This window comes from Rhodococcus sp. 14C212, from assembly GCF_011058195.1.
GTDB lineage: Bacteria > Actinomycetota > Actinomycetes > Mycobacteriales > Mycobacteriaceae > Rhodococcus > Rhodococcus aetherivorans.
The window spans coordinates 1-46812 of sequence record NZ_JAALEH010000041.1 but is presented as its reverse complement, the minus strand read 5'-3'; the positions used below and the strand labels follow the sequence as shown (position 1 = coordinate 46812).

Genomic DNA, 46812 nt, shown 5'->3' with positions numbered 1-46812 from the left:
GGCCGAACCCCTCGCGTCTCGGCCCGGCCGACCCGCACCCGAGACCCCCACCCGTGACATCGCCTGGGGCGCGGTGAGTTTCACCGCCGCTCACCGGAAGCAGCGGCCCGTCCTGTCGTGCGCACCGTCACTCTGGGCGAGGGCATCGCGGTGAGCACCAACCGCGACGACGGTGGCCGGCAGGACCGTCTATCCACCCCACCGGTGTCGGTAGATCTGTCGCACGGATCCACTCGGGAAATCAACTCCGGGATTGCAGTGACTCCGGTGACGCCGGAATGCTCCGGATCGGAATCCGGCTGGGCACGATGAGCTGAGTGCCATTGCGGCGCAATGCGGTTGCGATGGCGCGCTGGACCAGGCTGCGCAGCACAGGAAGGGCCGCGCCCTCCGGTGCCCGGTCGGCGGGAAACTCGACGACGACATCGTCGATCGAGCTCATCTCGCCGGTATCGGTGGGGCCGTCGGAGGGTCTCTTTCTGCGGTCGAGACGGCACGGACCGGCCTTCTTCCCAAGGCGTAGTCGGTAGGTCAGGGAATACTCTGAACGAGAGAATGTTTCGGATCGACTTTCCCAGCGCGTGCACCTTCATACCGGACGTTGTTCGGGATCGACATGTCCTGGGACGCTCGATGGATCGGCGGAACGTAGGCAATGTTACATCGTGGCAGCACCCGGTGTCGTGAGTTGCCGCGGCAACACCCGGCGAACGCACGAAGAACAGCTGACCACTACCCGGCCGGGACCGTGGAATCGGCTCATACTACCGAGGTCTCATCCTTCCGGTGAAAGGAACTGTCATGTCCGAGGACGTACGGCACGATCAGGGCAGTATCAGCATCAAGCAGGGCATCGCGGCGGGCACGTCGGTGGGGGCGGCGGTCATTCTGGCCACCGTCGGCATCGTCCAGTTCTTCCAGGGCATTGCGGCGGTGGCCGAGGACGAGCTGTTCGTCCAGGGCCAGGAATACACCTTCAAGTTCGACTTCACCGCGTGGGGATGGATCCACATCCTCCTCGGTGTGGTGATGGTGGTCGTGGGCATCGCGCTGATCACCGGCGCGACGTGGGCGCGGGTGGCGGCGATCGTCATCGCGGCGGTGTCGATCCTGGCGAACTTCCTGTGGCTGCCGTACTACCCGTGGTGGTCGATCCTGATCATCGCCCTCGACGTGGTAGTCATCTGGGCCGTCTCGACCTGGAATCCTCGCGCCGACTACTACTGAGGGCTACCGGCGTCAGTTGGTCGGGCCTCAGGCCGCCTACCCGATTCCGGGACGGCGCGGGCGCGTCGGGCCGACGCGACCGCGCCGGGCACGCCGACTGTTCCCGTGTCCGGTCCCCATTGGAACGGACGCGCCTCGATCTCCTCCGGTGACACGTCGCAGCGACGGGACCGCCCGTGTACGTCGCGGCAGTACCGGGCGTACGTGTCCGCCGGTCTCTTCGCGAGCGAAATAGGTGGTCCGGTGACCGTGGACGACGAGGATGGGTCAGTAACCCGAGCTCGGGCAGTGCGTCGCAGGCCCGCCCCACGGCGGCATCGCCGCCCCGCGGGGCACAGGCGTGCTCGACCGCGTGGCCACCGCCTCATCGAAGGCGAACACGATGTGTCCGTACCACGTCGACGACAGCACCGGCCCGAGACAATGCGCATACATGCGGGTAGCGCGCGTCGGCGGGAGGCTGATGATCCAGTGGGCGTAGCCGAGCGGAAGGGTGCCGACAGATGTTCGAGAACAAGCACAGACCGAGACCCGAGCCCGGTCTTCTGGGTGTAGGGGCGCGGGTGCTGGTGCGTCGGCCGTCCGAATCGGCGCAGACCGGTCGGATCGTCGAGGACTACGCCGAGCTGACCGAAACCGGCGAACGCGGGCATGACTGGGCGCCGGTGCACCGGTGGGCAGTCGCCCTCGACGACGGGCGCCTGGTCTTCGCCGACACCGACGACCTCACCCCCCACCCCGGCGCCGGCGAAACGAACGGGTAGGCCCGCCCTCACCCCGCCGGACGACGTAGAGGCAGGGCGGATCCCCGGGCGATGTGGCCCAGTCAGGCGCCGTCATGGACACCGCGATGAGCTTCTGGTCGTCCTTCACACCTTGTGCCGCGCGGTGCGCACGAGCGAGGGGGCGGCTCGAGTGGCCGGTCCGCGATACGCCACCGATCGGGACCGCAGACTTGCCATGCCGCCGCCGACTCGTTACCGGTACTCTTTCCGGTCCTTCAGCGACCCGAACCGAACGTCACGCCAGAATTCGCACAGCAAAGTCAACGACCTGTGCTGGTCCCACTCCCTCAGGGCCAGCACATACCGGGGCATGCTCGGGTGTCCCGTTCGACGCTGACCTCGAGAAGGGAAAGTCCGGGACGTCTCAGCGCTTCGGCGGCCAATCCCCCGGACCGCTCAACCGTCGAAAACATTGAACGGATGGATGAACATCGAGGAGATATTGTCGAGACCTGTGGATGGGCGAGTTTCAGGCGGCCTCCAGGGTGGTTGGCGGGTCGATCGGTCGTTCTGTGAGTTTCCCGGGTAGCAGTTCGTCGAACTGCTGGTGGATGACGAACAGGCCGCCGTGCAGCAGTAACTGCGTGGCGCTCGAGTCGTGTATCTCGTAGTGCATCCGCAGCTCGCCTGGCTGTCTATGTCCGATCAGTCGTGTTTCGCCTCGTAGCGCAGGAGGACCGTGCCACCCGGGAAGGTGCGGTTCTCCAACAGTCGCAGCGAGATCCATGACTGCAGTGTCGGGAAGAACGGGGTGCCGCCGCCCACGGCGGTGGGCGCGACCACGATCCGGTATTCGTCCACCAGTCCGGCCTGCACGATCGGTGCGGCCAGCGTCGCGCCGGCCACCTCCAGGCTGCCGTCGGTTTCGGCTTTCAGCTTCGTCACCACCTCGACCGGGTCGCCGCGTTCCAGGCGGGAGTTCCAGTCGACGGACTCCAGGGTGTGCGAGAACACGACCTTGGGCATGTCGCGCCAGATGCGGGCGAAGTCGACGATCAGAGGGGTGGCGTCCGGGGCCTTGTCGGCAGTCGGCCAGTACGCGGACATCAGTTCGTAGAGCCGCCGCCCGTAGAACGACAGGGCGGTCTCCCGCTCGAAGTCGTTCCAGTACTGGTGCAGTTCTTCGCTCGGATCGGTCCAGTCGATGTTGCCTTGTGCATCGGCGATGTACCCGTCCACCGACACGTTGAAGCCATAGATGAGTTTGCCCATGCAGATCACACTGCCCCGGAGGGCAAAACTCATCGCGACGCCACACGAGTTATTGTCAAATCGTTGTGGATGGGCGAGCGTCAGGCGACCTCCTTCGTAGTTGACGAATCTACCGGTCGTTCTATGAGTTCTCCCTTCTCGAACACGGCTCCGGCCCGAACGAGGGCGACCAGGTGCGGCGCGTTCACGGCGCGACAGCGTGCCTCAGCGGCCTCGATCAGCTTGAACGCCATCGCGAGCCCGGCCGTCCGCGAGCCCGGCCCCTTGGTGACCTTGCTCCTCGAACGCACTGTCGCGAAAGTAGATTCGATGGGGTTCGTCGTGCGCAGATGGATCCCTTGATTGGTCTTCGTACCGTGACGTGAGATTGAAAATTTCTCTTTCCATACCGGTCAGAGCATGGATACCGGTTGTGGGCGCCTCATCGCGTGTTCCGCTGCCCGTATCCGACCCTTTTCAGGCTCGGCATACGAGCGGTGCGCTGCCGGTGGGCTCGGAGGCGGCGGCACGAGCCGGTCTCCGCGGACGTGTTCGTCGTCGAGGACGAGGTAGCGTCCCCATCGCAGCCTGACCGTTGCTGTGCGCGGCGCGGATCTTCCTCCGGCTCGGTCGCGCCGGCAGTGATCAGGTGCTTCTCCGGCCCGAAATCGGCGCCCCCCGATCAACACCTGCGAGCGTTGGCGAAGGCCGTGTTTCCCAGCGTTGATCTCGGGGTGACAGAGCCGCGACCTGCACGGGCGAATCTACGACGCCGACGTGTGCGGGGCATCGCATCTCCCGCTACCGAGCCGCCACCAGCACCTCGCCCTCGTTTCCGCGCTCTGCCGCCGCCAGAGCACGCAACCGCTCGCCGTCGATGTCGACATTGGGCAGGATCCTGTCGAGCCAGTTCGGCAACCACCAAGACGATTCGCCGAGCAGCGCCAGCAGTGCGGGAATGACCACCATCCGGACGATGAAGGCGTCCAGGAAGACGCCGGCCGCCAATGCGAAGCCCATGGATTTCGCCGCGATGTCCTCCTCCAGCATGAACGCGCTGAACACCGAGATCATGATGATCGCCGCCGAGGTCACCACCCGGGCGCCGTGGTGGTAGCCGGCCACCATCGCCCCCCGGGGTGGCTTGCCGCGCACGTACTCCTCCCGCATCCGGGTCACCAGGAACACCTGGTAGTCCATCGCGAGGCCGAAGACCAGGCCGATCAGCATGATCGGCAGGAAGCTGACGATCGGCTGCGGATCGGAGACCAGTCCGAACGCACCCTCCTGGAAGATCAACACCGTGGCGCCGAAGGTCGCGGCCATGGACAGCAGGAAACCGAGCGCCCACTCCGGGGAGCGTTGCGCCTGACCGGTTGTCGTAAGCCCTCAAGGTGCAGGGGTCAGCCCGATCGTCAGATCGACTGTGGCACCGAGCGGGCCCGTGCGTGACCAGCCGAGTGTGCGCAAGATGTCGAGCATCAGACTGTTCTCGGCTGGCACGGAGGCGGTCAGTCGTGCGACGCCGTGTGCGCGGGCAGTGGCGGTCAGTTGCTGAATCAGCGCGGTACCCACGCCATGGTGCTGGGCTCGGTGGGCGACGACCACAGCACAGTCGGCGGCCGGTCCGGGGTTCTCGTCGGTGCAGGTGACCCTGTAGAGGGCCACCCCGAGCAGTGCGGGACCGGAGAACGCGCCGAGCCCGACGTGCCGCTCGTCGCCGTTGCGGACGAGTGCAGCGAGCGATTCGAGTTGTCGCGGGAGCGCCGAGAACCGTTGGTGCGCGTCGCGCTCGCCGAGCTGTTCGTGGAGTCGACGCACCTCGGGTTCGTCGCCGGGGGCGAGCGGCCGGATCACCACGGGCCCGAAGTCGCTGCCGTCACCGTCGGACTGCGGCACCGGCGGCAGGTACCGCAGGTGGCCGGTCGCCGGTGCCCGGCGGTCGATCAGCCACGCGGCGCCCTTCTCGGTGCCCCCGGCGGGAGGCAGCGGTGTCGCGCCCTTCGTGCGCGCCAGGGCCGCCAGGGCGGTGAGCACCTCTCCGTGGGTGCAGAGCACCACTTCGTCGAGACCGCGGGCGGTGACCAGGTCGAACAACTGCTCGATCGGTGCCTCCGGCGCCAACAGCCGGTGCTCGTCGATGGACAGCCCGCGGACGGCGGCGAGGGGTTCGAGGGTCTGGCGGCAGCGGGCGGTGGGACTCGACAGCAGCGTGTGCAGCTCAACTCCGTCGAGTGCGGTGACCAGGTTGCAGGCCTGGTCCCATCCGAGGGGGCTCAGGGGCCGGTCGGCGTCGTCGCCGGTCCACAGCTTCTTGCTGCCGGCATGGGCGTGGCGAGCGAGCACCAACATCGGCGCCTCCGTGCCTAGCGCGCAGCTTCACGCTCGGGCCGGTGGCCCGAACGGTCGTGCCGGCCCTCCCCTGTCACCTACGGTGCCTCCGGAGGACATCATGCTCCATGATCCAAGGACCATGGTGCCGGTGCTGCCGCTGCGTGTCCACCCGGGTGCCGTGTCCACCCGAGTGCGGTGTGGGACACCGATTCCTGGCGGTGCAGCGACCGATCACCTGCCCGGGCGCGGACGTTGTCGCAGAACATCGAAGGGGTGCCCGTCTTCGGAATGACGGTAGGGATGGGCTGTCCGGACGAGTGATCGCGGTCAGCGGGACCGCGGCGAGGTGACCAGCCGGGAGACGCTGTACGCCGCGCCGCTCGACGCCACGGCGACGATCAGTGCCGCGGCCGTGCCCGCGGACACAACGGATCCCAGGGTGACCGCAGCAGCGGAACGCCAATCCGCCGGCGGGGTTCTCGATCGGTGGACGAGGACCACGGGAACAGGGAGCCTGCGGTACGGGTCGGTGCCCGGGTGGGCGGGTGCGGCGCCTGGCATGCGTTGTTCGTCTTCCTTCCGTGTCGGGATCGAATTGCCCCGACGGTTCCGTACCCGGTCTATCCCGGTGGGGTGACTGCAGGATGAACGGCCGGCGGCGCCCCGCGGGCCGGGGCGCGACATCGACAGATCCGTGTCGCGATTCGGTCGAGGTGTCGGCCCGGGCCTTTCGTCGGAGGTGGCACCCGGGTGGGCGGACCACGGGCGAGAGGCCATCGAGTCACGCTCGCGAAGGTATGTGGACGGCGAGGTGGCGGACGGGAGAACGTTGCGTGTACCTACCCACCGAACACGGCACCGGGGAGGCCGGGTGGAGGACAATCGACGCATCCGTCGATGGCTTCCGTGTGTACGGACGTCCGGCTGCGCCCTCGCGGTTTTCCGAGGTCGACGAGGCAGTCCGAGATTCTGCCCCGTGCCCGTCGGCGAACACCGCCGGATGGTCTGGAGTCGACGTCCGGCCGAAAGAAGGGAGCAATTCGATGCGTGAGGTGTTCGCCACCAAACTCGAAGGCGTTCGCGCCGATCTGGCCGAGCTGTGCGGCCTGACCGCAACCGCGCTCGGTCTGGCGAACCGGGCCTTGCTCGACACCGACCTGGTCGCCGCCGAACGCACCCTCGATCTCAACACCGAGATCGACACCCGGGCCCGGGATCTCGACCGGCGCATCCTGACTCTGCTGGCGCTGCAGGCGCCGGTGGCGCAGGATCTGCGGGCTTTGGTCAGCGGTATGCACAACATCGCCGATCTGCGGCGGATGGGCAGCCTCGCGGCCCACATCGCCGTGGTGGCGCGGCTGCACCATCCCAGGCAGGTCGTCCCCGACGAGCTTTACGGCCTGGTCGCGGAGATGGGTGCGGTGGCCGAGGGGCAGGCCGCGGCAGCGCGAGAGGTGTTGCACGCCTGGGACCGGGACGGTGCGTTGCGACTGATCGCCTCCGACGACCGGGCCGATGCACTGCTCGTGCGGCTGTTCACGGCCACGAAGGACCCGGACTGGCCGTACGGCGCGTCCGCCGCGGTGAACCTGACGTTGCTGGGACGCTTCTACGAACGGTTCTGCGACCACACGGTGGAGATGAGCCGCCGGATCGTGTTCGTCCTCACCGGGGAGTTCCCCGACGAGCGGCCACCGGCTGCGCCCACCGAGGACCTCTGGCTCGCTCCGCCGCATACGGCGTTCGGAGCCTGATCGCCTTCGGAGAAGCAGAAAAGGTCAATCGGAGGAGCACCACGAGGCCGGAGTGAGCGCAGTAGACTCGGAGATAGTTTTTCGTACTGCCTTGGACAACGTCGAGTCGTCCCCGCCGGGGGCCACGGATGTGCCGATGCCCCAGCCACCACGTGCACCACGTCAACGGGCGTGCCCGCCGACTCCGATCGGATCGACGGCCGTCGACCCACGCAGGTGTCACCGGTCCGACCCGCTTCGGCCGTGGCTGCGCCTACGGGAGTATGCCGCTTGCGGGCACCGGGACAGAGCGGCCGTTGGCGGGCCCGGGAGCACCCGGCCGGTGACGCCGACTCGACCGATCGAAGTGAGGAATCAGTAATGGAGATCGTGGACACGACCACTCGGGTGGTCACCGATGCGGCATACGCAACGACCAGCGCGGCCGGTGCCGTCAGCGGAGCGCTGGTGGGGGCGCTGATCGGCAGTGTGCGCGGCGCCGCCGACGGTGTCCGCTCCGGCGTCGGCAGCGGCGCCCATTCGACGCCGGCCGCGGCAGTGACGATCGCCGCGGTGGGGGCGACGGGACTGGCCACCGGCATGGCCGCGGGGCCGATACTGGCCGGACTCGGCGCCACCGCGCTGGCCATCCGGATGCTCGCCCCCCACAAGGCTGCTGCGCCGACCGAGAAATCCACCGAAAAGACCACCGCAGCCCAGGCAGGCGCCCCGACCGCCGCCCTCGAGACGCCGACGACGACCGCGCCCGCGACACCGACACCGACACCGACGCCGACGCCGACGCCGACGACCACCGCACCCGAAACGCAGCCGACGGCAACCCCGACGACCGCAAAATCGACACCGGCAGCGAAGGTGGAGCCCCCTAAGATGGACGCCAAGTCCGCGAGCCCGGACACGAAGCCGTAGTCGCCTCGCGGTCTGTTGTGTCGCTTGCCGGAAGGACGTATCCGGTCACCGGTGGCGGCGCCGGAATCGGTCCTGCCGTGGTGGCGCGTCTGGCCCACGACGGGCGGCGGGGGTCGTCGCCGACATCGCCGACGAGGCGAGGGCCGCAGTTGTGGCCGAGGTCCGCCGGGGCGGGGGCTCGGCCGGCCATGTCCGGGCCGATGTCGCCGACGAGGCGTCGGTCGAACACCTGCTCGGCCGCGTCCTTGCCGACTTTGGTCGCCTCGACGGGGCCGTCAACAACGCCGGGGCGTGGCAGCCCGATGTGCCGTTGCACGAGATCGGCGTCGAGGTGTGGGACCGCCTGCACAATGTGGATCTGCGCGGGGTGTTCCTGTGCATGCGCGCCGAGCTCGGTCTCTTTCTGCGGCAGGGTGAGGGCGGCGCCATCGTCAACACCGCCGGGATCGCCGGGTTGAAGGCCATGCCGGGGCTGGGCGCCTATGTGGCTGCCAAGCACGGGGTGATCGGACTGACGCGGCAGGCGGCGGCGGAGTACGCCGAGTACGGCATCCGGGTCAACGCGGTTGGCCCCGGCATGGTCGCCACGCCGGCGTGGAGTTCCCGGCCGGTACCGTTGCAGCAGCTCTACGCCGACGGGCAGGCGGCAGAACGGGCCGCCGCAGCGGAGGAGATCGCCGCGGCGATCGTGTTCCTGCTGTCCGACGACGCCTCCTTCGTCAGCGGTGACGTCCTCGTCGTCGATTCCGGCACGCTCCAGCAGTAGCCTCGGGCGCCCTCTACAGGTCGGGGGTGTCGCTGTGGGTGCCGCGCAGCGCGTTGAGCGCTGCGCGTTCGACCAGCACCGGAACGAAAGCACGGATCGGCCGGCCGTCGAGGCGGTGGTGAGCGGATGCGATCGCCTCGTCGATGCTTCCCGGATCCGCCTGCGGGAAACGTGTCCTCAAGCGCCGGCGGACCTCGTCGATGTGGCGTTCTTCGTCGGTGTCCATCACTTCACTACAGCACCTACTTCAATACAGCACCATCCCCGCGTGTGTTCACCGTATTCGATGATCAGGTAGTCGGTTTCGGATGCCCGGACCGGCGCAGGATCAGTTTGCGGAGCTCACCGACCCACAGCACGACACTGGCCATGGCCACACACACCAGCCATTGCCACACCGTGAGCGGCTCAGTGGAGAACGCGTCGTTGAGGACCGGGACATGCACGACGGTGACCTGCAGCAGTGCCGAGAGAGTGACCGCGGCCCACAGCCAGCGGTTGGCGAACGGCCGGTGGAAGGCGGTGGTGGTCTCCGAGCGGGCATTGAACGCGTTGAACAGCTGCGCGAGCACCAGCACGGTGAATCCGGCGGTGCGGGCATTGTCCAGGGACCGGGTTCCGTCGAGTACGCCGCCCGGCAGATACAGATCCACGGTGGCCAGCGTCGCGCCGGCGGTGACCACCCCGATCAGCACGATCCCAGCCCACATGCGGGCGTCGATCACCCGTTCGGAGGTCGACCGGGGCGGGTGGCGCATCATGTCTTCGGTGTCCGGATCGACCCCCATCGCCAGGGCGGGGGCGCTGTCGGTGAGCAGGTTGATCCACAGGATCTGGGTGGCCAGCAGCGGCAGCACCATGGCGCCGCTGCCGTCGGAGAGGCCGATGACCCCGGCGAGAACCACACCGAGAAAGACGGTGAGCACCTCGCCCATGTTCGACGAGAGCAGATAGCGCAGGAATTTCTTGATGTTGGCGAAAATCCCGCGCCCCTCGCGGATGGCGCGGACGATGGTGGCGAAGTTGTCGTCGGCGAGGATCATCGCCGCCGCTTCCTTGCTGACCTCGGTGCCGGAGCGGCCCATGGCGATGCCGATGTCGGCGCGTTTGAGTGCGGGAGCGTCGTTGACGCCGTCTCCGGTCATCGCCACCACCTCGCGGGGACCCTCGTGATCGGTTTGCAGGGCCTCGACGATGCGCAGCTTGTCCGCCGGGGTGACACGGGCATACACCGAGCAGCGGCGCACCGTCTCGCGCAGACCCGGCGCGTCGAGTGCGGCGAGTTCGCGGCCGGACACGGCCACCGGACTTCCGTCGCCGACGAGGCCGAGGTCGTGGGCGATGCGGGTCGCGGTGCGCGGATGGTCGCCGGTGATCATCAGCACCCGCACGCCGGCGCGGCGGGCCTCGGCGATGGCGTCGGCAGCCTCCCGCCGGGGCGGGTCGAGGATCCCGACCAGGCCGGTGTAGACGAGGTCGTGCTCGATCGAGTCGTTCAGCGGTGACGACGCGGTGACCGGGTCGAGCCGCCGGTGCGCGACGGCGAGAGTGCGGAAGGCCTGATCCGACAGCTGCTCGACCTGCTCGAGCAGGCGCCGCCGCGACAGCGGATCGAGCGGTTCGATCCGCCGGCCCACCTGCACGTGCGAGCACCGCTCGAGCAGCACGTCGGGGGCACCCTTGCTCACCACGATCGGGGTGTCGGCGCGGGCGGTGTCTGCAACCACGACGGTCATCATCTTGCGGTCGGAGGTGAACGGGATCTCCCCGAGCCGGCGGAATCGGGCCGCTGGCGGCGCCGCGGCGCCGAGTTTGGTTTCGGCCACCAGGAACGCCGCCTCGGTGGGGTCGCCGTGGACGGTCCAGTGCCCGCCGACTTCCCGGACGACGGCGTTGCCGGCGAGGCTGCCGCCGGTGAGCACGCAGGCCGTCTGGTGTCCCAGGTCGCTGTCGCCGTCGACGGGCGCGCCGTCGTGCAGGAGCTGCCCGTCCGGCCGGTAGCCCACGCCGGTGACGGTGACCTGCCCGAGCGGGGTAACGACGCGACTGACGGTCATCTCGCCCTTGGTGAGGGTGCCGGTCTTGTCCGAGCAGATCACCGACGCCGAACCGAGGGTTTCCACCGAGGACAGGGTCTTGACGATGGCGTGCTGGGCAGCCATGCGCTGCACCCCCACAGCCAGCACCACCGACAGGATCGCCGGCAGACCCTCCGGGACGGCGGCCACGGCCAACGACACCCCGAGCAGCAGCACGGTCACCACCTCGTCGGGGCTGTGCACCCCGTAGACCACCACGGTCGTGGCGATCACCACCGCCGCAATCACCAGCACGGCGATCCCGAGTGTGCGCCCGACCCGGGCCATCTCGCGTTGCAACGGGGTCGGCGCCTGGCGGGTGGTGTGCAGCAGATCCGCGATCCGGCCCAGCTCGGTGTCCATCGCGGTGGCGGTCACCACCGCCCGGCCCGAGCCCTGGGTGACGGCGGTGCCGGCGAACACCATGTCGCCGCGCTCTGCGAGGACAGCGGGCTCGCCCAGGGTGTCCGCGCTCTTGGACACCGGTTCGCTCTCCCCGGTCAACGAGGCCTCCGACATCTGCAACGAGACGGCCGACAGCACCCTCGCGTCGGCCGCGACGGCGTCGCCCTCACCGAGCACGAGGATGTCGCCGGGCACGAGTTCGGCGGTCGGCACGCGCCGGCGCACCCCGTCGCGCAGCACCGTCGCGGTCACCGCGCTCATCTTCGCCAGGGCCTGCACGGCGTGCTCGGCCCGGGCCTGCTGCGCGAAGCCGAGGACGGCGTTGAGCACGACGATGACGGTGATGACCACCGAATCGGCCGGCCACCCGGCGGCGCCGTCGATCGCCCACACCACGAGCGAGACGCCGATGGCGGCGAACAACAGGTAGATCAACGGATCGTGGAACTGCGCGAGGAACTTGCGCCACGCCGGCACCGACGGCGACGGTGCGAGTTCGTTGGGCCCGCCGGCGGCCAGCCGGCGCGCGACCTCGGGCGTGCTCAGGCCCCGTACGGGGTCGGCGTCGAGTGCAGCGACGATCGTGTCGACGTCCACCTGCGAGGGATCGGTATAAGTCGAGACGCTCGCCATGGAGCTTCCCTCCGGTCGGCGCCGAACACAGCCTGACGGCGGCCGCTACCGGAGAATGGAGCGGCGCGATCGCCGAAAGGTAACGCCGAGAGTGTATGACACATCCGGCCGCGGCGATGAACCACACAAGCCCCTCTTTCACGATTCTGGACGGCCTCTGGCCGGGTGTGAATCGCCACGGCGCCCACCGAGGCGGCGACGCAGTCTGAACCCGCCGGAATCTCGCCCGGCCGCCCCGGTGTCGAAGATCGGTGCAGCGCGCACCTCGGGCATCGTCTCCTCGCTCAGCGCCCCGGGTGGGAACTGGGGCGACACAGCATGGTCGGGCACGGGCTGTGCCGCAGCAGGTGCCGACTCACCGACCCGTAAAAGGCACCCGCGATGCGTCCGTGTCCGTGCGTGCCTACAACGAGCAACTGGGCACCTTCGGCGGCACACAACAGAGCCCGGGCCGGCTCGTCCTGGGTGACGACCTCGGTGACGGGAACGTCGGCGAACAACTCACGCAGGGTAGCCAGATGCGCGGCGAGTCTGGTCTTCGCTTCGTGGGCGAGCACGTCGGTGTCGATGAGCAGGGGGTTTGTCACACCCCCGGCCTCGTTCCGCACCGACCAGGCGTGCACCGCGGTCAACGGGGAACCGAACAGGGACGCGAACTCGAACGCTTCGACCAGCGCGGTATCGCCGAGGGCACTGCCATCCACGCCGACGACGACCGGTCGTCGGTCGGGCAGCTGCCCGGGTTGACCGCACCAGAAGGTGACCGGGCACGATGCCCTCTTGACCACATCCAGTGCCGGCGAGCCGAGGATCCGGTCGATGAGACCGCCCCGTTCGTGGGCAAGGACGATCATCCGGGCCCGCGCACCCGCCGCGGCCACCGCCGCCTCCGGCGGCCCGAGCAACAGCTCGGTGCCGACCTCCAGCCCGGAATACCTGGCACGTACCAGTTCGGCAGCATGGTCGAGAATCGATTCGCCGCCCGTGCGGATCCGGGCGATGGCGGGGCCTTGGCGCACCACCTCGATATCGCTCATCAGATACAACGCTTCGGGCAGCGCGTGGACGAGCCGCAGCCCCCAGCCATGCCGATGCGCGACCGTCGCGGCCCACACCGCGGCCCCGTCGGCCTCGAGGGTGCCGTCCACGTCCACAGTGATCACCGGGCTGGCTGTCATGTCGATCCCTTCGGCTGCCCCTCCGGGGCTTGCTGGCTGCGCCGCGATGACCCGGACCGGCCGGGTCTGCACCGCCGGTGGCGCAGCGCTTCGATTCTCGCGCTCGGGCCTGGGCGGGCAGAAGAGATGCCGCCAGCCGTAGTCTGCTGTTGGTGTGTCGTTCGCCCGCTCGCCCGGTGCCCGTCGACTTGCCACCCGCCGCGCACCGCCGCCGCACAGCGACGGTCCGCGGCTACACCGTCGGGTACGGCACTTGACGCACGCCGCGGAGGTCCACGCAGGCAGCGGTCAGTGGGTGTCGAGCAACCGAGGCGAGAAGGTGAGCTTGAGTCGGCCGAGGGCTTCGGGGACGTCCGCCGGCCACAACCACAGCCGGTCGAGCAGCGGGACCTCCACATAGTCGAACGGACCGTGCAGTACGCGGGTACGCATGTCGGCGCAGTAGAGCAGCTGCCAAGCGGCGGGATCGGGCGGCGGCGCCCCGGTGGCGATGCTCTCGGCGATCGTGCACAGCCGCTCCACCGCCCGGTATTCGAAGGGCAAGAGGGTGGGCGGGTCGGCCCAGATACCGCGGCCGGCCGCCCTCGCCCCGGCGGTGTCTTCGAGCAGCACCGCGAGATCGGGGGTCGCGGGAAGGTTCGGATACACCAGGAACGGCACCGCCCAGCCGGCTCGCACCATGTCCAGGTTGAACGTCGAGCGCTGTGCCCGGGTCATCCCGCGGCGTTCGGCTGCGCTGTAGTACGGGGCCACGTAGGCCCACAGTCGACCCCGGTGGTCGAATGGGGTTCCGGCAGTGCGCAGAAACAACGGGCGCTCGGTGCCGTCGGGACGAGGCAACCGGGCGGCGGCGGTCGCATGCGCGAAGGCGGCAGCGGCACGGCCCTGTTCGACGTGCAGGGTGCCGGCCCGGCCGGTGCCGAGCTTCGGCAGCAGGTATTCGGCGAAGAACCCGGTGACCGGCAGGTCGGGACGCTGCTCGAGCCACCGCGCGAGCCGGGCGAACCGCTCGTCGATCCTGCGGGCACCGCCGACGGTGCAGGCGGTGACCTCGGGGACGTCGACGTGGAGCAGGCGCACCGATGTCCGGACGGTCAGGACGCTGTCCGCCGCGGTATCCCACACGACTCGGTTGTCCGGGAGACAAGCGGTGCCCCCGGCGTCGGCCGCACCATCGGCATCGTCTCGCTCACCTCACGCCCCGTCCGGTAGTACCGACAGGTCCACCCAGATTGTCTCGCACGGCGGGAGAAGCACACACCAACGCTCGGTGAATTCTCGTCGACGGTGGCCGTATTCGATGCAGTCCACCGCAGTACGGCGGTCGGAAGCCTGCGTCGACGGAACTGATGGGACACACCCTGCGGCGTTTACCCTCGACACCGGAGCACATCTGGTCCGCACCCGACTGTGGCGCTACCGCCGGCAGTTCCACGCTGCTGCATCCCCGGGCGCATCCGGAGCGGCGCCGCCGGAGTGGTCGATGCTGCGACGACGGTGACGATGTCTCGGATGCGCCGGTCAGGACACGGGGGCGATGGTGGGGGCCGTGCGGTGCTCCGGCTCCGCGTCCGGGGCAGGTGTCCGGGTATCGCCGGCGTCGGCCCGGGCATGCTCGGTGAGCAGGAGCTGCCCGACGCCGATCGCCACTGCCACCGGCCACTCGAGCAGATCCAACGCCACCAGCGCCCCCAGACCGGCGAAGTAGGCGACCTGCTCGGGCCGGGGAATTCCGAGGTGGCCCACCAGAGGTAGGCGCACTGCGAAACGTTCGGCGTCGCGGGCCACGCCGGCCATGGTGCGGTGCGACTGCCAGAAAGATTGTTCGTCGGCCATGGTTTCCCCTGTCGTAAGCTGCGCGCATCCTGGGGCGCACCCGAGGCTCGTACCCTTGAGCCATGTCGAACCCTATGACCATTGCCGGCCCGGATGCGGTTGTCGGCGCGGTGGTCCGGTTGCTCACTCCGCCGCTGTGCGAGTTGTATGCCGTGCTGATGCGCGCCGGCGTGGTGGTCGTCGTCGACGACTGACCCGGCCGCTCCCCGGGGGGTAGAGGTGCCGTCGAGACACCTCTAGCGGGGCCGGGCCGTCGCCGGCGGCGGCACGGCCTTCGGTGCGGTCGTCGCCGCGTCCTTCGGCTGCGTCGACGACCGCGCCGGCGCAGCAGCGGTGGCGGTACCGGACTGGACTCTGGCGGTGGGCCGGTGCGGGGTCAGCAGTTTCACGGCCAGCGCCCCGCCCCCGACGGCGGCCAGCACGGGCCATTCGACCAGCCCGGTGACGCCGAGGGCAGCCAGTGTCGCCGCGGCCGCCGGGGTCGAGCCGGATCCCTTGCTCAGTCCCGTGCGCACGCCGCCGACGGCGCCGCGGACACTGCCGACGACCCCGCCGAGGGCGGCCCCGCCGACAGCACCGGCGAGGCTGGTGGTGGCGTTGGCCGTGTCGGCGACCAGGCGGGTCGAGTCGGTCACCAGGCGGGTGGAGTCGGTGGCAAGACGAGCGGATGTATCACGTATTCCCATGTCGTTTCCTTGATCGGTGCGGCCGTCCCGGGCGCAACCCGGCGAGCAGGGTCTTCGTCGCCCGGACCCTTGTGTTCAGCCCGGACCCCTTGTGTTCAGCCCGGACCCCTGGGTTCAGCCCGGCCGCCGCAGGTGATGCCGGACGGACGGTGCCGTGGTGTCGAAATCCGGGCTGTCGCGGCCGACGCCGGACCGGGATGCCGGCGACGTCGGTGGGTCCACGGTGACCTCGATCGCAGACGGGGATGGGTGCTCCACGGCACTCGAGGGCTGATTTCTCACTGTAGTCCCGTCGACGACGAGGCGCAGTCATCCTTGACGAGGGTCGCACCGCCGCCGAGCACCACTGCGGGAGCGAAAAGACACCACATTTCCAGCCGACGCCCGGTCGGATGCGACAGACTCGAAGTCATGGCCTCGTCCGCGCCCGCCGACACCACGTATCTCGCGTCCTCCCTGGGGGACCTGCCGCGATGGCGGGACATCCTGCCGAGGGCACGGCACGTCGAGAACCCCGGCCCCGAGCGCCACAGCATCTACCTCGACACCGACAACCGCGATCTGCGGCGCTGGGGCTGCGTCCTCCGGTACCGCAATCCCGGCCCCGACGCCGAGCCCCGCTGGGAACTGGCCGTTCCGGGCGGCAAGCTCGGCACCGAACTGCACCTCGCCTCCACCGACAGCGACCTCGTGCCCGACGAACTCACCGCGGCGGTGGCGGGCCTGACGAGCGGGCGGCCGCTGCGCCGCTCGGTCACCCTCGGTATCGGCGAACACCGGCACGAATGGTACGACCGCAAGGACCGACTGCTCGCGCAGATCATCGTCGAGACGGTCCAGGCCACCGTGATCGGCCAGGAGGCAACCGTCGAACAGTGGCACCAGATCCACCTCGACCTCGGTACGGCCGCGACGAAGAGACACCGCACCGCGCTCACCGCGGCCCTGGCCCGCGCCGACGCCGCACCAGCGCCGCACCGCAGCGCGCTCGACCACGCCCTCGCCGCAATCAACCCTTCCCCGCACAGCGACGCCCCCACGACAGCACGGCGTGTGCTCAGCGCCTACCTCGACACCCAGATCGAGGCGATCGGTGCGGGAGACGTGTGGCTGCGCCGCGGTCTGGACCCGATACACCCCATCCGGGTCGGTATCCGGCGGCTGCGCAGCACCCTCCGGGTGTGGCAGGACCTGTTCGAACCCGCGCAACGCACCTGGCTCGATTCCGAATTGTCCTGGTATGCCGGGCTGCTCGGTCATGTTCGGGATCGGCAGGTGCAGCACGCCCGGTTCGCCGCCGCGCTCGAGACGCTGCCGCCGGAGCTGGTGATGGGCCCGGTGGCGTCGCGGATCACCACCGATCTGCACGCCGACGAGCGCCGCCACCTCGACGAGGTGCTGCGCGCCCTGGACTCCGACCGGTATCGCACGCTGCTCGCCGCGCTGGCACGCTGGCGCACCCAGCCCCCGGTGACCGAGCAGGCAGACGGTGCCCGGGCGATCGAGAAGGCGGTGCGCACCGCCGAACGCAAGGCCCTGCGCCGGGTGCGGGCCGCCGCCGCCGGCGAGGACGAGCAGGCCCTGCACCGGGCCCGCAAGGCCGCGAAACGGGCCCGCTACGCCACCGAGTTGGCCACCCCGCTGCTGGGCCGCACACGCGCGAAGAGAAAGATCGCCCGCTACACGAACATCCAGCGAGTGCTCGGCGAGCATCAGGACAGCGCCGTCGCCACCGACCTGCTGCGCGAGTTCGGTGCCCGCGCCGGGACCACAGCCGGGGAGAACGGGTTCACCTTCGGGTTGCTGTACGGGCTCGAACTGCAGGCGGCCGAGCGGGCCCGTCGCCACGCCGCCGACCTGGCCACCTGAGCGACCCGGTTACCCGAGCGGCAGCCCCCCGATCCGGGCGAGGCGGCGGCGCACCTCCTCGACGCTGCCGGCCTCGGTCACCGTGCGCACCACCGCGCCGATCCCCGGGATCCGCACCGCCGCCTCGGGGGCAACCGCGGCCAGCACGGTGGCCACCGCGGCGCTGCCGAGACCCTGGGTCCAGCCGACCGGCCCGACCGGCACACAGCCGAGGAACCCGCTGACCCCGGGGGTGCTGACCAGCACCGCCATGGTGGCCAGGGACCCGAGCACGGTGCCGACGACCAGCGGGCTGCGCGAGTCGAGCAGGGTCTGGCCGAGCTGCGTGCCGACCAGCGCGATCAGCGCCACGGTCGAGGCCCGCTGATGGGTTCCGGTCACCCGGGCCATCAGCCAGGCGGCGGTGGCGCCGGCGGCGGTGGTGGTCCCGCGCACCGCAACGGTGCGCAGCAGCACCGACTGATCGGCCACCGCCGCGGCGGCGGGGTGATTGCCGTTGCCGCGTGGGGTACTGACCGCCAGCGCGGCGGCGGGCAGGGCATCGGTGAGCATGTTCACCAGCAGCAGCTGCCGCGCGTTGAGCGGCGAGTGCCCGGTGAGCACGCTGCCGATCAACGCGAACGCCACCTCGCCGGCGTTGCCGCCGAGCAGCACCGCCACCGCCGCGTGCACCCGCTGCCACAGCTGCCGACCCTCGTCGAGGGCGTCGAGCAGCGCGCCGACGCGCCCCTCGAGCAGCACCACGTCGGCCGCGCCCCGGGCCGGGTCGCTGCCCTGGGAGGCCACCCCGATGCCGACGCTGGCGGCGCGGATCGCGGCGGCGTCGTTGGCGCCGTCCCCGACCATCGCGCACACCCGCCCGGTCTTTTCCAGGGTCTGCACGATCTGCACCTTGTGCTCGGGCGACATCCGGGCGAACACCAGCCGCTCGCCGACCGCGCGCTGCTGCTCGCCCGAGGACATCGCCTCCCACTCGCCGCCGGCGAGCACCTGCTCGGCGGTGACGTCGAGCCCCAGCTCCCGCGAGATCGCGATCGCCGTCACCGGATGATCGCCGGTGATCAACCGCACCCCGATGCCCTGCTCGCGCAGCGCCGGCAACAACCCGGCGGCGTCGGCGCGGGGAGTGTCCGCCAACCCGATCAGCCCCACCGGTGCCAGCTGCCGGGTGGCCAGGTCGGCCAGGGCGTCCGGGTCGTCGGCGGCGGCACGCACCTGGTCGTCGGACAGCTCGCGCCCGCCGACGGCGATCACCCGCAGCCCGGCCGCGGCCATCGCCCGCACCCGCTGCGCGAGCGCGTCGGGGCGGGCGGTGAAGGCGCCGAGCATCACCTCCGGGGCGCCCTTGACGGCCAGGTGCCGGCCGGCGACCGCGGCGGCGTAGGCCCGGCCGGAGCGGAACGGCAGATACGCGATCCGGTCGCCGTCGCCGTCGGTGGCGCCGGCGCCGTCGGCGGCCTCGACGACGGCGACGTCGGTGGCGTGATCGGGCGGGCCGCCGTTCGCGGCCTGGCCGGTGCGGGCGGCGTAGGCGAGAACCTGCTCGCGGGTGAACCCCTCGGCCGGTTCGACCACCGTCACCCGCAGCCGGTTCTCGCTGAGCGTGCCGGTCTTGTCGAAACACACCACCTGAACCCGGCCGAGGGCCTCGACCGATCGGGGGGTGCGCACCAGCGCCGCGGAGCTCGTCAACCGGCGGGCCGCGGCCATCTGCGCCAGGGTGGCCACCAGCGGCAGCCCCTCCGGGACCGCCGCCACGGTCACCGCGACCCCGCTGGTCACCGCCGCCCGCACCCCGGTGCCGCGCAGCAACCCCAACGCGGTCACCAGCGCGCCGCCGCCGAAACTCACCGGCAGGGCCCGCCGGGTCAGGGCACCGAGCTGGCTCTGCAGGCCCACCTCGCGGACCTTACCCGGGGCCATGGCGGTGGCCCGGCGGGTCTCGGTGGCGGCGCCCACCGACGTGACCAGGGCGACGGCGGTGCCGGTCAGCACCGTGGTGCCCGCGAAGAGCATGCAGGTCCGTTCGGCCAGCGGCGCCCCGGGTGTCGGTTCGGTCTGCTTGACCACCGGCAGCGACTCCCCGGTCAGCGAGGACTCGTCCACCTCCACCCCGGCGGCCAGAATCAGCCGGCCGTCCGCCGGGACGACCTCGCCCGGCCGGACCTCGATCAGATCCCCCCGGCGCAGCGTGGCCGTCGGGACCCCGAGATAACGACGGTGTCCTGTCGTGCCGGTCAGCCGGCGGGCCGGCGGATCCTGTTCCTGCAACAGCTCGCGCAGCACCTTCTCCGCCCGCAGCCGCTGGGTCGCCGAGATTCCGGCGTTGACCAGCAGCACCGACCCGACCAGGATCGCGTCGAGCGGCGAGCCGAGCACGGCGCTGGCCGCCGCGCAGGTCGCCAGCACCGGCGTCAACGGATCCGCCAGCTCGATCCGGACCGCACCGGCGAAGCCCCGCACCGACCGCACGGGCGTGCCGCCGGTGCGCCAGGCGAGGCGAATCGGCCGGGCCGCGGCCGGGATCACGGCACGGCGGGGTCGCGGTGCGGGTCGGTCTCCGTCGGGTGGGGGCAGCAACCGGCGCGCCGCCGCGGGTGAGAGGGCGTGCCAGTCGTGCCCGGACCGCGGCTGCGGCAGCGGCTCGGCAAGCACGGCGCGGGCCAGCGAGCGCCCGGTCCACAGTGCCGCTGCGGCACCGGCGGTCACCGACTCCGGGCCGCTGCCGGGTACACCGGGCAGCATCAGCAACGCGCCCAGCGCCGAGGCGTTGAGCGAGAGTTCCACCCCGCGGCGACTCGCCGCCCGGGCAGCCGGCAGTGCGGACAACAGCCGCCATGCTCCGGTCAGATCCGGCACCAGCACATCGGCACCCCACGGCGGCGGGCCACCGCCGTCGAGGACACCGACGGCGACGTCCGCCACCGCCACGGTTTCCGGGGCATCGGCGCTCAGCACCGCGACGGTGTGCCCGTCGGCCTGCAGCCGCTCGACCGCGGCGCGCAGCGCCTTGTCCATCGAGGCGGCCGCGGGGTCGATCCGGTCGAAGCCGGTGCGCAGCGACCGCAGCCCGTCGTCCTCGACGGAGACGACCCGGGTGCGGGCGCTGCGGGCGGCGGCGAGCACCGCGGCGGCGAACCGGTCGTGCACGTAGCCGACCAGTACCCGGGCCTTCTTGTCCGTCTCAAGGGCAAGGCCGGGCACGGCGGAGACCGGATGCCACCCCAGGCCGAGAACGCCGCCCTCGACGGCGGTCCGGGTGGCGTCCCACACCCGGGTCCGGTCGCGGTCGGGCACCTCGAGCACGCGGGTGACGCTCAGATGCGAGGTGTAGAGAGCCCGCGGATCGACCACCACCGCATCGACCCGATCCAGGCGCCGCAGCACCGCCGGACGCAGCACCAGTGTCCCGCGATCGGCCAGTCCACTCCCGAGGACGGCGGCGAAGGATTCGCGGGCGCCGCGGGTGGCCTTGGGGGCGGCGACCATCATCGCGGCACCGGCGGTGGCCGGGTTGCGGGTCAGCGCCCCGAGCGCCGCGGCCGCGCCCGCCCCGGCCAGTCCGGCCCGGTCGCCGTGCCGCTCGATCGGCCCCCGCCCCGGCGGCGTCGGGCGGCTCACCCGGTGCACGGACCGGGCCGACTCGACGTGCCGGGCCAGCAGCGGCTCCACCGCCTGCCAGGCGCGGCGGCCCGCACGGGCCTCCGCGGCCAGCAGCACCCGCAGCGCGGTTTCGACCGCCAACGACGGCGGCGCCAGCGTGGCGGTGTAGACGGCCGTCGTGGCCAAGGCGAACAGCAGATCCGCAACATCGGACCCGACTGCGGTCTCCACGGCTGTGCGTATCCGCGGCTGGTAGTCGGCGGCGACCACCGGGGCCGCGAGCGCGCCGGGCAGCCGCGGCAACCGCAGATACCGTCCGGCCAGCGCCGCCGTCAGTCCCGCGGTCGCCGCCGCGGCCGCCACCAGCCGTCGGGTCAGCACGATGTCGTCGCCGGGTAGATCACGACCGCGCCCGGACCGGTCGATTCCGCAGTCCCGTTCGACGCCGTCGACGATCCGGCGCAGCACCTGTGGATCGGGGCCGACGGGGCCGGGGGTGATCACCGCCCGCGACCACGGCCGATGCACCTGCACCTGCGCGACGCCGGGGGCGGCACGCAGTGCCTGCCGCATCCGCTCGGCGACACGATCTCCGTCCGGGCCGTCCAGCCCGCGCACCTCGATCCACATCCGCTGTGAGGTGGCACCCTGCCGCCGTGGCGCACCCCCTCGGGAGCTCTCGCGCACCACCTCGGCGACGGAACGGACCGCAGTGGCCGACGGTGCGGTCACCGCAGCGGCCGGGGCCCGCAGCAAGGCGGTACCCACCCCGGCCACCGTCGCTGCCCCCACGATCGACGCGTTCACCCCCGCCTCGGCACCGGCCATTGCCAGGCGGGTGCCGGCCTGCGCTCCCCATCGGGGCACCGACGCCACCGCAGACACCCATCCGCTGCGTCCGGGACGCGAGGCAGGGAATGTCGTGGCCGCGGCGGTCATGGCACATCCGGCGCGCAGAGACGCCGGCAACGAGCGCGGAACGAAGACTGCACGGTGTCCTCCTCGGCGGCCACACGTCGATGCCGGTGCGGACCCGCCCTCGGCGACGGTAAGACCACGCCACGCGCTCACCGTGCAGGGCCGCCAGGTTCTGAGCTTAACGCCACCACGGACGAGCAGACAGGATCACAGCACTCCGGCAGCCCCGGGTTCACACCGCTGTGGCACCGAACGGTGACGAGTTCGGCGAAACCTACACCGAGGTCCGGCACATGCCGGCCCTTACGTATACCGGGCGTCGGCCGGGTACCGGGGGAAGCCGTCGCCAGCCGCGCGCCAGTCGGCCAGCCACCGCTCGGTGCGTTCCGTGCCCTCGGCCCGCAACGCCGCCAGGTGCCGTGGACTCCGGTCGAGTTTCGAGGCGTGGTCCAGCGTCCACGCCGAGTCCCGGCTCATCTTGATCGTGCGGACCACGACGGTCTTGCGGTCCGTCAGGGGCGGGGCGTCGTTGCCGTACTTGTCGATCCACCGGTTGACGGTGAGGATGTGGTCGAGTTCCTGGTTCAGCGACAGGTTGCCGGCCAGATCGTTCTCCCGGTCGCGGATCTCCTCGAGACGGACGCGCAACGAGGTCGGCGAGTACTCCTGCGGGTTGATCCGCACCACCCAGATCTCGTCGGGCTTGTCGTCGCGGGTCTCGGTGTCCAGCAGGTCCCGCACCGGCGGGTTCTGCGAATGCAGGCCGTCCCAGTAGTAGCCGGTGTGCCGGACGGTGGCGCCTCCGTCCGCGGTGGAGAACTCGAGGTTCTCGATCGGCTGCGCCGGCAGCAGCAGGTCCTGGAATCCGAGGTACTCCGGGCGGGCACCCACCGATCCCAGGCCGAGCAGCCCGAGGCGGCCCGCCGCGGCGTACGGACTCGATTCGGGAAGGGCCACGCCCGCGGCCTTCCAGCGCAGCAGCACCTGCCCGGCCAGGTTGTGCAGCGTCTCGGCGGGGTTGGTCGCCGCGAACACGGTCCACAGGTGGTCGAGTCGTTCGACGGCCTTGTCGACGGTGCCGCAGTCCGGGTCGGATCCGTTGGGGGCCAGGCCGTACCAGGTCGCCGGCGCGCACAGCGCGCCGGCGGACGTGCCGCTGAGCGAGACCAGGTCGAAGGAGGTGCCGCCGTCGGCGTCCCATCACTGCTCGGCCCGCAGAATCGAGGTGAGCGCGCCCCACGTGAAGGCGACGTGCGTGCCTCCACCCTGACAGGCGATGGCGATCTTCTTGCGCCGCAGGGACTGCACCGACACGTTGATCCTTCCGGTGGGGACGTCGCGCTGATCGTGTCCCATCTCCGGCCGCCTGTCCGCGCGGGCGCGGCGGTCGCTCGCCGGCCCCTCCCGCCACGCCCGGCGGGAGGGGCCACGCTCAGCGGCGTTCCGTCAGGCTCGAGTCGAGCATCCCGTGCCGCGAGCACCGGGCCCACCAGCCGTCGGGGGCGACCTGCACGATCATCCGGCGCCCGCACTGCTCGCAGAACCGGGGCGGCTCGAGACCGAGCCGGGCCGCGGCCGGGACCGGGGCGTCCTCGTCGACGGGCCGGCCGGTGAACGGGTTGAACACGCCGGCCGCCTAGAGGGTCTCGCCGAGCGCCTTGATCGGCATCTTCAGCTCGCCGAGCAGGTCGAGGTCGGACTCGGCCGGCCGGCCGAGGGTGGTGAGGTAGTTGCCGACGATGACGGCATTGATGCCACCCAGGATGCCCTGCTTGGCGCCGAGGTCGCCGAGGGTGATCTCACGGCCGCCGGCGAAGCGCAGGATGGTGCGCGGCAGCGCGAGCCGGAACGCGGCAACGGCCTTGAGCGCCTCCGCCGCCGGCAGGACCTCCAGATCCCCGAACGGGGTGCCCGGGCGCGGGTTGAGGAAGTTCAGCGGCACCTCGTCGGGCTCGAGCGCGGCCAGGTCGGCGGCGAATTCGGCACGCTGTTCGAGGGTCTCCCCCATGCCGAGGATGCCGCCGCAGCACACCTCCATGCCGGCCTCGCGGACCATCCGCAGGGTCTCCCACCGCTCCTCCCAGCTGTGGGTGGTGACGACCTGCGGGAAGAAGGAGCGGGCGGTCTCGAGGTTGTGGTTGTAGCGGTGCACTCCCATCGCGGCGAGCTGGTCGACCTGCTCCTGGGTGAGCATGCCGAGTGAACAGGCCACCTGGATGTCGACCTCGTTGCGGATCGCTTCGACCCCGGCGGCGACCTGGGCCATGAGCCGCGCGTCGGGCCCTCGGACGGCGGCGACGATGCAGAACTCGGTGGCCCCGGTCTTGGCGGTCTGCTTGGCGGCCTCGACGAGGCTGGGGATGTCGAGCCATGCCGAGCGGACCGGGGACGCGAACAGCCCCGACTGGGAGCAGAAGTGGCAGTCCTCGGGGCAGCCGCCGGTCTTGAGACTGATGATGCCCTCGACCTCGACCTCGGGGCCGCACCAGGTCATCCGGACCTCGTGGGCCAGGCCGAGGAGCTCCTCGAGCCGCTCGTCGGGCAGCCGCAGCACCTCGAGTACCTGCTCACGGTCGAGTCCCTCGCCGCGCCCCAGCACCTGTTCGCGGGCGAGGGTGAGGATGTCGGCACGGGCGGGGGCCTGGGTCACGGTCGTCTCCTGGAGGGTGCGGGTCACGGCGAACTTGAACACCGTTCACTTGAACGCCGTTCAGGCTAGGGTGGCGGTGGTCTACTGTCAACGCGACGGATGGTCGGGAATCAGGTACGACGGGAGCGAACGGTGCAGTTGCGACGCGGCGACGTCCTCGACGGCGCGATGGCGATCCTCGACGAGTACGGCCTCGGCGACCTGACGATGCGCAAGCTCGCCACGTCGCTCGGCGTCCAGCCCGGGGCCCTGTACTGGCACTTCCCCAACAAGCAGACCCTGCTCGGCGCGATGGCCGACCGCATCCTCGACGGCGTCGACGCCCCCTCCACCGCCCCCGCCTGGGACGGCGCACTCACCGAACTCGCGCACCGCTTCCGCGCCGCCCTGCTCGCCCACCGCGACGGCGCGGAACTCGTCGCCGCGACCTACGCGTCGCGCCTGACCACGTCGCGCGTGCGGGAGGCGTTCGTCGCGGCGGGCCTGCGGGCGCGGCTGTCCCGTGCCCACGCCGAGCTCGCCGGGTTCGCGCTGCTGCACTACGTCCTCGGCCACACCGTCGACGAGCAGTCCCGTCTGCAGCTCGCCGAACTCGGGGCGCTGACCCGCAAGCCCGTCTCCCCCGACGTGTCCACCGAGGCCGCGGCCGGCTCGGACGACGACCTGCTCGACGGGGATCCGTCCGTGCGGTTCGACTTCGGCCTGACCCTGTTCGTCGACGGCATCCGCAGCCGCCTGCGCGACGGCGACCCCGCCCCGTTGGGACCGAATGTCACACCGGTGCAACCCAACTGAACGAATGTGACATTCGGCCACCAGGACGGACGGGGGTCGGCCGGGCGGTGGCCTACTGCCGCCGAGCCGAGCGGGTGGGTCAGCGCCGGAACAGCTTGTTGCCGAGCCAGACGATCGGGTCGTACCGGCGGTCGACGACACGTTCCTTCATCGGGATCAGCGCGTTGTCGGTGATGTGGATGTTCTCCGGGCACACCTCGGTGCAGCACTTGGTGATGTTGCACAGGCCGAGTCCGTGCTCCTCCTGCGCGGCGGTGCGCCGGTCGGCCACGTCGAGCGGGTGCATCTCGAGTTCGGCGATCCGCATCAGGTACCGGGGACCGGCGAACGCCTCCTTGTTCTCCTCGTGGTCGCGCACCACGTGGCAGACGTTCTGGCACAGGAAGCACTCGATGCACTTGCGGAACTCCTGCGACCGCTGCACGTCGATCTGCTGCATCCGGTACTCCCCCGGCGCCAGGTCGGGCGGGGGCGCGAACGCCGGGATCTCCCGGGCCTTCTCGTAGTTGAAGGACACGTCGGTGACCAGGTCGCGGACCACCGGGAAGGTGCGCAGCGGGGTCACGGTGACCACCTCGTCCTCGGCGAAGACCGACATCCGGGTCATGCACAGCAGCCGCGGACGGCCGTTGATCTCCGCCGAACAGGACCCGCACTTGCCGGCCTTGCAGTTCCACCGCACCGCCAGGTCGGGAGCCTGGGTGGCCTGCAGCCGGTGGACGATGTCGAGGACGACCTCGCCCTCGTTCACCTCGACGGTGTAGTCGCGCAGTTCGCCGCCACCGCCGTCGCCGCGCCAGATCTTGAATGCCGCCCGGTACCCCATGGCTACGGCCTCCGTCCCGGATGCTCCGCGAGTTCGTCGTCGGTGTAGTACTTGGCGAGTTCCTCGAAATCGAACAGCGCCAACAGATCCGGTCGCATGGGCACCTGCTGTTCGGGTGCCACCGTGACCTCCGGGATCGACTCGCCGCCACCGTCCGTGCGGCACACCAGCAGCGTCCGGCGCCAGTTCGGGTCCATCGTCGGATGATCGTCGCGGGTGTGCCCGCCGCGACTCTCGGTGCGCAGCAACGCCGCCCGGGCCACGCACTCGCTCACGAGCAGCATGTTGCGCAGGTCCAGGGCGAGGTGCCAGCCGGGATTGAACTGCCGGTGCCCCTCCACGGCGACGTTCCGGATCCGCGCACGCAACGCGCCGAGGTCGTCGAGGGCACGGGCGATCTCGTCGGCGCGCCGGATGATGCCCACCAGGTCCTGCATGGACTGTTGCAACCCGGTGTGCAGGGTATAGGGGTTCTCCGCCGTCGCGGGCTCGGCGGGATCGAACGGGGCCAGCGCCGTGCGCGCCGCGGCCGTGACGTCCGCCTCCGCGACGTGCGGACGGCGTCCGAGGCCCTGCACGTAGTCGGCGGCGCCGAGGCCGGCGCGCCGGCCGAACACCAGCAGATCCGACAGGGAGTTGCCGCCGAGCCGGTTCGACCCGTGCATGCCGCCCGAGCACTCGCCGGCGGCGAACAGGCCGGGCACGGACGCGGCACCGGTCTCCGGATCGACCTCGATGCCGCCCATCACGTAATGGCAGGTGGGGCCGACCTCCATCGCCTCCGCGGTGATGTCGACATCGGCGAGCTCCTTGAACTGGTGGTGCATCGACGGCAGCCGCCGGACGATCTCCTCGGCGGGCATGCGCGAGGCGATGTCGAGGAACACCCCGCCGTGCGGGGTGCCGCGACCGGCCTTGACCTCGGAATTGATGGCGCGGGCGACCTCGTCGCGCGGCAACAGGTCCGGGGTGCGGCGGTTGTTCTCCTGATCGGTGTACCAGCGGTCGGCCTCCTCCTCCGTCTCCGCGTACTGGCCTTTGAACACCGGCGGGATGTACGAGAACATGAACCGATCGTTCTCGGAGTTCTTCAGCACCCCGCCGTCGCCGCGCACCCCCTCGGTGACGAGGATGCCCTTGACGCTCGGCGGCCACACCATCCCGGTGGGGTGGAACTGGACGAACTCCATGTTGATCAGGGCGGCCCCGGCCCGCAGCGCGAGAGCATGTCCGTCGCCGGTGTACTCCCACGAGTTCGACGTCACCTTCCAGGATTTGCCGATCCCGCCGGTGGCGAGGACGACGGCGGGCGCCTCGAACAGCACGAACCGGCCGGACTCGCGCCAGTACCCGAATGCACCGGCGATGCGGCCCTCGGCGTCCTTCAGCAGTTCGGTGACGGTGCATTCGGCGAACACCCGTACCCGGGCGTCGTAGTCGCCGGTGGCGGCGTGGTCCTCCTGCTGCAGGGACACGATCTTCTGCTGCATCGTGCGGATCAGCTCCAGGCCGGTGCGGTCACCCACGTGGGCCAGCCGAGGATAGGTGTGACCGCCGAAGTTGCGCTGGCTGATCCGGCCGTCGGGGGTGCGGTCGAACAACGCACCGTAGGTCTCGAGTTCCCATACCCGGTCGGGCGCCTCGCGGGCGTGCAGTTCGGCCATGCGCCAGTTGTTGAGGAACTTCCCTCCCCGCATGGTGTCCTGGAAGTGCACCTGCCACGAGTCGTGCGGGTTGGCGTTGCCCATCGCGGCGGCGCACCCGCCCTCCGCCATGACGGTGTGCGCCTTGCCGAACAGCGACTTGCACACGACCGCGACCCGCAGTCCGCGCTGACGCGCCTCGATGACGGCGCGCAGCCCCGCTCCGCCCGCGCCGATGACCACCACGTCGTAGCTGTGCCGTTCGACGTCCGCCATCCAGTCCTCCTTCGCTGCCGAGCCGGCCCGTGGCCGGCACCCGGGCCGTCGTCGTGGCTCAGCCGACGAACCGCAGGTCCGAGATGGTTCCGCTCGCCACGAGCATGATGTAGAAGTCCGTGAGCATCAGGGTGCCCAGCGTGGTCCACGCCAGCTGCATGTGCCGGGTGTTGAGCCGGGAAACCGACGTCCAGATCCGGTAACGCAGCGGGTGTTTCGAGAAGTGCTTGAGCCGGCCGCCGGTGACGTGCCGGCACGAGTGGCACGAGACGGTGTACGCCCACAGGAGCAGCACGTTCCCCACCAGGATGAGGTTGCCGAGGCCGAAGCCGAACCCGCCGCCGGAACCGTGGAACGCGACGATCGCGTCATAGGTGTTGATCGCCGAGATGACGAGCGCGACGTAGAAGAAATAGCGATGCGAGTTCTGGATCAGCAGCGGCAGCCGCGTCTCCCCCGTGTACCGGGCGTGCGGCTCGGCGACGGCGCAGGCCGGCGGCGCCAGCCAGATCGAGCGGTAGTAGGCCTTGCGGTAGTAGTAGCACGTCAGCCGGAATCCGAGCAGGAACGGCAGCGACAGGAACGCCAGGGGAATCCACATGGGCAGTTCGCCCACCCACGTCCCGAAGTGCCGGGCGCCGGGCACGCACGACGCGCTGACGCACGGCGAGTAGAACGGCGTGAGGTAGTGGTACTCCTCCACCCAGTACGCGGTGCGCACGAACGACCGGATCGTCGCATAGACGACGAAGACGGCCAGCCCGAGCGTGGTGAGCACGGGCGGTTGCCACCACCGGTCGGTGCGTAGCGTGCGCGCCGCGATCCGGGCCCGCGTCGAGGACCGGACGCCGGCGCCTGCCGCGGGGGCGCTCACCGCGAGCCGTGCAGGCCGCCGAGCCCCTCGTCGTCGCAGTCGACGCCGCGGAAGATCTCGTCGTACGGGGTGTCGGGGATCGGAATCCGCTCGCCGGCCGGCCGGGACGTCTCGCGCGGCGGCGAGGCCGCCAGATCCTGCGCGTCGATGTCGAGCCGGTCCACGTCGTTGATCAGGCGGCGCACCGCAGCGGCGTCGCCGTACCTCGACCGGAGCGAGGTCAGGCAGTGCCGAAGGTGACCGATGGTGCGGTGCAGTTCCTGCATTTCGGTGGTGGGCATTCGTACCTCCGAGAGGGCGGTCGGCACGTCGACACCTGCCGACTCGATGTGACAGCTCTCACAGTACGACATTCGCGCGGCGACGCACGCGAATCCGGCGATCGACGCGTAAACGCCCTGCCGAGCGGCCGATCCGCCCCGGATCCGGACATTTCAGTCCAGGAAATGTGAAATCTTTGCTACAGGTTTCGAAAACCGCGCATCCGGGAAAGCTTTGGTGCCACTGTGAAAACAGCTCGCGCTGAAGAAAGTAAGGACCGAGAACGTCATGCAGACCACCTTGTTCGCCTCCGCCGCCTCCCGTCGCGCCACCGCCTCCGCCGGCTCGGCCATGAGCACCGAGGAGATCAAGCGCCGCATCGAGGCGATGTTCGCCGAACCACGCACCGACGAGCGGTCGGCCGGCACCGGGCACGCATGAGGTCGACGACGTCGATGTGGAAAGCAGGGGATCAGATGAGTTCAGGATCGATCGAAGGGGTACCGGCCGGCGAACTGCTGATCGTCGGCGACTGCTCCCGGGTGCTCGACGGCGCCCGCGGCGCCGAGCTGCGGACGTGGGCGCGTCGCCACGGCCTCGGGCTCACCGACACCTTCACCCCGGATCGGGTGGTGTGCGCGATCGTCACCGAGGAGGTGCTCGACGGCGCCTGCTCTCCCGTCGAGGCGATGACGATGCAGTCCGTGCGCGCCGCCGGCATCCCGTGCGTCTGCGTGCACGATGCCCCCGAACGGATCCTGGAGACACTCGCCGAGCACGACCTGCTCGGCGACACCGTGACCCGGTCCCGCACGGACGTCACGGTGCCCGCCGGGACCGTGTGCACCTCGGTGTTCGCCCTGAGCGGTGGCACCGATGCCCGCCGGGACCCGCAACCGGCCTGAACTCCGTCCACGAAATCGACTCCGGCCCCGGCGCTTCGTGCGCCGGGGCCGGAGTCCGTTCGGTCGAGCAGCCGTCGGGTGAGCCGGCGATGCTGCCGCGGCGGCCGGATCAGCCCGAGAAGGCCGAGGCCTCGTGCGGCAGGTGCCAGCGCATCGCCACCACGGTGCCGTCGGGATTGACGGCCAGGTCGGTGTCCGCGGCCAGGTTCCGGATCAGCGCCAGTCCGTGCCCGCGCGAACTCCCGGCCGTCGGCGTGACCGATTCCCGCCAGTGCCCGTGGTCGGTGACGACGATCTCGACGCACCGGTCCTGAGGCGAGTACTTCGCCTCGAGGTCGACCGTGCCGTCACCGTCGGCGTAGGCGTGCTCCACCGCGTTCGCGAGCGCCTCGTAACTGGCCAGCAGCACGTCCTGGCCGCCGAACTCGGCGAGCCGCAGGCCGCTGAGCCAGCGGTCGAGAGCCTGCCGCAGCATCGTCACCTGCGAGGCCTCGGCGCGGACGCCGCGGTAGTACAGTCCGGTCGTCAGAAAGGCTGGCGCTACGCCTCGCGTCTGCATCCTCGTTCCCTCGTCGTCGACAGGTCCCCGACCGGTCCGTCTCCCGCGTACCAGGTTCCCGCCCGGCTCACGCCTCCGTGCCGGCCTAGGTCGGCTCATGCCTCCGTGCTCATGCCTCCGTGCCGGCCTTGTCGGCCTGCAGGGCGGCCAGCGCCTCGTCGAGGCGGCTGTGGATCGGGAACACCTCGTCGAGCCCGAGCAGCGTCAGGGGCCGCGCGGTGGCCGAGCCCTGCGCAACGACCGCGTAGGGGATCGTGCCGGCGGTCTTCTTCGACAGGTCCACCAGCACGGCGATGCCCACCGAGGCGAGGAAGTTGACGGCACCCAGGTCCACGATCAGACCCCGGCACTTGTCGTTGCCCAGAGTGGCGACGGCTTCCTCCTCGAGCTGCGGGGCGCTGACCAGATCCACGTCACCGGCCACCGACAGCACCGCGATGTCGCCGCTCCACGCCTGGGAAACGGCCATGATCGGCTGTTCGGAAGTCGCTTCGTTCATATGTCCATCATGCAAGACTCTGTCCTCCTGTGCGATAGCGGGTCCGATCCGGGGGATCGGAAGTCAACGGGGTACACCTACGGCGAGCAGGGCGATGTCGTCCTGCGCCCGCAGGCGGGGAATCAATTCGGAAAGCTCGGCGACGAGGCGGATCGGGTGGCGTCCGGCACTCGGGCGGAGAGGAATGCGACGACGTTCTCCTCCCCGAAGATCTCCGGTCGTCACCGAGGTGGAACACGTCGTAGAAATTGCCGCCGCCCTGCTGGGAGGACGCCGCGTGATAGTGGCACGCGAGCTCGATGCCCTCGATGGCCGGCAGCGACGGCGGCAGCACGGTCCGCTGCAGAGTCGTGGCGAGTTCGGCGAGCACGTGCCGGTCGCGCTCGACCTGCAGCCGCGGGTCCCGTTCGGCCCGGACGGTGGTCAGCGCCGACAACCGCAGCTCCAGCAGGTCCATTACCACCGACGCGAGGTCCTCGAGGACGGACAGGTCCGCAGGGGAGGCCTCCCGGGGCCGGGTGTCGAGGACGTCGACCGTGCCGAGCCGGTAGCCGTCCGCGGTGGTGATGGGCGCGGCGGCGTAGAACCGCACCCCCAGCTCGCCGTGGACGAGGGGATTCTGCGCGGTCCGCGGGCCGGTCCGGGCATCGGCCACCACGTAGGAGCGGTCGCAGAGAATCGCCGAGGCGCACAGGCCCGGGGCGCGGTCGATCTGCCGCACTCCCTCGAGTCCGTGGGCGGCCTTGAACCAGATGCGGTCGTCGTCGACGATCGTCACCGTGGCGATCGGGGTGCCGAACCAGGACGCAGCGAGCCGGGCGACCCGGTCGAACGTGCCGTCGGCCGGGGTGCCGAGAATGCGGTAGCGGGAGACGGCCCGCATGCGGGCAGTCTCCCACTGCTGGTGATCGAGCACCGTCATCGCTTGCGCTGTCTCCTACACCGACTTCCGGTCCTGCCTCGGTCGGTGAAACGCAACAGTCGACACCCAACGCGACGAGCACTGCGTAGCACTGACGTAGGGACGCGTAGTCGGAACGCGCACCTCACAGGCACTACGGCTGGTGTCTCAACCGCATCGGACACCCTACCCGAACTTGTCGTCTTCGCACATTCGTTCACCTGCGGGAAGCGTGCCGGGGCGCCGACCGCGTGCCGCGACGGGCGGCGTCAGGATCGAACCGGCAGCCCGATCCGGTCGGCCGGTAGCCAGCGTGCGGCCTGCTCGCCGAAGGCCACGGCGTCGAGGACGCCACTGCCCGCCGGGATGCGCCCGACGACCGGCACGCCGGTCACCGCGGGCAGGTCCTGCAGATTGCACCGCTCGACCAGACCGGGCTGCCCCGGCCACGCGCCGATCACCAGGCCCGCGCACTCGACGCCGCCGGCCTGCAGCGCGGCGACGGTCAGCGCGCTGTGGTTCAGGGTGCCCAGGGCGGGGGCCACCACCACCACGGTGGGGGCGCTCAGCGCGGCGGCGACCTCGAGGAGGGTGAACCCGTCCGCTCCCAGCCGGACGAGGAGCCCGCCGGCACCCTCGACGAGCACCAGGTCGTACGCGTCCGCGAGTGCCCGCACGGCGGTGACGACGTCGGGCAGGCACAGCGGTGGCCGGCCGCTGCGCCGCGCCGCGGTGTCCGGTGCGAGCGGCTCCGGGTAGCGGGCCAGTTCGACGGTGTGGACCCGGTGCCCGGTGAGCCGGGCGATCTCGGCGAGGTCGCCGGGTGCGTCGTCGGCGACGCCGGTCTGCGCCGGTTTGCACACGGCGACCCGCAGGCCCGCCGCGGCGGCCACGGCGGCGTACGCCGCCGTGACGACGGTCTTGCCCACGTCGGTGGAGGTGCCGGTCACACACAGGACGGTCATGCGCGCGCCCCGGCCAGCACGTCGGTAAGGACGCTTTCGACGCGGGCGAGCTCGTCGGCGTCGAGATTCGCGCGCGCGGTCAACCGCAGCCGGGACGTGCCCTCGGGGACGGACGGCGGCCGGAAGCAGCCGACGTGGACGCCCAGGCTGCGGCACGCCTGGGCGGCGTCGAACGCGACCTGCGGATCACCGAGGATCACCGAGACCACCGCCGACGTGGGGGTGGCGACACCGGTGATCCGGGCCAGGTCGGCGGCCCGCTCGAGCACGGCGGTGGCCCGTTGCGGCTCGTCGCGCAGCACGCGCAGCGCACCGCGGGCGGCGCCGACGGCCGCGGGCGCGAGGCCGGTGTCGAAGATGAAGGTGCGGGCGGCGTCGATCAGGTGGGCCCGCACGCGGGTGTCGGCGAGGACCACGCCGCCCTGCGAGGCGAGGGACTTCGACAGCGTGGCGGTGACCACGACGTCGGGTTCGCCGGCCAGACCCGCCTCGTGGACGAGTCCGCGGCCCCCCTCACCGCGGACTCCGACTCCGTGGGCCTCGTCGACGAGCAGCAGCGCGCCGTGCGCGCGGCACGCCGCATGCAGTTCCGGCAGCGGCGCGAGGTCTCCGTCGGCGCTGAAGACGGAGTCGGTGAGCACGAGGGCGCGCCGCTCGGTACGGGTGGCGAGGGCCGTCCGCACGAAGTCGACGTCGGCGTGCGGGGCGATCTGCACCCGTGCGCGGGACAGTCGGCATGCGTCGACCAGGGACGCGTGGCAGCCCGCGTCGGAGACCACGAGGGTGTCGCGGTCGGCGAGGGCGGTGACGGCGCCGAGGTTGGCGGCGTAGCCGCTGGCGAACACGAGGCCGGACTCGGCGCCGGTGAATTCGGCGAGTTCACGCTCGAGCAGTTCGTGCTCGCTGGTGGTGCCCGTGACGAGGCGGGATCCGGTGGCGCCGCCGCCCCATCGGCGCAGCGCGGCGGTCGCGGCGGCGAGGACCTCGGGATGCCGGACGAGACCGAGGTAGTCGTTGGAGGCGAGGTCGACGGTGCCCGGTGCCGGGGTGCGCGGATGCAGCGTGCGGCGCAGGCCCGCCGCGCGACGGGCGTCGGCGACGTCGTCGAGCCACTGGAGACTGGCGAAGGCGGTCATGTCGGCAGACCATACCTGAACACTGTTCAAGTCACGTTCCCGGCGGCTGATTCCGCACCGTGCAGTGGCCGCCGCTCCGCGACTTCCCCGCTCGTGACCGGCGTGCCGGGCGGATCAGGCCCGGGCCGCGGCGCACATCCCCGCGGCGATCCGCTGCACGTCGTCGGCGCTGCAGACGTACGGCGGCATCGCGTAGATCAGGTTGCGGAACGGGCGCAGCCACACACCGGCCGCGACGGCGGCCGCCGTCGCGGCGCCCATGTCCACCGGCCGGTCCAGTTCGAGCACGCCGATGCCGCCGAGCACCCGCGCGTCCACCACGCCCGGCAACTCCCGCGCCGGCGCCAGGCCCGCCTCGAGGCCGGCGGCCAACGCGGCCACCTCGCCGCGCCAATCCCTCGACAGCAGCAATTCCACGGCAGCGACGGCAACCGCGCACGCGAGCGGATTGCCCATGAACGTCGGGCCGTGCATGATCCCGCCGCCCTCCCCCGCACTGACGACCTCGGCGACGGCCGACGTGCACAGCACCGCGGCCAGGGTCAGATAGCCACCGGTCAACGCCTTGCCGACGCACATGACGTCCGGCGCGACGGCCGCGTGGTCGGCGGCGAACAGCTCCCCGGTGCGGCCGAAGCCGGTGGCGATCTCGTCGAAGATCAGCAGCAGGCCGTGGGCGTCGCACATCCGGCGCAGCTCGTTCAGGTAGCGAGGGTCGTGGAAGCGCATCCCGCCCGCCCCCTGGACCACCGGCTCGACGATCACGGCGGCCAGCTCGTCCGTGTGGGCCTCGAGCCGCGCTTCGAACTCGGCGACGTACGCCGGATCGAACTCGCGGGGCGGCGCCGGCGCGAACACCTGCCGCTGCAGCACGCCGGTCCACATCGAGTGCATGCCGCCCTCGGGGTCGCACACGCTCATCGGCGCGAACGTGTCGCCGTGGTAGCCGCCGCGCCACGTCATGAGCCGGTGACGACCCGGCCTGCCGGCCGCACGCTGATACTGCAGTGCGAGTTTGACCGCGACCTCCACCGACACCGACCCGGAATCGGCGAGGAAGACCTTGTCCAGACCGTCGGGGGTGATCGCCACGAGCAGCTCCGCGAGTCGCGCGGCCGGCTCGTGGGTGAGGCCCCCGAACATGACGTGGCTCATCCGGCCCAGCTGCTGCGTGACCGCCGCGTCGAGGACCGGGTGGCGATATCCGTGCACGGCGGCCCACCACGAGCTCATGCCGTCGACGAGCTCCCGGCCGTCGGCCAGCCGCAGCCGGGTCCCGTGCGCCTCGTCGACCACGAGCGGCGCGGTCGATGCGGGGACGGCTCCGTAGGGGTGCCACAGGTGCGCCGCGTCGAGCGCGGCGACCCGGTCGGGACTCAGACGACGAACGGTCACGGGGATCGACTGTAGGCGTCCCTGCCCCGGGGCCGATCGTCGCCTGTGCCGGGGCGGCGTGCTCGCCCCGTACGCGACCGTCGATCCGGTTAGGGTTGCGGTCATGGAACCCACCGAGCCGAGCACGTCCACCGAGGCCCTCCCGGCCGACATCCCGGTGTGGCCGGGGAGCGCATATCCGCTCGGCGCGACCTACGACGGGGCGGGCACGAACTTCGCCCTCTTCTCCGAGGTCGCCGAGAAGGTCGAATTGTGCCTGATCGCCAAGGACGGCACCGAGACCCGCGTGCCGATCGAGGAGGTCGACGGCAACGTCTGGCACGTCTACCTGCCCACGGTGACCCCCGGCCAGCGCTACGGCTACCGGGTGTACGGCCCCTACGATCCGGCGCAGGGCCTGCGCTGCGATCCGAGCAAGCTGCTGCTCGACCCCTACGGCAAGGCCTACGACGGCGCGTTCGACGGCGATGCGTCCCTGTTCTCGTACGCGATGGTCGGAGCCGAGGAGGCACCGTCCGAACCGGAGCAGTCGGCAGCAGCCGAGGAGGCACAGTCGGAACCGGAACCGGCGGCCGACGCCGCGGAGGACGCCGGCGCCGAGGACACGGCCGGTGCCGCCCCCGACGAGGCGGTCGACTCGGACGGGAGCGAAGGCGACGGGACCGGGGACGACTCGGAGCCCGAGTCCGCCCCCGAGCCCGCCGCGCCGGCGAATCCTGATTTCCCGCAGCTGGATTCGCTCGGGCACACGATGACGACCGTGGTGATCAACCCGTTCTTCGACTGGGCCTCCGACCGGCACCCACGCCGGCCCTACTACGAGACCGTCATCTACGAAGCCCACGTGAAGGGCATGACCGCGACCCATCCCGGCGTGCCGGAGCAGCTGCGCGGCACCTACGCCGGACTGGCACACCCGGTGATCATCGAACACCTGCAGAGCCTCGGGGTCACCGCGATCGAACTGATGCCGGTGCACCAGTTCATGCACGATCAGGTCCTGCTGGATCGCGGGTTGCGGAACTACTGGGGCTACAACACCTTCGGCTTCCTGGCCCCGCACCTGGACTACTCGTCGGCCAGCAACCCGAGCGGCGTCGTCGCCGAGTTCAAGGCGATGGTGCGCGCCTACCACGAAGCAGGCATCGAGGTGATCCTCGACGTGGTCTACAACCACACGGCGGAGGGCAACCACCTGGGACCGACCATCTCCTTCCGCGGCATCGACAACGCCGCCTACTACCGGCTGGTCGACGACGACAAGTCCTACTACATGGACTACACCGGCACCGGCAACAGCCTCAACGCCCGCCACCCGCACACCCTGCAGCTGATCATGGACTCGCTGCGCTACTGGGTGACCGAGATGCACGTCGACGGCTTCCGCTTCGACCTGGCCTCCACCCTGGCCCGCGAACTGCACGACGTGGACCGACTGTCCGCGTTCTTCGACCTGGTGCAGCAGGATCCGATCGTCTCGCAGGTCAAGCTGATCGCCGAACCGTGGGACGTCGGCGAGGGCGGCTACCAGGTCGGGAACTTCCCCGGTCTGTGGACCGAATGGAACGGCAAGTACCGCGACACGGTCCGGGACTACTGGCGCGGCGAACCGGCCACGCTCGGCGAGTTCGCCTCCCGGCTCACCGGTTCGTCGGACCTGTACGAGGCCACCGGCCGCCGCCCGAGCGCCTCGATCAACTTCGTCACCGCGCACGACGGCTTCACCCTCGCCGACCTCGTCTCCTACAACGAGAAGCACAACGACGCCAACGGCGAGAACAACATGGACGGCGAGTCGCACAACCGTTCGTGGAACTGCGGCGCCGAGGGCCCCACCGACGACCCGGAGGTGCTGGCGCTGCGGCAACGGCAGAGCCGCAACATCCTGGCGACGCTGATGCTGTCCCAGGGCACCCCGATGATCGCGCACGGCGACGAGTTCGGGCGCACGCAGCAGGGCAACAACAACGTCTACTGCCAGGACAACGAGCTGTCCTGGATGGACTGGTCGCTGGCGGAGACGAACGCGGACCTGCTGGACTTCACCCGCAACGTGATCGCCCTGCGCCGGTCGCACCCGGTGTTCCGGCGGCGGCGGTTCTTCGAGGGCCGGCCGATCCGCAGCGGCGAGCAGTCCCGCGACATCGCGTGGCGCACCCCGGCGGGCGAGGAGATGACCCCGGAGGACTGGGACAGCGGGTTCGGCAAGTCGCTGTCGGTGTTCCTCAACGGCGAGGGCATCCACGAGCCGAACCAGCGCGGCGAACGCGTCGTCGACGATTCGTTCCTGCTGTGCTTCAACGCCCACGACGAGCCGATCGACTTCGTCACCCCCGACGGCCCGCACGCACAGGAATGGTCGGTGGCGCTGGACACGGACGTGCCGGCCGGACTGCGCGAACAGGTCGTGACCGCCGGGGAGTCGGTGCGGGTGCAGGCCCGTTCGCTGCTGGTGCTGCGGAGGACCGCATGAGCCCGCGCCCGGTGTCGTCGACGTATCGGCTGCAGCTCACCGGCGACGGGACGACCTTCGCGGACGCGATCGCGCTCCTGGACTACCTCGAGGCGCTCGGTGTCTCACACGTGTACCTGTCCCCCGTGCTCAGCGCCGCGGCCGGCTCGACCCACGGCTACGACGTGGTGGACCCGACCACGGTGTCGGCGGCGCTCGGCGGCCGCGAGGGCCTCGAGGCCCTCGCCCGCGAGGTCCGCTCCCGCGGAATGGGTCTGCTGATCGACATCGTGCCCAACCACGTCGGCGTCGGCGATCCCCGCGAGAACCCGTGGTGGTGGGACGTGCTGCGGCACGGCCGCGACTCGCGGTACGCGACCTACTTCGACGTCGACTGGGCCGCGGACAACGGCACCGACGGCCGGATCGCCCTGCCCGTGCTGGGTTCGGCGGCCGACGTCGGGGAGCTGACCGTCGACCGCACCGGCGACGAGCCGATGCTGGCCTACTACGAGCGGCGCTTCCCCGTCGCCCCGGGCACCGACGCCGGGACCGGAGCGGAAGTACATGCGCGGCAGGCGTATCGGCTGGTGCCGTGGGACAGCGGACTGATCGGGTACCGCCGGTTCTTCACCGTCGACGACCTCGCCGCGGTGCGGGTGGAGGATCCCACGGTGTTCGACGCGGTGCATGCCCAGGTGGCGTCGTGGATGGACGACGACCTCACCGACGGCGTCCGCGTGGACCATCCGGACGGCCTGGCCGACCCGACCGGCTACCTGCGGCGGCTGCGTGGACTCGTCGGCCCGGACCGGTGGCTGGTGATCGAGAAGATTCTCGGCGACGGCGAACCGCTCGACCCGACCCTGCCCGTCGACGGCACCACGGGCTACGACGCGCTCGGCGAGGTCGGTGCGGTGTTCCTCGATCCGCGGGGCGAGAAGGACCTGAACGCGCTCTCGCTCGACCGCACCGGCACCCCAGGCGACGCGGAGTGGCTGCACGCGCAGGAGAAGCAGATCAAGCGCGCGGTGCTGCAGGCGGGGCTGGCGCCGGAGGTGCGCCGGCTGGTGCGGGCAGTGCGGCGAGATGCCGCCGATGCGACCTACCCCGACGAGCGGCTGCGCGACGCGGTGATCGCGGTGGCGGCGGAGCTGCCCGTGTACCGGTCGGACTACGCGCCGCTGGGCGGGATGCTGCCCCGCATCCTGGGTGAGCGCGCCCGCGCCGACGCCGCGCTCGAACCCGCCCTCGAGGTGCTGGCCCGGTCCCTGGCCCGCGGCGGCGAGGCGGCGGCCCGCTTCGGCCAGGTGTGCGGCGCCGCGACGGCGAAGGCCGTCGAGGACTGCCTGTTCTACCGGGCGGCGCGGCTGGTGTCGCTGCAGGAGGTCGGTGGCCACCCGGGACGGTTCGGGTTGCCCGTCGCCGAGTTCCACCTGGCGTGGGCGGAGCGGGCGCGGTGGTGGCCGCGGGCGATGACGTCGCTGTCGACGCACGACACCAAGCGGGGCGAGGACGTCCGCGCCCGCATCGGGGTGCTCTCCCAGGTGCCCCAGCTGTGGGCGGCGTGCCTGTCCGAATGGGAATCCGTCGCCCCGCCGCCGGACGCCGCCACCGGGCTGTTCCTGTGGCAGAACCTGTTCGGCGCGTGGCCGCGCGACGGGGTGGTGACCGGGGAACTGCGGTCGCGGCTGCGCGAGTACGCCCGTAAGGCGTTGCGGGAGAACGGCTTGCGCACCACCTGGACCGAGGTGGACGAGGAGTTCGAGGGCGCGGTGGCGGCCTGGCTCGACGCGGTGTGCGACGGGCCGGTCGGCGCGTCGCTGACCGAGTTCGTCTCGTCCCTGACCCCGCACTTCTCCGCGGATTCGCTCGGGCAGAAGCTGCTGCAGCTGCTCGGACCCGGCATCCCCGACGTGTACCAGGGCACCGAGCTGTGGGAGGACTCGCTCGTCGACCCGGACAACCGGCGGCCCGTGGACTTCGCCACGAGACGCCGGCTGCTCGCACAGGACGCGCCGCCGGCCGTGGACGACGCCGGCACCGCGAAGCTCGCCGTGGTGCGGACGGCGCTGCGACTGCGCCGCGAGCGGCCGGCGAGCTTCGTCGGCGGGGCCTACGTTCCGCTGTCCGCGTCGGGCCCGGCCGCCGGTCACCTGATCGGGTTCGGGCGCGGCCCGGCGGCCGACGAGGTCGACGTGGTGGCGCTCGCGTCGCGGCACACTGTCACGCTGGAGGAAACCGGGTGGGGCGACACCACGCTCGACCTGCCGCCGGGGCTCTGGGTGGATCGGCTCACCGGGCGGCGGCTGTCGGGAACGGTGTCGCCGGCGGAGGTGTTCGCGGATCTTCCCGTTGCGGCGCTGGCTCGCGACTAGGACTTCTCCTCCCTCGTGACACCCTCGGCCGGCGTCGCCGGCCGAGGGTGTCACGCGGCGCCGTCGAGGCGGGCTCCGCACCGCTAACGCAGGCGCAGCAGGACCAGGGCCAGGGCCGTGCCGTCCTCGCCGAGCTCCGCGGCGTATCGGCGGATCACGCTCATGTCGTGGGCGTGGGTGACGCGGGGCGCGCCCGTCCCGACCCGGAGCTGCCCGATCCGTCGCTCGAGCGTGATGCGGCGCCGCACCACGGCGAGGATCTCGGCGTCGAGGCCGTCGATGTCGGCGCGCAGACGGGGCAGTTCGGAGTCGGTGGTGCCTGGTTCGGCAACGGCGGTCATGATGCCTCCCTTCGGAATTCGTCGTGTTCGCTGCATCGATACTCCCGCGTCGGAGCGACGGGAAACAGCCACCCCAGGGGGCTGATTCGCCACCCTGCCGGGGTCACGGTCACCGGCACGCCGACGGATCCGGTCGCCGACGGATCGGTCACAGTGCCCGCCGGTAACCCCGGACCACCGGCACGGCGCACACCGCGAGCAGGGCGACCGACCAGGCCACGGTGCGCAACAGCGGTCCCTGGACGGCGCCACCGAGGGCGAGCGCCTGCATCGTCTCGACGGCACTCGTCATGGGCTGGTTGCGGATCACCGGCGCGAGCACCTCCGGGTACGCACCGATCGGCACGAAACCCGGGTTGAAGAACAACATCAGCGTGCACAGCAGCGAGATCGATTCGATGACCACGGTTCTCGCGGCCATGAGCGCGGCCGCGGTGACCAGCGCGGCGAACGCCACCCCGAACAGCACCGGCACCGCGAGGAAGCCGATCGCGGCGAGCGGGCCCCGGTGGAAGCGGAAGCCGAGGACGAAGCCGGCGGCGACGATGACGACGGTGGTCACGGCGATGCGCACCGCCTCGGCGAGGAAGCGCGACGCCAGCGCCGAAGCCCGGTGGACGGGCAGCACCCACAGCCGCGCGGGCAGCCCGGCCTCGCATTCGCGGCCGAGCGTGACGGCGCCGGCCAGCGAGCCGAGCAGGGCGCTCATCACGACGACCATCGGCACCGTCCCGTACAGGGCGTCGTGCCCGGCGAACGCCGAGACCTGCCGGCCGAGGACCGCCTCGAGCATGAGCAGCAGCAGCACCGGGTAGGCGATGCTCTGCAGCATCGTCATCGGATCCCGGCGCCACCGGGTGAGCAGACGCCCCGCCTGCAGGCAGGTGTGTCGCACGAGAGCGGGTACCGAGTTCTCGGGTGCGGTCACGGTGGTGCTCATCGCTGTCTCCGATTCGTGCGGGTCGCCAGGGGGACGACGACCAGAAGGATCCCGCCGAGCCACAGCAGCGATGGCGTCAGCGCGGCGGCGGTGGCGGTGCCGTCGGCGAGACCGCGCAGGCTCGACGCGAACTGTGAGACGGGCTGGTTGCGGACGAACGGCTGGATCCAGGCCGGGAACTGGTCGATCGGGACGAAGCCGCAGGAGAGCATCCCGAGCACGAGCTGCGGCAGCATCAGGGCCTGGGTCGTGGCCTCCGGGCTGCGGAACAGGGTGCCGATCACGTCGGCGCCGAGGGTGAGGACCATTCCGACGGTGAGCGCGAGTGCGCAGAACCCGACGGCGGCGGTGGTTCCGGCGAACCGGAACCCGATCACGTGCCCGCATGCGATCGCCGCCGCCAGCGACAGCGTGCACTTGACGGCGCTCGCCGACAGGCGCGCGGCGAGCGGCACGGCCGCCGCGATCGGCATCGTCGCGAAGCGGCGGTCGATGCCGTGCACCGCGTCGGTCGCGGCCAGGAAGGCGGCGGAGATCGCGGTGAAGGACACGGCCTGCAACGCGATCAGCGGCATCAGGAACTGCCCGTAGGCGACGGTTCCGCCGGTGAACAGGGCGATCACGCGTTGCAGCGGCACGTAGAACCCGACGGTGAACACGAGCGGCGCGACGAGTGCGGTGACGAGTTCGCCCCCGCGGATCGCCGGGACCAGGGTGCGCACGGACAGCACCCACCACTGGTAGAGCGGCGAGGGAACCGGTGCGACGGACGTCGTGGTCATGCCACCACCTCGAATCGCGGCCGGGCGGCGGTGAGGGCGAGGAAGACCTCGTCCAGCGACGGTCGCCGCAGCGCGATGTCGGAGACGGCGACGCCGTGGGCGGCGACGGCCGTGGCGACCTGCGCCAGGGTGCCGGCGCCGTGCGGGGCGGGGATCGTGACGCGGTCGGCGGCGACCTCGATCGCCGCGGCGGGCGCGAACCGGCCGAGCACGTGCGCCACGGCCGGCACGTCGGCCACCCGCACCGGGACGACCTCGCAGAAGGTCGCGCCGACGCGCTGTTTCAGCTGGGCGGGGGTGCCCTCGGCGACGACGGTGCCCCGGTCGATGACGACGATCCGGTCGGCGAGCAGGTCGGCCTCCTCGAGGTACTGGGTGGTGAGCAGCGTGGTGACGCCCTGGGACTTGAAGCCGGCGATCAGGTCCCAGACCCGTTGGCGGCTGCGCGGATCGAGCCCGGTGGTCGGCTCGTCCAGGAACACCACCTGGGGCGGGACGACGAGCCCGCAGGCGATGTCGATGCGGCGGCGCATGCCGCCGGAGTACTTGCCGACCCGCCGGTCGGCGGCGTCCTCGAGGTCGAACTCGGCGAGCAGTTCCCGCGCGCGGGCGCGGGCCGCGCGGCGCCGCAGCCCGAGCAGCCGGGCGAACAGGACCAGGTTCTCGAAGCCGGTGAGCATGTCGTCGAGGGCGGCGTACTGGCCGGTGAGCATCACGGCGCGGCGCACCCCGGCCGCGTCGGCGACGACGTCGTGGCCGGCGACGACGGCGCGCCCGGAATCCGGCCGCAGCAGGGTGGACAGGATGTTCACGGTGGTGGTCTTTCCGGCGCCGTTGGGGCCGAGGACGCCGAGGACCTCACCGGCCTCGGCGGTGAAGCTCACGCCGCACAGGGCCGGGACCGGCCCGAAGCTCTTGGTGACGGCGTCGACGAGGACGGCTGGGGTCGAGGGGGACATGGTGCTCCGTTCGGAAGGGGTGGACTGCGGGATCAGGACGCGGCGAGGTACCGGTCGTCGCCGAGGTGCCGATCGAGCACCGCGGCCAGGGCGGGCACCGCGTCGGGTGCGGTCATCCGGTCGTGCGCGACGTCGAGCAGGTGGTTGTGCATCGCGCCGGTGACGTAGGGCCGCCAGCCGGCGAAGCCCCCGGCGTGGTGCGTCTTGTCGGCCGTCGCGGTGACGAAGACGAGATCGCCGTCGTAGAGCGGTGGCCGGTACCCGGCGAGCAGCGACGCCGAACCGTTGTAGGCGGCGGTCATCCGGTCGAGGTGACCGGCGTCGACGGGGGCCCCGGTGTGGGTCCGGATCAGCGCGGCGGCCTCGGCGGCCGTCAGCGCCGGATCGGCGTCGGGCAGGCCCAGCGACGAACCGAGGGTGGCGACGAGTTCGCCGACCGTCAGCGGGTCCGGCGCGGCGACGTCGCGGGCGATCAGGTCCGCGTCGAGCAGCGCGAGCAGCGCCACCTCCTCGCCGGTCTCACGCAGCCGCGCGGCGACGGCGTGCGCGATGAATCCGCCGAGGGACCAGCCGAGCAGGTGGTACGGGCCGGTGGGTTGGACCGCGCGGATCTCGTCGACGTACCGCTCGGCGTACGCGGCGATGGTCTCCGGGGCGTCCTCGAGGCCGTCGAGGTGCGGGGACTGCAGTCCGTACACCGGCCGCCCGGGGGCGAGTTGCGCGGCGAGCCCGGCATAGGACCAGGCCAGTCCGGCCGCCGGATGCACGCAGAACAGCGGGGCGCCGTCGCCCTCGGTGCGCAGCGGCAGCCGCACCGCGAACGGCGAGTCGGGCTGCCCGGCGGTGTCCGGGTCCTCGATGCGGGCGGCCAGGGCCGCCGGGGTGGGCGCCGAGAACAGCTGGATCACCGGCACGGCGGTCCCGAGGGCGGCGCCGAGCCGATCGCAGACGCGGGTGGCGTCGAGGGAGTTGCCGCCCAGGTCGAAGAACGAATCGTCGATCCCGACCTGCGCGAGGCCGAGCACCTGCGCGAACGCCGCCACCACCGCCTCCTCCGTCGGTGTGCGCGGGGCGCGCCCCGACCCGGCCGTGAACACCGGCTCGGGCAGCGCCGCCCGATCCAGCTTGCCCACCGGGGTCAGCGGCACCTCGTCGAGCACGACGACCGCCGCCGGCACGAGATGGGCGGGCAGCAACTCGGCGACCCGCGCCCGCAGCGACTCGGCCTCGACCTCGCAACCCGGCGCCGCCAGCACGTACGACACCAGTACCGGCGACCCGGCCGGACCGGTCCGGCCCACCGTCACCGCATAGTCCACCTGCGGCAACCCGGCCAGCACCGCATCGATCTCCCCGACCTCGACCCGCATCCCGCGCACCTTGACCTGATGATCACCCCGGCCGAGGTACTCGAGTTCGAGCCCGCCCCCGGCCCGCACCCACCGCACCAGGTCGCCGGTGCGATACATCCGCGCCCCCGGCCGATCGGGGTGCGCCACGAACCGGCCCGCGGTCAACCCCGCCCGCCCGTGGTAGCCCCGCGCCAGCCCGTCCCCGGCCAGGTACAACTCCCCCACCACGCCCACCGGGGCCGGCCGCAACCGCCCGTCGAGCACCAGCGGCGTCACCCCGCGCACGGCCGAGCCGATCGTCACCGCCCGTCCCGGCGTCAGTGCCGCCGAGGCCGTCGCCCAGATCGTGGCCTCCGTCGGCCCGTACAGGTTCAGCATCGTCCGGCCCCCGGCGAACCGGTCCACCAGCTCGGTTCCGACCGCCTCCCCGGCCACTGCCAGCACCTCGACCGACGTCAATGCCGCCGGCTCCAGCGTCGACAACGCGGCGGGGGTGACGACGAGGTGGCTGACCCGGGCCGCGCGAAGCCGGTCGGCGAGTTCGGCGCCGCCGACCACCGTGGGCGGTACGACCACGAGCCGCGCGCCGACCGCGAACGCGGCGAGCTGTTCGAACACCGCGGCGTCGAAGCTCGGCGAGGCGATGTGCGCGATCCGGGCCTGCGCGGTCAGCGCCAGGGTTTCCCGCTGCGCGGCAACGAGGTTGCCCAGTCCGCGGTGGGTGACCGTGACGGCCTTCGGGGTGCCGGTCGAGCCGGACGTGTAGATCAGGTAGGCGGGATCGTCCACGTGCACGGCCGCGGCGCGCGGCCGCTGCGGGACGAGCGCGAGGCGCGTGTCGGCGTCCGGGCCGTCGAGCACCAGCCACCCGAGCGAGCCGGGCAGGCGATCGTGGTGCGCGGTCACGGTGATGCCCAGGACGGCGCCGGAGTCGGCGAGCATGTACTCGATCCGTTCCTGCGGGTGCCGCGGGTCGACGGGCACGAACGCCGCTCCGGTCCGTGCGACCGCCCAGACCGCGAGCACCGATTCGAACGATCGGGTCAGTGCCAGGGCGACGAGGGTGCCGGGACCGGCGCCGCGCGCGGTGAGCGCGTCGGCGAGCCGCGTCGCGCGGGCGTCGAGCTCGCGATAGGTGACCTGCCGGTCGTCGGTGACCACGGCGACGGCGTCGGGTCGCGCGGCCGCGGCGGCGTGCAGCAGCTCGGGCAGGGTCACCGGGGTGACGGGCTGCGGGCCCGCGCTGGTGCGCAGGTCGTCGGCCTCCTGCGCGTCGAGCAGGTCGACGTCGCCGATCGCGGCGTGCGGGTGCTCGGCGACCGCCGTCAGCAGCCGGCCGAAGCGGGCGGCGAGGGTCCGCGCGGTGACGTCGTCGAACAAGTCGGTGGCGTAACCGAGTGTCACCTCGAGACCGGCGGGTTCGCCGTCGGCGGTCGTGCGTTCATGCAGTGTCAGGCTCAGGTCGAAGGGTGAGGCCTCGTGGGCGACGTCCTGCAGCTCGATGCGCAGGCCCGCGACCTCGAGCTCCGGCTCCTCGAAGTTCGCCAGCGCGAGCGAGACCTGGAACAGCGGGTGGTGCGCGGTGGACCGGGCCGGGCGCACCGCCTCGACCACCTGGTCGAAGGGCAGGTCGGCGTGGGCGAAGGCGGCCAGGTCGGCCTCGCGCACCTGCGCCACCAGGTCGGCGAAGGCGACGTCCGGGCGCACCGGGGTGCGCAGGACCACGGTGTTGACGAACATCCCGACCAGGT

41 protein-coding genes and 4 pseudogenes are annotated in these 46812 nt (G+C 71.4%); 12 read left to right on the top strand and 33 right to left on the bottom strand.

The window, feature by feature from the left end:
• Positions 1-241: 241 nt before the first annotated feature.
• Entirely contained in the window at positions 242-442 is a 201-nt protein-coding gene (locus tag G6038_RS18225; RefSeq protein ID WP_165039207.1) for a hypothetical protein, read from the bottom strand.
• A gap of 359 nt (positions 443-801) precedes the next feature.
• Between G6038_RS18225 and G6038_RS18220 the strand changes: the two genes are divergently transcribed.
• A complete protein-coding gene (locus tag G6038_RS18220; RefSeq protein ID WP_165039206.1) occupies positions 802-1227 on the top strand; it encodes a hypothetical protein in 426 nt (141 codons plus the stop codon).
• A 503-nt stretch (positions 1228-1730) separates the two neighbouring features.
• The gene (locus G6038_RS18215) at positions 1731-1991 is read left to right on the top strand and encodes a hypothetical protein (RefSeq protein WP_165039205.1); all 261 of its coding nucleotides are present in this window, start codon (positions 1731-1733) and stop codon (positions 1989-1991) included.
• Between the two features lie 490 nt (positions 1992-2481).
• On the opposite strand, the gene G6038_RS18210 is transcribed toward G6038_RS18215, so the two are convergent.
• The 6 genes and pseudogenes from G6038_RS18210 to G6038_RS31450 all read right to left on the bottom strand — a co-directional run.
• A complete protein-coding gene (locus tag G6038_RS18210; RefSeq protein WP_165039204.1) occupies positions 2482-2628 on the bottom strand; it encodes a hypothetical protein in 147 nt (48 codons plus the stop codon).
• Between the two features lie 29 nt (positions 2629-2657).
• Positions 2658-3224 (bottom strand): dihydrofolate reductase family protein, encoded by a 567-nt coding sequence (locus G6038_RS18205; RefSeq protein ID WP_165039209.1) that lies wholly within the window; start codon positions 3222-3224, stop codon positions 2658-2660.
• Between the two features lie 80 nt (positions 3225-3304).
• Positions 3305-3559, bottom strand: a pseudogene (locus G6038_RS18200) (IS256 family transposase); the annotation flags it as partial.
• Between the two features lie 445 nt (positions 3560-4004).
• Positions 4005-4550: pseudogene (locus G6038_RS18195) on the bottom strand (MMPL family transporter); the annotation flags it as partial.
• Between the two features lie 42 nt (positions 4551-4592).
• A pseudogene (locus G6038_RS32120) lies at positions 4593-4919 on the bottom strand (GNAT family N-acetyltransferase); the annotation flags it as partial.
• Positions 4920-5096: 177 nt separating this feature from the next.
• Positions 5097-5555: pseudogene (locus tag G6038_RS31450) on the bottom strand (phosphoglycerate mutase family protein); the annotation flags it as partial.
• Between the two features lie 1025 nt (positions 5556-6580).
• On the opposite strand from G6038_RS31450, the gene G6038_RS18185 reads away from it, so the two are divergent.
• From G6038_RS18185 to G6038_RS18175, 3 genes are all read left to right on the top strand, one after another.
• Complete coding sequence (locus tag G6038_RS18185) at positions 6581-7291, top strand: PhoU domain-containing protein (protein ID WP_165039202.1); 711 nt, start codon at positions 6581-6583, stop codon at positions 7289-7291.
• A gap of 360 nt (positions 7292-7651) precedes the next feature.
• Complete coding sequence (locus G6038_RS31445; RefSeq protein WP_240918566.1) at positions 7652-8200, top strand: hypothetical protein; 549 nt, start codon at positions 7652-7654, stop codon at positions 8198-8200.
• Between the two features lie 124 nt (positions 8201-8324).
• Positions 8325-8966: an SDR family oxidoreductase gene (locus G6038_RS18175; protein WP_346772849.1), complete on the top strand. Its 642-nt coding sequence runs from the start codon at positions 8325-8327 to the stop codon at positions 8964-8966.
• Positions 8967-8979: 13 nt separating this feature from the next.
• On the opposite strand, the gene G6038_RS18170 is transcribed toward G6038_RS18175, so the two are convergent.
• From G6038_RS18170 to G6038_RS18150, 5 genes are all read right to left on the bottom strand, one after another.
• Positions 8980-9192 carry a hypothetical protein gene (locus G6038_RS18170; protein ID WP_165039200.1) on the bottom strand — a complete coding sequence of 71 codons (213 nt, stop codon included), beginning with the start codon at positions 9190-9192 and terminating at the stop codon, positions 8980-8982.
• Positions 9193-9256: 64 nt separating this feature from the next.
• On the bottom strand, positions 9257-12082 hold the full coding sequence (locus G6038_RS18165; RefSeq protein ID WP_165039199.1) for a cation-translocating P-type ATPase: 2826 nt from the start codon (positions 12080-12082) through the stop codon (positions 9257-9259).
• Between the two features lie 284 nt (positions 12083-12366).
• Positions 12367-13260 carry a universal stress protein gene (locus G6038_RS18160; RefSeq protein ID WP_165039198.1) on the bottom strand — a complete coding sequence of 298 codons (894 nt, stop codon included), beginning with the start codon at positions 13258-13260 and terminating at the stop codon, positions 12367-12369.
• Positions 13261-13548: 288 nt separating this feature from the next.
• Positions 13549-14385 (bottom strand): thermonuclease family protein, encoded by an 837-nt coding sequence (locus G6038_RS18155; protein ID WP_165039197.1) that lies wholly within the window; start codon positions 14383-14385, stop codon positions 13549-13551.
• 396 nt (positions 14386-14781) lie between these two features.
• On the bottom strand, positions 14782-15096 hold the full coding sequence (locus G6038_RS18150; protein ID WP_240918565.1) for a hypothetical protein: 315 nt from the start codon (positions 15094-15096) through the stop codon (positions 14782-14784).
• 62 nt (positions 15097-15158) lie between these two features.
• Between G6038_RS18150 and G6038_RS31910 the strand changes: the two genes are divergently transcribed.
• Positions 15159-15290 carry a hypothetical protein gene (locus G6038_RS31910; RefSeq protein WP_276613861.1) on the top strand — a complete coding sequence of 44 codons (132 nt, stop codon included), beginning with the start codon at positions 15159-15161 and terminating at the stop codon, positions 15288-15290.
• Positions 15291-15332: 42 nt separating this feature from the next.
• Here G6038_RS31910 and G6038_RS31440 read toward each other — a convergent pair whose 3' ends face one another.
• Complete coding sequence (locus G6038_RS31440) at positions 15333-15782, bottom strand: hypothetical protein (RefSeq protein WP_240918564.1); 450 nt, start codon at positions 15780-15782, stop codon at positions 15333-15335.
• A gap of 411 nt (positions 15783-16193) precedes the next feature.
• On the opposite strand from G6038_RS31440, the gene G6038_RS18140 reads away from it, so the two are divergent.
• Entirely contained in the window at positions 16194-17651 is a 1458-nt protein-coding gene (locus tag G6038_RS18140) for a CHAD domain-containing protein (RefSeq protein WP_165039196.1), read from the top strand.
• 9 nt (positions 17652-17660) lie between these two features.
• Here G6038_RS18140 and G6038_RS18135 read toward each other — a convergent pair whose 3' ends face one another.
• From G6038_RS18135 to bioB, 5 genes are all read right to left on the bottom strand, one after another.
• Positions 17661-22082 carry a cation-translocating P-type ATPase gene (locus tag G6038_RS18135; RefSeq protein ID WP_206025045.1) on the bottom strand — a complete coding sequence of 1474 codons (4422 nt, stop codon included), beginning with the start codon at positions 22080-22082 and terminating at the stop codon, positions 17661-17663.
• 393 nt (positions 22083-22475) lie between these two features.
• Entirely contained in the window at positions 22476-23207 is a 732-nt protein-coding gene (locus tag G6038_RS18130; RefSeq protein WP_206025040.1) for a hypothetical protein, read from the bottom strand.
• A 165-nt stretch (positions 23208-23372) separates the two neighbouring features.
• On the bottom strand, positions 23373-23528 hold the full coding sequence (locus G6038_RS30955) for a hypothetical protein (RefSeq protein WP_206025038.1): 156 nt from the start codon (positions 23526-23528) through the stop codon (positions 23373-23375).
• A gap of 76 nt (positions 23529-23604) precedes the next feature.
• Complete coding sequence (locus G6038_RS18125) at positions 23605-23799, bottom strand: hypothetical protein (protein ID WP_165039194.1); 195 nt, start codon at positions 23797-23799, stop codon at positions 23605-23607.
• 9 nt (positions 23800-23808) lie between these two features.
• Positions 23809-24822 carry a biotin synthase BioB gene (bioB, locus tag G6038_RS18120; RefSeq protein WP_165039193.1) on the bottom strand — a complete coding sequence of 338 codons (1014 nt, stop codon included), beginning with the start codon at positions 24820-24822 and terminating at the stop codon, positions 23809-23811.
• 132 nt (positions 24823-24954) lie between these two features.
• Here bioB and G6038_RS18115 point away from each other — a divergent pair, with 132 nt between their 5' ends.
• The gene (locus G6038_RS18115) at positions 24955-25617 is read left to right on the top strand and encodes a TetR/AcrR family transcriptional regulator C-terminal domain-containing protein (RefSeq protein WP_165039192.1); all 663 of its coding nucleotides are present in this window, start codon (positions 24955-24957) and stop codon (positions 25615-25617) included.
• A gap of 79 nt (positions 25618-25696) precedes the next feature.
• Here G6038_RS18115 and G6038_RS18110 read toward each other — a convergent pair whose 3' ends face one another.
• Genes G6038_RS18110 through G6038_RS18095 form a run of 4 tightly spaced genes read right to left on the bottom strand, consistent with a single transcriptional unit; the run spans position 25697 to position 29517 of the window.
• Positions 25697-26443, bottom strand: a complete 747-nt coding sequence (locus G6038_RS18110; protein ID WP_006946166.1) for a succinate dehydrogenase/fumarate reductase iron-sulfur subunit — start codon at positions 26441-26443, stop codon at positions 25697-25699.
• Between the two features lie 2 nt (positions 26444-26445).
• On the bottom strand, positions 26446-28362 hold the full coding sequence (locus G6038_RS18105; protein ID WP_165039191.1) for a fumarate reductase/succinate dehydrogenase flavoprotein subunit: 1917 nt from the start codon (positions 28360-28362) through the stop codon (positions 26446-26448).
• Positions 28363-28420: 58 nt separating this feature from the next.
• Positions 28421-29236, bottom strand: a complete 816-nt coding sequence (locus tag G6038_RS18100; RefSeq protein WP_165039190.1) for a hypothetical protein — start codon at positions 29234-29236, stop codon at positions 28421-28423.
• Positions 29233-29517 carry a hypothetical protein gene (locus G6038_RS18095; protein WP_165039189.1) on the bottom strand — a complete coding sequence of 95 codons (285 nt, stop codon included), beginning with the start codon at positions 29515-29517 and terminating at the stop codon, positions 29233-29235. Before G6038_RS18095 ends, G6038_RS18100 begins: the two co-directional genes overlap by 4 nt.
• Positions 29518-29785: 268 nt before the next feature.
• Between G6038_RS18095 and G6038_RS18090 the strand changes: the two genes are divergently transcribed.
• The gene (locus tag G6038_RS18090) at positions 29786-29938 is read left to right on the top strand and encodes a hypothetical protein (RefSeq protein WP_165039188.1); all 153 of its coding nucleotides are present in this window, start codon (positions 29786-29788) and stop codon (positions 29936-29938) included.
• 35 nt (positions 29939-29973) lie between these two features.
• Positions 29974-30402: a hypothetical protein gene (locus G6038_RS18085; protein ID WP_165039187.1), complete on the top strand. Its 429-nt coding sequence runs from the start codon at positions 29974-29976 to the stop codon at positions 30400-30402.
• A 109-nt stretch (positions 30403-30511) separates the two neighbouring features.
• On the opposite strand, the gene G6038_RS18080 is transcribed toward G6038_RS18085, so the two are convergent.
• The 6 genes from G6038_RS18080 to G6038_RS18055 all read right to left on the bottom strand — a co-directional run bounded on the left by G6038_RS18080 (position 30512) and on the right by G6038_RS18055 (position 35857).
• Positions 30512-30961: an ATP-binding protein gene (locus G6038_RS18080; RefSeq protein WP_165039186.1), complete on the bottom strand. Its 450-nt coding sequence runs from the start codon at positions 30959-30961 to the stop codon at positions 30512-30514.
• A gap of 109 nt (positions 30962-31070) precedes the next feature.
• On the bottom strand, positions 31071-31460 hold the full coding sequence (locus tag G6038_RS18075) for an STAS domain-containing protein (RefSeq protein WP_165039185.1): 390 nt from the start codon (positions 31458-31460) through the stop codon (positions 31071-31073).
• Between the two features lie 7 nt (positions 31461-31467).
• Entirely contained in the window at positions 31468-32382 is a 915-nt protein-coding gene (locus G6038_RS18070; protein WP_206025034.1) for a GAF domain-containing protein, read from the bottom strand.
• Positions 32383-32630: 248 nt separating this feature from the next.
• Complete coding sequence (gene bioD / locus G6038_RS18065) at positions 32631-33326, bottom strand: dethiobiotin synthase (RefSeq protein WP_165039184.1); 696 nt, start codon at positions 33324-33326, stop codon at positions 32631-32633.
• On the bottom strand, positions 33323-34462 hold the full coding sequence (locus G6038_RS18060; RefSeq protein WP_165039183.1) for an 8-amino-7-oxononanoate synthase: 1140 nt from the start codon (positions 34460-34462) through the stop codon (positions 33323-33325). Before G6038_RS18060 ends, bioD begins: the two co-directional genes overlap by 4 nt.
• Positions 34463-34576: 114 nt before the next feature.
• Positions 34577-35857: an adenosylmethionine--8-amino-7-oxononanoate transaminase gene (locus G6038_RS18055; RefSeq protein ID WP_165039182.1), complete on the bottom strand. Its 1281-nt coding sequence runs from the start codon at positions 35855-35857 to the stop codon at positions 34577-34579.
• Positions 35858-35960: 103 nt separating this feature from the next.
• On the opposite strand from G6038_RS18055, the gene glgX reads away from it, so the two are divergent.
• Both glgX and treY read left to right on the top strand, forming a co-directional pair.
• On the top strand, positions 35961-38330 hold the full coding sequence (gene glgX / locus G6038_RS18050) for a glycogen debranching protein GlgX (RefSeq protein WP_165039181.1): 2370 nt from the start codon (positions 35961-35963) through the stop codon (positions 38328-38330).
• Positions 38327-40687, top strand: coding sequence for a malto-oligosyltrehalose synthase (gene treY / locus G6038_RS18045; RefSeq protein ID WP_165039180.1), 2361 nt, complete (start codon positions 38327-38329; stop codon positions 40685-40687). The genes glgX and treY overlap by 4 nt, the downstream gene beginning before the upstream one ends.
• A gap of 83 nt (positions 40688-40770) precedes the next feature.
• Here the strand turns inward: treY and G6038_RS18040 are convergent, their stop codons facing one another.
• The 5 genes from G6038_RS18040 to G6038_RS18020 all read right to left on the bottom strand — a co-directional run.
• Entirely contained in the window at positions 40771-41028 is a 258-nt protein-coding gene (locus G6038_RS18040; RefSeq protein ID WP_165039179.1) for a chorismate mutase, read from the bottom strand.
• Between the two features lie 148 nt (positions 41029-41176).
• A complete protein-coding gene (locus G6038_RS18035) occupies positions 41177-41968 on the bottom strand; it encodes an ABC transporter permease (protein ID WP_165039178.1) in 792 nt (263 codons plus the stop codon).
• Positions 41965-42750: an ABC transporter permease gene (locus G6038_RS18030; protein WP_165039177.1), complete on the bottom strand. Its 786-nt coding sequence runs from the start codon at positions 42748-42750 to the stop codon at positions 41965-41967. The genes G6038_RS18035 and G6038_RS18030 overlap by 4 nt, the downstream gene beginning before the upstream one ends.
• Complete coding sequence (locus tag G6038_RS18025) at positions 42747-43709, bottom strand: daunorubicin resistance protein DrrA family ABC transporter ATP-binding protein (protein WP_006935398.1); 963 nt, start codon at positions 43707-43709, stop codon at positions 42747-42749. Before G6038_RS18025 ends, G6038_RS18030 begins: the two co-directional genes overlap by 4 nt.
• A 32-nt stretch (positions 43710-43741) precedes the next feature.
• Positions 43742-46812: non-ribosomal peptide synthetase (locus G6038_RS18020; RefSeq protein ID WP_165039176.1), on the bottom strand; the 3071-nt coding region annotated here is incomplete at its 5' end.

What these genes read in the sequence shown, in the direction of transcription:
- G6038_RS18025 (WP_006935398.1), bottom strand. Translation starts at nt 43,709, where the DNA reads ATGTCCCCCTCGACCCCAGCCGTCCTCGTCGACGCCGTCACCAAGAGC.
- glgX (WP_165039181.1), top strand. Translation starts at nt 35,961, where the DNA reads ATGGAACCCACCGAGCCGAGCACGTCCACCGAGGCCCTCCCGGCCGAC.
- G6038_RS18215 (WP_165039205.1), top strand. Translation starts at nt 1,731, where the DNA reads ATGTTCGAGAACAAGCACAGACCGAGACCCGAGCCCGGTCTTCTGGGT.
- G6038_RS18080 (WP_165039186.1), bottom strand. Translation starts at nt 30,961, where the DNA reads ATGCAGACGCGAGGCGTAGCGCCAGCCTTTCTGACGACCGGACTGTAC.
- G6038_RS18090 (WP_165039188.1), top strand. Translation starts at nt 29,786, where the DNA reads ATGCAGACCACCTTGTTCGCCTCCGCCGCCTCCCGTCGCGCCACCGCC.
- G6038_RS18205 (WP_165039209.1), bottom strand. Translation starts at nt 3,224, where the DNA reads ATGGGCAAACTCATCTATGGCTTCAACGTGTCGGTGGACGGGTACATC.
- G6038_RS18105 (WP_165039191.1), bottom strand. Translation starts at nt 28,362, where the DNA reads ATGGCGGACGTCGAACGGCACAGCTACGACGTGGTGGTCATCGGCGCG.
- G6038_RS18060 (WP_165039183.1), bottom strand. Translation starts at nt 34,462, where the DNA reads ATGACCGCCTTCGCCAGTCTCCAGTGGCTCGACGACGTCGCCGACGCC.
- G6038_RS31445 (WP_240918566.1), top strand. Translation starts at nt 7,652, where the DNA reads ATGGAGATCGTGGACACGACCACTCGGGTGGTCACCGATGCGGCATAC.
- G6038_RS18095 (WP_165039189.1), bottom strand. Translation starts at nt 29,517, where the DNA reads ATGCCCACCACCGAAATGCAGGAACTGCACCGCACCATCGGTCACCTT.
- G6038_RS18030 (WP_165039177.1), bottom strand. Translation starts at nt 42,750, where the DNA reads ATGACCACGACGTCCGTCGCACCGGTTCCCTCGCCGCTCTACCAGTGG.
- G6038_RS18220 (WP_165039206.1), top strand. Translation starts at nt 802, where the DNA reads ATGTCCGAGGACGTACGGCACGATCAGGGCAGTATCAGCATCAAGCAG.
- G6038_RS18165 (WP_165039199.1), bottom strand. Translation starts at nt 12,082, where the DNA reads ATGGCGAGCGTCTCGACTTATACCGATCCCTCGCAGGTGGACGTCGAC.
- G6038_RS18070 (WP_206025034.1), bottom strand. Translation starts at nt 32,382, where the DNA reads ATGACGGTGCTCGATCACCAGCAGTGGGAGACTGCCCGCATGCGGGCC.
- G6038_RS30955 (WP_206025038.1), bottom strand. Translation starts at nt 23,528, where the DNA reads ATGGGACACGATCAGCGCGACGTCCCCACCGGAAGGATCAACGTGTCG.
- G6038_RS18225 (WP_165039207.1), bottom strand. Translation starts at nt 442, where the DNA reads ATGAGCTCGATCGACGATGTCGTCGTCGAGTTTCCCGCCGACCGGGCA.
- G6038_RS18170 (WP_165039200.1), bottom strand. Translation starts at nt 9,192, where the DNA reads ATGGACACCGACGAAGAACGCCACATCGACGAGGTCCGCCGGCGCTTG.
- treY (WP_165039180.1), top strand. Translation starts at nt 38,327, where the DNA reads ATGAGCCCGCGCCCGGTGTCGTCGACGTATCGGCTGCAGCTCACCGGC.
- G6038_RS18160 (WP_165039198.1), bottom strand. Translation starts at nt 13,260, where the DNA reads ATGACAGCCAGCCCGGTGATCACTGTGGACGTGGACGGCACCCTCGAG.
- G6038_RS31440 (WP_240918564.1), bottom strand. Translation starts at nt 15,782, where the DNA reads ATGGGAATACGTGATACATCCGCTCGTCTTGCCACCGACTCCACCCGC.
- G6038_RS18110 (WP_006946166.1), bottom strand. Translation starts at nt 26,443, where the DNA reads ATGGGGTACCGGGCGGCATTCAAGATCTGGCGCGGCGACGGCGGTGGC.
- G6038_RS31910 (WP_276613861.1), top strand. Translation starts at nt 15,159, where the DNA reads ATGTCGAACCCTATGACCATTGCCGGCCCGGATGCGGTTGTCGGCGCG.
- G6038_RS18140 (WP_165039196.1), top strand. Translation starts at nt 16,194, where the DNA reads ATGGCCTCGTCCGCGCCCGCCGACACCACGTATCTCGCGTCCTCCCTG.
- G6038_RS18075 (WP_165039185.1), bottom strand. Translation starts at nt 31,460, where the DNA reads ATGAACGAAGCGACTTCCGAACAGCCGATCATGGCCGTTTCCCAGGCG.
- G6038_RS18035 (WP_165039178.1), bottom strand. Translation starts at nt 41,968, where the DNA reads ATGAGCACCACCGTGACCGCACCCGAGAACTCGGTACCCGCTCTCGTG.
- G6038_RS18040 (WP_165039179.1), bottom strand. Translation starts at nt 41,028, where the DNA reads ATGACCGCCGTTGCCGAACCAGGCACCACCGACTCCGAACTGCCCCGT.
- G6038_RS18185 (WP_165039202.1), top strand. Translation starts at nt 6,581, where the DNA reads ATGCGTGAGGTGTTCGCCACCAAACTCGAAGGCGTTCGCGCCGATCTG.
- G6038_RS18210 (WP_165039204.1), bottom strand. Translation starts at nt 2,628, where the DNA reads ATGCACTACGAGATACACGACTCGAGCGCCACGCAGTTACTGCTGCAC.
- bioD (WP_165039184.1), bottom strand. Translation starts at nt 33,326, where the DNA reads ATGACCGTCCTGTGTGTGACCGGCACCTCCACCGACGTGGGCAAGACC.
- G6038_RS18135 (WP_206025045.1), bottom strand. Translation starts at nt 22,082, where the DNA reads ATGGCCGGTGCCGAGGCGGGGGTGAACGCGTCGATCGTGGGGGCAGCG.
- G6038_RS18085 (WP_165039187.1), top strand. Translation starts at nt 29,974, where the DNA reads ATGAGTTCAGGATCGATCGAAGGGGTACCGGCCGGCGAACTGCTGATC.
- G6038_RS18150 (WP_240918565.1), bottom strand. Translation starts at nt 15,096, where the DNA reads ATGGCCGACGAACAATCTTTCTGGCAGTCGCACCGCACCATGGCCGGC.